57 protein-coding genes (1 of these 57 running past the window's edge) are annotated in these 55,256 nt (G+C 67.0%); 38 read left to right on the top strand and 19 right to left on the bottom strand.

The window, feature by feature from the left end; genetic code table 11:
• Positions 1 to 211 carry the final stretch of an NAD(P)-dependent oxidoreductase gene (locus G3N62_RS01600; RefSeq protein WP_124670119.1) on the top strand. 626 nt of this gene lie to the left of the window's left edge, so 211 of the gene's 837 nt are visible here — the last part of the coding sequence; its start codon lies off the left edge, out of view; the stop codon is at positions 209 to 211.
• 28 nt (positions 212 to 239) lie between these two features.
• Here the strand turns inward: G3N62_RS01600 and G3N62_RS01595 are convergent, their stop codons facing one another.
• The 3 genes from G3N62_RS01595 to G3N62_RS01585 all read right to left on the bottom strand — a co-directional run bounded on the left by G3N62_RS01595 (position 240) and on the right by G3N62_RS01585 (position 1,941).
• A complete protein-coding gene (locus G3N62_RS01595; RefSeq protein ID WP_034188449.1) occupies positions 240 to 560 on the bottom strand; it encodes a DUF1330 domain-containing protein in 321 nt (106 codons plus the stop codon).
• Between the two features lie 129 nt (positions 561 to 689).
• Positions 690 to 1,385 carry a hypothetical protein gene (locus tag G3N62_RS01590; RefSeq protein WP_034188448.1) on the bottom strand — a complete coding sequence of 232 codons (696 nt, stop codon included), beginning with the start codon at positions 1,383 to 1,385 and terminating at the stop codon, positions 690 to 692.
• Between the two features lie 97 nt (positions 1,386 to 1,482).
• Positions 1,483 to 1,941 carry a MerR family transcriptional regulator gene (locus G3N62_RS01585; RefSeq protein WP_124608124.1) on the bottom strand — a complete coding sequence of 153 codons (459 nt, stop codon included), beginning with the start codon at positions 1,939 to 1,941 and terminating at the stop codon, positions 1,483 to 1,485.
• A 77-nt stretch (positions 1,942 to 2,018) separates the two neighbouring features.
• Here G3N62_RS01585 and G3N62_RS01580 point away from each other — a divergent pair, with 77 nt between their 5' ends.
• Positions 2,019 to 3,263, top strand: coding sequence for an NADH:flavin oxidoreductase/NADH oxidase family protein (locus G3N62_RS01580; protein WP_124670118.1), 1,245 nt, complete (start codon positions 2,019 to 2,021; stop codon positions 3,261 to 3,263).
• Between the two features lie 66 nt (positions 3,264 to 3,329).
• Here the strand turns inward: G3N62_RS01580 and G3N62_RS01575 are convergent, their stop codons facing one another.
• The 5 genes from G3N62_RS01575 to G3N62_RS01555 form a co-directional block, all read right to left on the bottom strand.
• Positions 3,330 to 5,447 carry a TonB-dependent receptor gene (locus tag G3N62_RS01575; RefSeq protein ID WP_124670117.1) on the bottom strand — a complete coding sequence of 706 codons (2,118 nt, stop codon included), beginning with the start codon at positions 5,445 to 5,447 and terminating at the stop codon, positions 3,330 to 3,332.
• Between the two features lie 41 nt (positions 5,448 to 5,488).
• Positions 5,489 to 6,958 (bottom strand): PepSY domain-containing protein, encoded by a 1,470-nt coding sequence (locus G3N62_RS01570; protein WP_124670116.1) that lies wholly within the window; start codon positions 6,956 to 6,958, stop codon positions 5,489 to 5,491.
• A 242-nt stretch (positions 6,959 to 7,200) separates the two neighbouring features.
• Complete coding sequence (locus G3N62_RS01565) at positions 7,201 to 7,686, bottom strand: hypothetical protein (protein WP_124670115.1); 486 nt, start codon at positions 7,684 to 7,686, stop codon at positions 7,201 to 7,203.
• A gap of 95 nt (positions 7,687 to 7,781) precedes the next feature.
• Entirely contained in the window at positions 7,782 to 8,336 is a 555-nt protein-coding gene (locus G3N62_RS01560; RefSeq protein ID WP_124608120.1) for a hypothetical protein, read from the bottom strand.
• Between the two features lie 71 nt (positions 8,337 to 8,407).
• Positions 8,408 to 8,731 carry a hypothetical protein gene (locus G3N62_RS01555; RefSeq protein WP_034188441.1) on the bottom strand — a complete coding sequence of 108 codons (324 nt, stop codon included), beginning with the start codon at positions 8,729 to 8,731 and terminating at the stop codon, positions 8,408 to 8,410.
• A 603-nt stretch (positions 8,732 to 9,334) separates the two neighbouring features.
• Here G3N62_RS01555 and G3N62_RS01550 point away from each other — a divergent pair.
• Entirely contained in the window at positions 9,335 to 9,967 is a 633-nt protein-coding gene (locus G3N62_RS01550; protein WP_049036148.1) for a LysE family translocator, read from the top strand.
• 72 nt (positions 9,968 to 10,039) lie between these two features.
• On the opposite strand, the gene G3N62_RS01545 is transcribed toward G3N62_RS01550, so the two are convergent.
• Both G3N62_RS01545 and G3N62_RS01540 read right to left on the bottom strand, forming a co-directional pair.
• Entirely contained in the window at positions 10,040 to 11,668 is a 1,629-nt protein-coding gene (locus tag G3N62_RS01545) for an NADP-dependent glyceraldehyde-3-phosphate dehydrogenase (protein WP_034188439.1), read from the bottom strand.
• 731 nt (positions 11,669 to 12,399) lie between these two features.
• Positions 12,400 to 12,612 (bottom strand): hypothetical protein, encoded by a 213-nt coding sequence (locus G3N62_RS01540; RefSeq protein ID WP_124670114.1) that lies wholly within the window; start codon positions 12,610 to 12,612, stop codon positions 12,400 to 12,402.
• Here G3N62_RS01540 and G3N62_RS01535 point away from each other — a divergent pair.
• Positions 12,602 to 14,731, top strand: a complete 2,130-nt coding sequence (locus G3N62_RS01535; protein ID WP_124608117.1) for a TonB-dependent siderophore receptor — start codon at positions 12,602 to 12,604, stop codon at positions 14,729 to 14,731. The two genes, G3N62_RS01540 and G3N62_RS01535, sit on opposite strands and share 11 nt — an antisense overlap.
• A gap of 95 nt (positions 14,732 to 14,826) precedes the next feature.
• Here G3N62_RS01535 and G3N62_RS01530 read toward each other — a convergent pair whose 3' ends face one another.
• Complete coding sequence (locus G3N62_RS01530; RefSeq protein ID WP_124670113.1) at positions 14,827 to 15,774, bottom strand: LysR family transcriptional regulator; 948 nt, start codon at positions 15,772 to 15,774, stop codon at positions 14,827 to 14,829.
• 225 nt (positions 15,775 to 15,999) lie between these two features.
• Between G3N62_RS01530 and G3N62_RS01525 the strand changes: the two genes are divergently transcribed.
• Entirely contained in the window at positions 16,000 to 17,028 is a 1,029-nt protein-coding gene (locus tag G3N62_RS01525) for a DUF1338 domain-containing protein (RefSeq protein WP_034188436.1), read from the top strand.
• 343 nt (positions 17,029 to 17,371) lie between these two features.
• On the opposite strand, the gene G3N62_RS01520 is transcribed toward G3N62_RS01525, so the two are convergent.
• The 3 genes from G3N62_RS01520 to G3N62_RS01510 all read right to left on the bottom strand — a co-directional run bounded on the left by G3N62_RS01520 (position 17,372) and on the right by G3N62_RS01510 (position 18,212).
• Positions 17,372 to 17,569, bottom strand: a complete 198-nt coding sequence (locus G3N62_RS01520) for a CsbD family protein (protein ID WP_034188435.1) — start codon at positions 17,567 to 17,569, stop codon at positions 17,372 to 17,374.
• Between the two features lie 64 nt (positions 17,570 to 17,633).
• A complete protein-coding gene (locus tag G3N62_RS01515; RefSeq protein WP_034188434.1) occupies positions 17,634 to 17,984 on the bottom strand; it encodes a BON domain-containing protein in 351 nt (116 codons plus the stop codon).
• 63 nt (positions 17,985 to 18,047) lie between these two features.
• Entirely contained in the window at positions 18,048 to 18,212 is a 165-nt protein-coding gene (locus G3N62_RS01510; RefSeq protein WP_167361896.1) for a hypothetical protein, read from the bottom strand.
• 384 nt (positions 18,213 to 18,596) lie between these two features.
• On the opposite strand from G3N62_RS01510, the gene G3N62_RS01505 reads away from it, so the two are divergent.
• The 4 genes from G3N62_RS01505 (at position 18,597) to G3N62_RS01490 (ending at position 23,372) form a co-directional block, all read left to right on the top strand.
• Positions 18,597 to 20,129 carry a helix-turn-helix transcriptional regulator gene (locus G3N62_RS01505; protein WP_034188433.1) on the top strand — a complete coding sequence of 511 codons (1,533 nt, stop codon included), beginning with the start codon at positions 18,597 to 18,599 and terminating at the stop codon, positions 20,127 to 20,129.
• Positions 20,130 to 20,269: 140 nt separating this feature from the next.
• A complete protein-coding gene (locus tag G3N62_RS01500) occupies positions 20,270 to 20,461 on the top strand; it encodes a CsbD family protein (RefSeq protein WP_124670112.1) in 192 nt (63 codons plus the stop codon).
• Between the two features lie 423 nt (positions 20,462 to 20,884).
• Complete coding sequence (locus G3N62_RS01495; protein WP_034188431.1) at positions 20,885 to 22,036, top strand: branched-chain amino acid ABC transporter substrate-binding protein; 1,152 nt, start codon at positions 20,885 to 20,887, stop codon at positions 22,034 to 22,036.
• Positions 22,037 to 22,199: 163 nt separating this feature from the next.
• Positions 22,200 to 23,372, top strand: coding sequence for an FAD-binding oxidoreductase (locus tag G3N62_RS01490; protein WP_034188430.1), 1,173 nt, complete (start codon positions 22,200 to 22,202; stop codon positions 23,370 to 23,372).
• A gap of 94 nt (positions 23,373 to 23,466) precedes the next feature.
• Here G3N62_RS01490 and G3N62_RS01485 read toward each other — a convergent pair whose 3' ends face one another.
• Positions 23,467 to 24,648 (bottom strand): serine hydrolase domain-containing protein, encoded by a 1,182-nt coding sequence (locus tag G3N62_RS01485; RefSeq protein ID WP_124670111.1) that lies wholly within the window; start codon positions 24,646 to 24,648, stop codon positions 23,467 to 23,469.
• Positions 24,649 to 24,900: 252 nt separating this feature from the next.
• Here G3N62_RS01485 and G3N62_RS01480 point away from each other — a divergent pair, with 252 nt between their 5' ends.
• The 4 genes from G3N62_RS01480 (at position 24,901) to G3N62_RS01465 (ending at position 28,744) form a co-directional block, all read left to right on the top strand.
• Positions 24,901 to 26,028 carry an aminotransferase class V-fold PLP-dependent enzyme gene (locus G3N62_RS01480; protein WP_124608114.1) on the top strand — a complete coding sequence of 376 codons (1,128 nt, stop codon included), beginning with the start codon at positions 24,901 to 24,903 and terminating at the stop codon, positions 26,026 to 26,028.
• A gap of 265 nt (positions 26,029 to 26,293) precedes the next feature.
• Positions 26,294 to 26,758, top strand: coding sequence for a GNAT family N-acetyltransferase (locus G3N62_RS01475; protein ID WP_049028879.1), 465 nt, complete (start codon positions 26,294 to 26,296; stop codon positions 26,756 to 26,758).
• Positions 26,759 to 26,869: 111 nt separating this feature from the next.
• Positions 26,870 to 27,739 (top strand): helix-turn-helix transcriptional regulator, encoded by an 870-nt coding sequence (locus G3N62_RS36360; protein ID WP_083286465.1) that lies wholly within the window; start codon positions 26,870 to 26,872, stop codon positions 27,737 to 27,739.
• Between the two features lie 87 nt (positions 27,740 to 27,826).
• Positions 27,827 to 28,744: an alpha/beta hydrolase gene (locus tag G3N62_RS01465; protein ID WP_124670110.1), complete on the top strand. Its 918-nt coding sequence runs from the start codon at positions 27,827 to 27,829 to the stop codon at positions 28,742 to 28,744.
• A gap of 34 nt (positions 28,745 to 28,778) precedes the next feature.
• Here the strand turns inward: G3N62_RS01465 and G3N62_RS01460 are convergent, their stop codons facing one another.
• Positions 28,779 to 29,207 carry a VOC family protein gene (locus G3N62_RS01460; protein WP_034188425.1) on the bottom strand — a complete coding sequence of 143 codons (429 nt, stop codon included), beginning with the start codon at positions 29,205 to 29,207 and terminating at the stop codon, positions 28,779 to 28,781.
• A gap of 622 nt (positions 29,208 to 29,829) precedes the next feature.
• Between G3N62_RS01460 and G3N62_RS01455 the strand changes: the two genes are divergently transcribed.
• From G3N62_RS01455 to G3N62_RS01430, 6 genes are all read left to right on the top strand, one after another.
• Positions 29,830 to 30,201, top strand: a complete 372-nt coding sequence (locus tag G3N62_RS01455) for a VOC family protein (protein WP_034188424.1) — start codon at positions 29,830 to 29,832, stop codon at positions 30,199 to 30,201.
• Positions 30,202 to 30,275: 74 nt separating this feature from the next.
• Positions 30,276 to 30,503: a hypothetical protein gene (locus G3N62_RS01450; RefSeq protein ID WP_049028877.1), complete on the top strand. Its 228-nt coding sequence runs from the start codon at positions 30,276 to 30,278 to the stop codon at positions 30,501 to 30,503.
• Positions 30,504 to 30,516: 13 nt separating this feature from the next.
• On the top strand, positions 30,517 to 30,804 hold the full coding sequence (locus G3N62_RS01445) for a hypothetical protein (RefSeq protein WP_080287844.1): 288 nt from the start codon (positions 30,517 to 30,519) through the stop codon (positions 30,802 to 30,804).
• Between the two features lie 110 nt (positions 30,805 to 30,914).
• Positions 30,915 to 31,358: a hypothetical protein gene (locus tag G3N62_RS01440; RefSeq protein ID WP_034188422.1), complete on the top strand. Its 444-nt coding sequence runs from the start codon at positions 30,915 to 30,917 to the stop codon at positions 31,356 to 31,358.
• A gap of 85 nt (positions 31,359 to 31,443) precedes the next feature.
• Positions 31,444 to 31,956 carry a GNAT family N-acetyltransferase gene (locus tag G3N62_RS01435; RefSeq protein WP_124670109.1) on the top strand — a complete coding sequence of 171 codons (513 nt, stop codon included), beginning with the start codon at positions 31,444 to 31,446 and terminating at the stop codon, positions 31,954 to 31,956.
• A 117-nt stretch (positions 31,957 to 32,073) separates the two neighbouring features.
• Positions 32,074 to 32,754 (top strand): hypothetical protein, encoded by a 681-nt coding sequence (locus G3N62_RS01430; RefSeq protein ID WP_034188420.1) that lies wholly within the window; start codon positions 32,074 to 32,076, stop codon positions 32,752 to 32,754.
• A 4-nt stretch (positions 32,755 to 32,758) separates the two neighbouring features.
• On the opposite strand, the gene G3N62_RS01425 is transcribed toward G3N62_RS01430, so the two are convergent.
• Positions 32,759 to 33,730: a LysR substrate-binding domain-containing protein gene (locus G3N62_RS01425; RefSeq protein ID WP_049028874.1), complete on the bottom strand. Its 972-nt coding sequence runs from the start codon at positions 33,728 to 33,730 to the stop codon at positions 32,759 to 32,761.
• Between the two features lie 135 nt (positions 33,731 to 33,865).
• On the opposite strand from G3N62_RS01425, the gene G3N62_RS01420 reads away from it, so the two are divergent.
• The 5 genes from G3N62_RS01420 (at position 33,866) to G3N62_RS01400 (ending at position 39,081) form a co-directional block, all read left to right on the top strand.
• Positions 33,866 to 36,166 carry an NADP-dependent malic enzyme gene (locus tag G3N62_RS01420; protein ID WP_069704467.1) on the top strand — a complete coding sequence of 767 codons (2,301 nt, stop codon included), beginning with the start codon at positions 33,866 to 33,868 and terminating at the stop codon, positions 36,164 to 36,166.
• Positions 36,167 to 36,296: 130 nt separating this feature from the next.
• Positions 36,297 to 36,680, top strand: a complete 384-nt coding sequence (locus tag G3N62_RS01415; RefSeq protein ID WP_034188417.1) for a hypothetical protein — start codon at positions 36,297 to 36,299, stop codon at positions 36,678 to 36,680.
• A gap of 310 nt (positions 36,681 to 36,990) precedes the next feature.
• On the top strand, positions 36,991 to 38,190 hold the full coding sequence (locus G3N62_RS01410; protein WP_124670108.1) for a PLP-dependent aminotransferase family protein: 1,200 nt from the start codon (positions 36,991 to 36,993) through the stop codon (positions 38,188 to 38,190).
• A gap of 12 nt (positions 38,191 to 38,202) precedes the next feature.
• A complete protein-coding gene (locus tag G3N62_RS01405) occupies positions 38,203 to 38,394 on the top strand; it encodes a hypothetical protein (protein ID WP_034188415.1) in 192 nt (63 codons plus the stop codon).
• A 96-nt stretch (positions 38,395 to 38,490) separates the two neighbouring features.
• Complete coding sequence (locus G3N62_RS01400) at positions 38,491 to 39,081, top strand: pyridoxamine 5'-phosphate oxidase family protein (protein ID WP_124608109.1); 591 nt, start codon at positions 38,491 to 38,493, stop codon at positions 39,079 to 39,081.
• Between the two features lie 43 nt (positions 39,082 to 39,124).
• Here G3N62_RS01400 and gcvA read toward each other — a convergent pair whose 3' ends face one another.
• Positions 39,125 to 40,018 (bottom strand): transcriptional regulator GcvA, encoded by an 894-nt coding sequence (gcvA, locus tag G3N62_RS01395; RefSeq protein WP_069704470.1) that lies wholly within the window; start codon positions 40,016 to 40,018, stop codon positions 39,125 to 39,127.
• 134 nt (positions 40,019 to 40,152) lie between these two features.
• Between gcvA and G3N62_RS01390 the strand changes: the two genes are divergently transcribed.
• Both G3N62_RS01390 and G3N62_RS01385 read left to right on the top strand, forming a co-directional pair.
• A complete protein-coding gene (locus tag G3N62_RS01390; RefSeq protein WP_034188601.1) occupies positions 40,153 to 40,857 on the top strand; it encodes an SDR family oxidoreductase in 705 nt (234 codons plus the stop codon).
• 201 nt (positions 40,858 to 41,058) lie between these two features.
• Positions 41,059 to 42,336 carry an epoxide hydrolase gene (locus G3N62_RS01385; protein ID WP_124670107.1) on the top strand — a complete coding sequence of 426 codons (1,278 nt, stop codon included), beginning with the start codon at positions 41,059 to 41,061 and terminating at the stop codon, positions 42,334 to 42,336.
• Between the two features lie 53 nt (positions 42,337 to 42,389).
• Here G3N62_RS01385 and G3N62_RS01380 read toward each other — a convergent pair whose 3' ends face one another.
• Entirely contained in the window at positions 42,390 to 43,775 is a 1,386-nt protein-coding gene (locus G3N62_RS01380) for a PLP-dependent aminotransferase family protein (RefSeq protein WP_124670106.1), read from the bottom strand.
• Positions 43,776 to 43,938: 163 nt separating this feature from the next.
• Here G3N62_RS01380 and G3N62_RS01375 point away from each other — a divergent pair, with 163 nt between their 5' ends.
• From G3N62_RS01375 to G3N62_RS01320, 12 genes are all read left to right on the top strand, one after another.
• On the top strand, positions 43,939 to 45,225 hold the full coding sequence (locus G3N62_RS01375; RefSeq protein ID WP_034188411.1) for a hydroxymethylglutaryl-CoA reductase, degradative: 1,287 nt from the start codon (positions 43,939 to 43,941) through the stop codon (positions 45,223 to 45,225).
• Positions 45,226 to 45,312: 87 nt separating this feature from the next.
• Positions 45,313 to 45,810: a hypothetical protein gene (locus G3N62_RS01370; protein WP_059559773.1), complete on the top strand. Its 498-nt coding sequence runs from the start codon at positions 45,313 to 45,315 to the stop codon at positions 45,808 to 45,810.
• Complete coding sequence (locus G3N62_RS01365) at positions 45,810 to 47,189, top strand: tripartite tricarboxylate transporter permease (protein WP_069704472.1); 1,380 nt, start codon at positions 45,810 to 45,812, stop codon at positions 47,187 to 47,189. Before G3N62_RS01370 ends, G3N62_RS01365 begins: the two co-directional genes overlap by 1 nt.
• Positions 47,190 to 47,447: 258 nt before the next feature.
• A complete protein-coding gene (locus tag G3N62_RS01360; RefSeq protein WP_124670105.1) occupies positions 47,448 to 48,491 on the top strand; it encodes an alpha/beta hydrolase in 1,044 nt (347 codons plus the stop codon).
• Entirely contained in the window at positions 48,491 to 49,030 is a 540-nt protein-coding gene (locus G3N62_RS01355) for a cytochrome P460 family protein (RefSeq protein ID WP_124670104.1), read from the top strand. Before G3N62_RS01360 ends, G3N62_RS01355 begins: the two co-directional genes overlap by 1 nt.
• A 286-nt stretch (positions 49,031 to 49,316) precedes the next feature.
• Positions 49,317 to 49,643: a DUF4148 domain-containing protein gene (locus tag G3N62_RS01350; protein ID WP_049030956.1), complete on the top strand. Its 327-nt coding sequence runs from the start codon at positions 49,317 to 49,319 to the stop codon at positions 49,641 to 49,643.
• An 84-nt stretch (positions 49,644 to 49,727) separates the two neighbouring features.
• On the top strand, positions 49,728 to 50,519 hold the full coding sequence (locus tag G3N62_RS01345; protein WP_034188599.1) for an alpha/beta hydrolase: 792 nt from the start codon (positions 49,728 to 49,730) through the stop codon (positions 50,517 to 50,519).
• 76 nt (positions 50,520 to 50,595) lie between these two features.
• Positions 50,596 to 51,996, top strand: coding sequence for an amidase family protein (locus tag G3N62_RS01340; RefSeq protein WP_124670103.1), 1,401 nt, complete (start codon positions 50,596 to 50,598; stop codon positions 51,994 to 51,996).
• 378 nt (positions 51,997 to 52,374) lie between these two features.
• Entirely contained in the window at positions 52,375 to 52,845 is a 471-nt protein-coding gene (locus G3N62_RS01335) for a rhodanese-like domain-containing protein (RefSeq protein ID WP_034188404.1), read from the top strand.
• A gap of 28 nt (positions 52,846 to 52,873) precedes the next feature.
• Positions 52,874 to 53,815 (top strand): serine O-acetyltransferase EpsC, encoded by a 942-nt coding sequence (gene epsC, locus G3N62_RS01330; protein ID WP_034188403.1) that lies wholly within the window; start codon positions 52,874 to 52,876, stop codon positions 53,813 to 53,815.
• A gap of 8 nt (positions 53,816 to 53,823) precedes the next feature.
• Positions 53,824 to 54,045, top strand: coding sequence for a helix-turn-helix transcriptional regulator (locus G3N62_RS01325; protein WP_034188402.1), 222 nt, complete (start codon positions 53,824 to 53,826; stop codon positions 54,043 to 54,045).
• A 138-nt stretch (positions 54,046 to 54,183) separates the two neighbouring features.
• Complete coding sequence (locus tag G3N62_RS01320; RefSeq protein ID WP_034188401.1) at positions 54,184 to 55,116, top strand: family 2A encapsulin nanocompartment shell protein; 933 nt, start codon at positions 54,184 to 54,186, stop codon at positions 55,114 to 55,116.
• Positions 55,117 to 55,256 lie beyond the last annotated feature (140 nt).

The following is a 55,256-nucleotide window of genomic DNA, read 5'->3' as shown; positions in this document are numbered from 1 at the left end:
CGCGATCGTCTACGGCGCGTCGGACAACCCGGTGAAGTGGTGGGACAACACGAAGGCCAGCTTCCTCGGCTTCCGCCCGCGCGACAGCTCCGAGCAGTTCGCGGGCCTGTTCCCGGTGACGGCGCCGAGCGCCGAGTACGACGATCCCGCGCAGCGGTTCCAGGGCGGCGGCTTCGTCGTCGGCGAGCCGATGGAGCGAAAGGCGTCGTAAGCGTTGCCGGCATCGCCGGCGTCCTGATTCAGCGCAGGATGTCGGTCGCCTTGTGCCGCTCGTCGACCCCGTCGATCAGGATCAGCGGGCCGCTCGCGTGTCGTGCGCGCAGCGGCTGGATCCGCCGGTACGCATCCGATTCGTACCAGGCGCGCGCCGTGTCGAGATCGGGAAACGCGATCGCGATCAGGTCGCCGCGCCACACGCCTTCGCGCACCTCCGGCCGCGCGCCGTGAATCACGAAATGGCCGTCGTACGGCGCGAGCGTGCCGTCGATGCGTTCGAGGTAGCCGACGATGTCGTCGCACATCTCGACGTCGTGCAGGTGGGCGATGGCGTAGGCGGTCATGGCGGGCTCCCGGTCGTTGCGGTTCGTGAGTCGATGGCGCCATGATCGCGGCGCGGGCGACGCGCGTCGATTACCTGCGACGTAAGCCAATCCTCACGGCGGCGCCCGTGTCGCCGCCAGCCGACGCCGTCAAGGCTGGCGGCAAGCCGGATCGGTGTCGCGCCGCTCGGCGGAAGCGCACCAGTCGTTCGGCCGCCAGGCTTCGAAGGCGACGGCCTTCGCCGCATTGGCGCGCGTGACACGCACCGGGTCGGCCTTCAGCGCATCGCCGTCGGCGTCCGCGTCGAATCGCCAGTTCCGGAACACTTCGCGATGGAACACCCACGTGCGGTGCGCCGCGTCGTAGCGGAACGTCACGCGGTCGCGCCAGTGGCTATGGCCCGCGAATACGCCTTGTTCGACGGTGAACGTGCGCGGCTCGACCGTGAGCGCATGCTCGGCGACGCCGTCGAGATACGGGTCGCCCATGCCGCCTTCTTCGGCTTTCATGATCACGGTGTCGTTGCGCGCCGCGAGCCGGTATCGTCCGTCGTTGCCCTGCACGAAGATCAGCAGCGGGCGCGGCGACGGCGTATGCGTCGAATCGCCGGGCCGATGCGCGACGACGACGTAACCGCTGCGCGTGCCGTCGGTCAGGGGCCCCGAAGCGGCATCCAGCGCTTCGTAGCCGGCCGGCAGCTGCGCGACGATGTCGGCCGGCAGTGCCGACGTGTCCGGGCAACGGATCGACGCATGCGTGTCGTCGCACGTCGACGCGCAGGCACTGCCGATGCCGAAACTCAGCAGCGCGGCGACGAGCCATCCTCTGATACGGGGGAGCGTCATGCGGATAGGGTCATGAGGTTGCGCGGCGCACGGCGACGCGCTTGCGTCGACGCGTCTCGCCACGGTGCGGGTTGATCGAACGGGGAGGTGGAGTCGGTCATGCCCGCTTGCGCGCCGGCCGTACCACGGGTGCGGGCTCCAGCGGCTGGCTGGCCTGCTCGCAAAGCCGGTCGAGCATTCGTTGCGCGGCGCCCGCGCAATCCTCGCCTGCCGGCTTGTTCTCGATTTCGTCGATCAGCGCTTCCAGCTGCTGCCGGTTCTGCGCGAGCCGCTGTTCGAGCAGCGCGATGTCGTCGACCTTGTGCCGCAGCGCGACAAGGAGCTCGTCGCGCGGCCATGCGCCGAGATCGGGCGGCAGCACCGCGCGGATTTCGTCGAGCGCGAAGCCCGCGCGCTGCGCGCGGTCGATGATCGCGAGCCGCGTCAGCGCTTCCGCCCCGTATTCCCGATAGCCGTTCGCCTGGCGGCGGGCCGGTTCGAGCAGCCCGCTCGCCTCGTAGAAGCGGATGCGCGACGCCGCGAGGCCGCTCGCCTTCGCCAGTTCGCCGATTTTCATGGTGTGCTCCAAAAGGGCTTGACCTTAAAGTTGACTTTAAAGTTATCGTTGGGCATCGTCAATCGAGGATGTCCACCATGAATCTGTTTGCGCCGCTGACACTGCCCAACGGGGCGGTGATTCCGAACCGTCTGGCCAAGGCCGCGATGGAAGAGAACATGGCCGATGCGGACCACGCCCCGTCCGACGCGTTGCTGCGCCTGTACCAGGCGTGGGCCGACGGTCAGGCCGGCCTGATCCTGACCGGCAACGTGATGGTGGACGGCCGCGCGATGACGGGACCGAACGGCGTCGTGCTCGAAAGCGACGCGCATCTCGACCGCTTCCGCCGCTGGGCGCGGATCGCGCGTTCGGGCGGCGCGCACGTGTGGATGCAGATCAATCACCCGGGGCGCCAGATGCAGGCGGCGCTCGGCCAGACGACGCTCGCGCCGTCGGCCGTGCCGCTCGCGCTCGGCGCGCTGTCGAAGCAGTTCCCGGTGCCGAAGGCAATGACGGAAGCCGATATCCGCGACGTGCAGCAGCGCTTCGTGCGCGCCGCGCAGCTCGCGGAGCAAAGCGGCTTCACCGGCGTGCAGGTTCACGCGGCGCACGGTTATCTGCTCAGCCAGTTCCTGTCGCCGCTGACGAACCGCCGGCAGGACCAGTGGGGCGGCAGCATCGAGAATCGCGCGCGCCTGCTGCTCGATATCGTGAAGGCCGTGCGTGCGGCGGTGTCGCCGGCATTCGTCGTCGCGGTGAAGCTGAACTCGGCCGATTTCCAGCGTGGCGGTTTCAGTGCGGACGACGCGAAGCGCGTGGTCGAGCTGCTGAACCCGCTCGACGTCGATCTCGTCGAGTTGTCGGGCGGCAGCTATGAAGTGCCGGCGATGCAGGGCGAGGCACGCGACGGGCGCACGCTGGCGCGCGAAGTGTATTTCCTCGAATTCGCGCGCGACATCGCGGCCGTCGCGCGGATGCCGCTGATGGTCACGGGCGGCATCCGGCGTCGTGCGGTGGCCGAGCAGGTGGTGAACAGCGGCGTCGCGATGGTCGGCATCGCGACCGCGCTGTCGATCGACCCGAACCTGCCGCGCGACTGGCGCGCGGGCAAGGACAGCGCGCCGGCGCTGCAGCCGATCCGCTGGAAGAACAAGGCGCTGGGCGCGCTGGCCAACATGGCCGTCGTCAAGTTCCAGCTCACGCGGCTCAGCGAAGGCCGCCGCACGCACCCGCAGGTGTCGCCGCTGCGCGCGCTGGTGCGGCAGCAACTGGCCGCGCAGTGCCAGACGCGACGGTACCGGAAGTGGATGGCCGGGCGTGCGGCGGGCACGCGGGCGTGAACGGCGCGCGGGTGCCCGCCGCGGCGCTGCCGGAGACCGACCGGCAGCGCCGTTGCGCATGCCCCGTCAGAACCGGTAGTTCGCCAGCACTTCGAACCGCCGGTCGTTGCCGAGCAGGACCTGCGTCTCGTTGTAGTACGCGGACTGCACGTAGCGCCGGTTGAACACGTTGTACGCGCGCGCGGTGATCGTCGTGTCCTTGCGCGGCTTCCACGCGAGGCCCAGGTCGACGGTCGTGTACGACGGCATCACGAGCTGGTTCGCGGTATCGGCGAAGCGCTTGCCGACGTACTTGACGCCCGCGATACCCGTCCAGTCCGGCGCGAAGCGCCAGCTGACCCACAGGTTCGCGAGCCGCTGCGGCACCGACACCGGCACGTTGCCCGCGCGCGACACCGTCGTGCCGCCGGACGACTGCTGGAAATCGTCGTACTTCGCGCGCAGGATCGACACGTTCGCGTCGACACGCCAGTCCTTCGCGATCTCCGCGCCGACCGTCGCCTCGAGCCCGCGCGACGACTGCTGGCCGACCTGGATCGACTGGTTCGGGTTCACCGGGTCGGCCGTCAGCAGGTTGCGCTTGACGATCCGGTAGGCGGCGAGCGTCCATTCCGCCTTGCCGTCGAGGAACGACTGCTTCACACCGATCTCGATCTGCCTGCCGGTCGCGAGCGTGAAGCCCGCCTTCGACGCATTCAGCGACAGCAGCGAGCTGACCGGATCGGCCGCGACCGCGTACTGGCCGTACACGGCGAGACCGGGCCGCACGTCGTACACGGTGCCGATGCGCCAGCCGGTGTTCGCGAACACCTTCGTGAAGGCGCCACCGTTCACGAGATCGTCGCGGTTCACGCTCGCGTGATCGTAGCGCAGCCCGCCGATCACCGCCCAGCGCGGCGTGATCGCGAGCCGGTTCTCCGCGAACAGCGCGTACTGGTTCGACTGGCTGCGGTACTTCGGATAGGTGCCGGCCGTGTTGATGAAGCTGCCCGGGTCGAAGCCGAACGGATCGACCGTCGAGGTACCCGAATACGGCGAGTTGTTGTCGTGCTGGAACGTCGTGTGGTTGAACTCGACGCCCGCCGAAAACGTGTTGCGCATGCCGAGCAGCGCGCTGCTCACGGTGGCCGTCGTCACGTTGCCGTACTGCTCCTGGTCGTGGAAGATTTCCGTGTAGCTGCTGCGCCGCACCTGCGCGCTCGACGGCAGGTACGTGTAGTACTCGGCGTCCTTCCAGTGACGGTTGCTCTTCATCCGGTACAGCGTGGTCGTCACGTTCAGGCTGTCGCTTGGCTGCCAGTTCGCCGAGACGGTGGCCCAGCTGTCGCGGAATGCGATGTCGCTGTCGCCGACGTTGTAGTTCTTCCTGTCGAGTGCGCGATCGCGCGCGCCGTTCACGAGCGGCGCGCCGAAGTACTGCATCGGATGCAGGAAGCCCTGCGCATACGACGCCGTCACGTACAGGTCGGGCGTCACGTCGTAGCGCAGCGCGCCGGAGACCGACAGGTTGCGCGAATCGCCGCGGTCGACCCAGTTCGACGAGCGGTTGCCGCTGACGTCGAAGCGGTACGACAGCTTGTCGTTGATCGCGCCGCCGCTGCCGAACGCGGCCCGCGCGGTGCCCTCGGTGCCGCCGCCGACCTGCAGTTCGTTGCGGATCGGCGTGCGCGTCGGCTTCTTCGGCACGATGTTGACCACGCCGCCGATCGCGCCTTCGCCGTAGATCACCGAAGCGGGGCCGCGCAGCACGTCGATGTGGTCGACCGACCATGTGTCGAACGGGAACGTGACGCCGATCGCGCCGTACGGGCGCACGCCGTCGTAGAGTTGCGTCACCGACGACGCGCCGACGAAGCCGCGCGCGGCGAGCTCCGAGTTGCCGTTGCCGGGGTGCGGCGACGCGCTGATGCCGGCGGCGCGGCTCACCGCATCGATGATCGAACGGTCGCCGCGCGTGTCGAGCGCCGCGCGGTTGATCTGCTCGACGCTTGCGGGTGTTTCGAGCGACGACAGCCCGAGATGGCTGCCGGTGTCGAGCGGCTGCGTGAGCGCGGGGGCTTTCCGCGCATCGACGCGGATCGGGGCGAGCGTGGCGCCGGTGCGGTCGACGCCGCTTTCCTGTGCCTGCCCGGCGGGAGAGAAGGCCGCGAGAACGGCGGCGGGCAGCATCAATCTGAACTTCATTGTTTCGGTTTCCTTCGAATGGGTGGCCGCGCTTGCGTCGATCACGCCGCGGCGCGCGTCGCGCGGCCGAACAGCAGCCGGTCGACCAGCCAGACGGCGACGATCGTGATGCCCATCAGCGGGAAGACGATGCCGAGCAGCACGAGCCCGGCGATCCAGCCGCGCATCGGCGGCGTGCCGCGTTCGCGCGACGGTGCGCCCAGCTTGCCGGCCGGGCGGCGCTTCCACCACATCACCGTGCCCGTGACGGCCATCGCGGCCAGCCCGAGCGACAACACCGCGCAAACGATCTGATTCGCGAGCCCGAAGTAGCGGCCCATGTGCAGCGACGTGCCGTACGACACGGCCTGCGAGACCGCGCCGTAGTCGTCGTAGCGGATGTCCTTCAGCACCGCGCCGCTGTACTGGTCGAGATGGATCGTGCGTTCGGCCTTCGGGTCGGCCGGGAAGTACGACGCGGTGAACACGCCGTCCGTGCCGGACGGCAGCGCGAGCGTGTAGCCGCTCGTCACGCCGAGGCCGGCGACGATCGCGATCGCGCGCGTCAGCGGCAGCGGCGCGGGTGTCGGCGCCGACGGCGAATGCGGAACGGGCACGTTGCCGACCGCCCACGGCGTTTGCGGCAACGGCAGGTCGTCCATCACCATTCCCGGCATCGCGTCGCCGGCATCGTGGTGATGCGTCGATGGTGCGGCAGCGTGCGCGTGCGCAGGCTCGGGCGTCGTGGCAGTGCCCGGTCGCGTCGAGCGTACCGATGCGCCGCCCCATGCGCCTTCCGGCGCGCCGAGGTTCACGCTCGTCGCGAGTGCCTTGAAGTTCTTGCCCCATGAGCCGGACCACGGCAGCCCGGTCAGGATGAACGCGACCGTGCCGGCGGCGAGCCAGATGCCGGCCGTCGCGTGGAGGCTTTTCCACAGCGGCCGGCCGCGCAGCGACAGGTCGGGCCGCAGCGCACGCCCGACGCGCGCGGCGCCACGCGGCCACCACAGCGCGATGCCGGTGCCGATCATCACGAAGGTCCAGCACGCGGCGAGCTCCATCAGCAGCTCGCCCGTCTTGCCGAGCAGCAGCTTGCGATGCAGCATCCGGTCGACCTGCATGAAGCGGTTCTCGACGCTCAGCGTGCCGAGCACGCTGCCGTCGTACGGGTTCACGTACACGCTCTCGCGGCTGCCGTCGTGCAGCCGGAACACGTATTCGGCGCTGCGGTCGCGCGCGGTGGAGACCTGCACGGAGACCGGCGTTGCGCCGGCCGGCATCGCGGTGCGGGCGCGTGCGAGCAGCGTATCGGCGTCGAGCCGCGGCGTGGCGCGCGGTTCGACGACCAGCCGGTGCGGATACAGCAGCGGCTCGATTTGCGGCTGGAAACAGTAGAGCGTGCCGGTGATCGCGAGGATCACGAGGAACGGCATCACGAACAGGCCGGCATAGAAGTGCCAGCGCCAGAGCGTCCGGTAACCGGCGCCGGTGGAACGGGTGGGCGAGATGGCCCGATCGACGGTGGTCGACATGGTGTCAGCTCCTCGTGTTCGTCGAGCGGCAAGGCCGGCAACGGCCGGCCGCCGTCAACGCGCGTCGCGTCCGCGTGCGCGCATCGACGCGGCGGGCGGCGCCGCGTGATGCGCAAACGATGCGCAACGCGGCATCGCCCGCGCGACGCGGGCATGCGGATGAACGCTTGAATCAGGTCGGGTGAAACGAACGGCATGAACGCGCATGCACGTCGACGTGCATGCGCCACAGGGCGGAACGTTCAGCAGAACAGAGGCGGGGCGCGAGAGGGCGGGCGATCGTCGAGGATCGATCGCACGAAGGGAAGACTGTCGACATGGACGCGGAACCGTCGTGGCGCCGCGGCCGGAAACAGCAGCACCAGCAGCACGAACGACGCGAGCGCGGTGAACAGTGCCGCGCCGAATGTGCACAGGCCGTCGCCGTTGCCAGCGGACGCCGTCTTGTCGGCATGCGCGTCGTGTTTGAGCGCATCGGCGAGTGCCCGCGCATCGTTGGCCGGCGTGATCGGCGCACTCGCATCGAAGCGGGCGGCCAGCGCGGCGCCGGTGACGATCAGCGGGCCGCGGCCCGAGCACAGCACCACCGAGCCCGCATCCGGACCGTCCGGATCGAGCATCACGGCGCCCGACATCAGCGCGCGGGACAGCAGCGTCACGAGGAGGAATCCCCACAGCAGCTGTCGCGCGACGCCGGGCCGAAGCAGGAAGCGGCGAAGTGCGTTCATGGCGCGCGATTGTACATCCGTTTGCGCGGCCGGGCCGGCGCGCGGCTTGCATCAGCGGGATCGGCCGGTGTGTGTCCGGAAGCGGAACGCGGGGGCTATTCCGGAGCGGCTGATCGTGGGTCCGGCGCGACGTTCGCGGGGCCGTACGACCAGGTGCCGTCGGCCAGCGCGGTCAGCACGTTGCCCGTGCGCGCGTCGTACAGATGCCACTGCTCGTCGATCGGATCGTCGCCGTACGGCCAGGTCGTCAGCTTGCCGCCGAGGTCGAAGTCGAATACCCACGCTCCCGGTTCGGCGCGCGGCGCGATCGATCTCAGGAACTGTCCGTCGAGCTGCCGCGCGGCGGCCGCGATGTCGCCGGCGCGGGATTCGCTATGCGCGAGTTCACGGCCGTCGAGCGCGATCGACCAGTGGCAGTAGCAGATCCACAGCTGTCCGTCGCCCGCGACGGTCACGCGCCGCGACGCCAGCCTGTCGCGTGCCGGGGCGGCCTGGCCGGAGGCGCCGCCGCGCGGCTCCCGCACATGCAGCGCGGGCTGGCCGAACTCGAACGTGAGGAAGCTGCCCTGGCCTTTCGTCACGGACCAGGCCGGCGTGTCGCAGATGGCCGGCCAGATCCGGTCGAAGTCGGCCGTGTTCACGAGGAGCATGTCGGTGATCGGAGCCCGGCGGCCGTGCCCGTCGCGATGGCCGTCCGCGGCAGCCGGTGCGGTGGGCCGGTTCAAGCCGGATAGGAGTCGTCCACCTTCAGGTTCGCGAGCCGGAACAGCGTGCGCAGCGTCTGCGGATGAATGTCGCGGTGCGACGCAAGCGACGTCAGCATGAAGTCGAGCACTTTCGCGTAGCGCAGCAGCACGAGGCAGCGTGCGAGATCGGGCGTACGACCGCGCATGTCTTCGGCAAGGGTGACCATTTGCGTCGACAGCGTGCGCGCCATCTCGAGTTCCATCTGCTGTTTTTCGGTCCAGTCGGGCAGGGGCTGTTCGAGCACTTTCGCGAGAAAGAGCTGGAACGACGTATCGGACGAGTTGGGCAGCGCATCCATGAAGAGCCTCGTGCGTATGTGGATCGTTCGGGCGCATCCGTGGACGCGCCCGTGGGTGGAGGTGTGTCCGCGTCTTGATCGGCGCGGTGTTCACCCGAACGGAACGCAGGTTCCGTACCAGCGTCGCGAGACGAATGTTGAGTATTGTTGAGGCGTGTCAACGCGACGTCGGCGAGTCCCGTCGGTACTGGGTCGCGGCGGCGGTCGAGGAAGGCATCCATACGCGCGGCGCGATGGATGCCGCGCACGCAAAACGGCTCGACACGTCGAAATGCTTCAGGGATGTAACGTAACGCCCGCATAAAACCCGTCGCGCGATTCCGTCGACGAACGGCTGGAACGAGGCGTTTCGCGCGTCCCGGCCACGTCCGACGTGCGTTCGCCAGTGCGGCATGCCGGAGCGGGACACCGGACGCCGGGCGGCGCAAGCGGGCCGCGCATGCGCCGAGTGTTTCAAAACCGAGACGTTTGCGCGAGCGGCGATCGCTTGCCCGGCCGCCGAACTGGCCCAGCGAACTGGCCCAGCGAAAGGGCGACCAACTGTCCATGGGCAGACGGCGCGCGTTTGCCAACAATCTCCAGATCATCCCTGCGAGGTTCGACATGAGCGTCCACGCCTTCTTCTCGGCCAACCTGCTGCTCGCCTATACGGCTTACTTCATCGGCACGGCCAGCCCGGGGCCGAGCAACCTGGCGATCATGTCGGTGGCCGCGAACCAGGGCCGCAAGGCGGCGCTGGTGTTCGCGCTCGGCGTCATTTCAGGGTCGATGTGCTGGGCAACGGTGGCGGCGCTCGGCGTGTCGGCCGCGCTGCTCGCGTGGTCGAAGCTGCTGGTCGCGATCAAGATTTTCGGCGGGCTGTACCTGCTGTGGCTCGCGTTCAAGTCGGGGCGCACGGCGCTGTCGGGGCCGGCGGCCGCAGCGGTGAACGCGGCGCGCGAGCAGCGGCTGTCGCGCTTCTACGTGCGGGGCGCGATGCTGCACCTGACCAATCCGAAGGCGATTCTCGTGTGGGTATCGATCGTCGCGCTGTCGTCGAACGGCGCGGGGGCGTCGCACGGCGCCGTCGTGCCGGGCTGCCTCGTGATCGGCTGCCTGGTGTTCGGCGGTTATGCGCTCGTGTTCTCGATGGACGGCGCGCGCCGGTTGTACGTGCGCGGCCGGCGCGCGATGGACGCGTGTCTGGCCGTCGTGTTCGGCGTGGCGGGGGTTCGGCTGCTGGCGTCGAACGTCTAGCCGCGCGGCAGGTACCGCCATCCTCCGCCGCGCGGGCGCGCGACGGAGGCTCCGACGTCGATCAACCCGGCTTCAGAAAATGAAGCCCGTGTTGATGAACTTCGAGTGGTGATCCGACACGATCGAATCGAGCAGCTGCTTGCTGCTGTCGGTCTGCTTCGCGGCGACCATCGAGCGGATCGAGAACGCGCGCAGCGCGTCGCTCACCGACAGCGTGCCTTCGGCCGAATCCTTGCGGCCGGCGAACGGGAACACGTCGGGCCCGCGCTGGCACTGGCAGTTGATGTTCACGCGGCATACCTGGTTCACGAGCGGATCGACGAGCGCGCCGATCTGCGCCGGATCGGAGCCGAAGATGCTGACCTGCTGGCCGTGATCCGACGTCGTCACGTAGTCGAGCGCGGTGTCGACGTCGTCGAACGGCGCGACCGGAATGATCGGCCCGAACTGCTCCTCGCGGTACAGCTTCATCCCTTCCGACACCGGATACACGACGGCCGGATAGAACAGCGTCTTGCTGAACTCGCCGCCCGAATGGTTGACGACCTGCGCGCCCTTCGCCTTCGCATCGTCGATCGCGTCCGTCATGTAGGCCGTGCGATGCATGCCCGGCAGCGGCGTGATGCTGACGCCTTTCTCCCACGGCATGCCGATCTTCAGTTGTTCGAGCGCCGCGGTGAAGCGCTTCAGGAATTCGTCGACGATCGAGCGATGCACGAGCAGCATCTTCAGCGCGGTGCAGCGCTGGCCGTTGAACGACAGCGCGCCGAGCAGGCACTCCTTCACGGTCAGGTCGAGATCGGCGTCGGGCAGCACGATCGCGGCGTTCTTCGCGTCGAGGCCGAGGATCGCGCGCAGCCGGTGCGACTTCGGGTGCTGCTTTTTCAGGTGATCGGCGACCTTGCTCGACCCGATCAGCGCGAGCACGTTGATCTTGCCCGAAGCGAGCATGTGCGGCACGACCACCGCGCCCGGCGCGTAGATCGTGTTGATCACGCCCTTCGGGAACGCATCGCGGAACGCCTCGAGCAGCGGTTCGAACAGCAGCGTGCCGTACTGCGGCGGCTTGAACACCACGGTGTTGCCCATCAGCAGCGCGGGGATCAGCGTCGCGAACGTTTCGTTCAGCGGATAGTTGTACGGGCCCATGCACAGCACGACGCCGAGCGGCGTGCGGCGGATCTGGCCGATCGTGCCTTCCGCGATCACGAAGCGCGAGTTCGCGTTGTCGAGTTCCTTCAGCGCATCGATCGTCTGCGTCATGTACGTGACGGTACGGTCGAACTCCTTCTGCGAATCGGCGAGGCTCTTGCCGATCTCCCACATGATCAGGTTCACGACCAGTTCACGCTGCGCGACCATCCGCTTGATGAAGTCCTGCATGCACGCGATGCGCTGCTCGACCTTCATCGTCGGCCACTCGCCGCGGCCGGCATCGTACGCGCGCACCGCGGCGTCGAGCGCCGCGTCGCTTTCCGTTTCGCCCATCACCGGGTAGCTGCCGATTTCGACCTGCTCGACGCTGCCGTCCGCCTGCCGCACGCATACGGGCGACAGCACGGTCTTGGTCGCACCGTCCCACGGTCGCAGTGCGCCGTCGACGAGCGACACGCGCTGGTGGATCGGGGCGGAGAGCCGGAACTCGGCGGGGATGTCCTGATAGGCGGGAAACAGCTGCTGCAGGGAGGCGGAATCGGGCATGACGGTCTCGTTTGACGGGGTGTCCGGGAAGGACGGGTGATGCGAATCCTGAGCTGAATGATCCTCGATCCTGAATCGGCATGATGACGCGCACGCGACGGCGCGTCACGCGGAAACCTGGCCGAATCAATGAATGGAACCAGTTCCATTAAAAAGGAACGCCGTCGCGAATGCAAGAATCGCCGAACGGCATGACGGAGGCTGTAAGTATTTGGAAAGATTGTTGCCGAATGGCCGGTATAACGTGCAGGGTGCATTCGCAAACGTTTCACTTCGACCGAATTGAGCGGATAATGGCGCGGCGCGGCGAAGAAAATAATGAAGTGAGCCTGAGAGCAGACGGAGTGAAGAACGGAAGTAGGTCCGCCGCGTTGCCGATGCGAGGTCGGCTGCCCGGAGCGCCGGGTCGGGGTTGCCCGGTCCGGCGCGCACCGGACTTTTGCATGCGTGCTGCCTGCGTGGCTAGATCCTTCGGAATCCTCCCCGGTCTCTCCGCCGTCGCTTCCCGAATCCCGCCTTCCCCCTGATCGTTTCCGCCTGGCGCGGCCAATCCTGGTCTTTCGTTTTTATTACGAAAAGGCCGGTCAAATCTACAAAAATGAAAGGCATTTGTCGGGAATGCAGAGCGTTAAGCAGGCGCACGTTGTGGGCAGGCGACACGTCGAAAATTAATTAAAAACACGAATCATTCTCGTTTAATATTTCGCTCCGTTACGAGCCATGACATCGCGTCACGGCTCTTTCGCGCCGGTCGTGCCGGCCGGCATCCACCCGCGCCGGCCATTCGCGGCCGGCATGCGCGACGGGGCGATCCTCCACGCGCCACAGCCTTCTTCACGGAAAAGGGTGTCGTCGGCCGATTCGCCGCGTGACGCGCGCGTTGACCGGACACGTTTCCGTTCGCCGTTTTTCTTCACCACCCCTACGTTCACGATGAAACTCAACAAGAGCGCCTGCCATGCGCTTCTGATCGCCGCGTCGCTGGCCGGCGCCCGCACCGCGTTCGCCCAGGCGAGCGATGCCGCGGCCACCTTGCCTGCGATTTCCGTCAACGCGGCCGCCGAGCATGCGTCGTACGACGGCGGCCACTCGCGCGCGGCGACCAAGACCGACATGTCGCTGATGGACGTGCCGCAGACGGTGAACGTCGTCCCGCACGCGGTGATCGAGGACCAGAACGCGACGTCGCTGCAGGACGCGCTGCGCAACGTGCCGGGCGTCGGCTTCTCGGTCGGCGACGGCCAGCGCGACCAGATCACGATCCGCGGCTTCAACAGCATCACGGACCAGTACGTCGACGGCATTCGCGACGACGCGCTGTACTACCGCGACCTGTCGAACGTCGATCGCGTCGAGGTGCTGAAGGGGCCGGCGGCCGTGCTGTACGGGCGCGGCTCGGCGGGCGGCATCGTGAACCGCGTGCTGAAGCGGCCGCTGGCGAACCCGGTGAACGACGTGGGCGTGACGCTCGGCACGCGCGGCGAGCGGCGCGGCGAATTCGACCTCGGCTGGAACGCGAACGACGCGGCGCGCTTTCGCATCACCGGCGCGGCCGAGAACTCGAACAGCTTTCGCGACCAGTTTCAACTGAACCGGCAGGCGATCGCGCCGTCCGCGCAGTTCAAGCTCGACAGCGACACCGTGCTGAACGTCGAATTCGACTATCTGCACGACCGCCGCACGTCCGACCAGGGCCTGCCCGCGTATCGCGGCCGGCCGGTGGACGTGCCGATCAACACGTACTACGGTTCGGCCGACGCGGCGAACAGCTCGTACAACGACGTCTCCGCGAAGAGCGCGACGGTGTCGCTCGATCACCGTTTCAACGATTCGCTGTCGTTCCACGGCGCGATCCGCGCGTACGACTTCTCGCTCGAACGCAAGAACTACGTGACGTACGAGCCGATCAAGACGGCCGCGCACCCGGTCGTCACGCTCGACCAGTCGACGCGCCAGCGTACCGATCACGGCATCGACGGCCTGTTCGAACTCACGCAGAAGACGTCGCTGTTCGGCATGCGCCACGAACTGCTGTACGGGCTCGAACTGTCGCAGCAGCAGAAGTTCGACACGATCTACGGCGTGACGAAAGTCGCGACCTACGATCTCTTCGATCCGCAACAGGTGGTCCTGCCCGGCGTGCCGACCGGCGCGCGGGCGAAGACGAACGCGTCGACCGTCGTCGGGCTCGCGGGCGTCTACGCGCAGGACCTGATCTCGCTGACCGAGCACTGGAAGGTGCTCGCCGGGTTGCGCTTCGACTACCTGAACCAGATCCGCCACGACTATACGTCGTCGAACGTCAATCTCGACCGCACCGATCACGCGTGGAGCCCGCGTGTCGGGCTGATCTACGAGCCGCTCGACTGGCTGACGCTGTACGGATCGTTCAGCCAGTCGTTCTCGCCGCTCGCCGATACGCTGATCAGCTCCGGCGCGTTCGCGAACGGCGCCGCGCTCGCGCCGCAGAAGACCACCGCGTATGAAGTCGGCTCGCGCGTCGATCTCGGCGGCAAGGCGACGGCCAGCGTCGCGCTGTTCGACATGCGCCAGACCAACCAGCAGATCGGCGATCCGGCGAACCCCGGCTATGCGCTGCCGATCGGCACGCAGCACGTGCGCGGGATGGAGCTTGGCCTGACCGGCGAGATCGCGCCGAAGTGGTCGGTGTATGCGGGTTACGCGTACCTGAACGGCACGGTCGACGGTTCCCCGCAATCGACGGCGGCCGGCCTCGCGTTGTCGAGCAACACGCCGGGGCTGATGCCGCGCCACAGCGCGAGCCTGTGGCTGAAGCGCGAGCTGCCGTACGGCTTCTACGCGGCGGCCGGCATGCAGTTCCAGTCGGCACGTTATGCGTCGGCGAGCGATCTCGTCACGCTGCCGTCGTTCACGGTGTTCAATCTGGGCGCCGGGTACCGCAGCAAGAAGGTCGACGTGACGCTCACGCTCGACAACCTGTTCAATCGCCGTTACTTCATCGCCGCGCACGGCAATGCGGACCTGTACAACATGCCCGGCGATCCGCGCACGCTGACCGCCACGGTGAAATGGCACATGTAACGCGCTTGCGGTGAGCGATGCAGGCCTTCGTCAGGACGGCCTGCATCTCGTTGCCGACGCTCGCGGCGCCGGTTGGCAGGTTGCCGGCGGCGCCGTCATTCGACGTCCTCGTCGTCCTCCGTATCGTCCATCTCCTCCGCGCGCGCCGGCGCCGCATACGCGCTCGCCTGTTCGAGCAGCCAGCCGCGGAACAGCTCCAGCGGCTTGCTGTGGCTGAATTCCGTCGGATACACGAGGTAGTACGCCGAATCGCCGACCGTCGCGGCGTCGCACGGCACGACCAGGCCGAGCTGCTGCAGCTGTTCCTCGACGAAGAACTTCGGCACGAGCGCGATGCCGAGCCCGGCCGCGGCCGCGCTGATCAGCATCGTATGCAGTTCGTAACGCACGCCCTGCATCGTGCGGATGTCCTCGACGCCATGGGTCTCGAACCACTGCGCCCACGCGCCGGGGCGCGTGGTCGAGTGCAGCAGCGGATACGCGAGCAGATCCTCGACACGCTCGACCGGCCCGTCGAGCAGCGCGGGCGAACAGATCGGCACGACCTCCTCGCCGAACAGGTAGTCGGACGAGGTGCCGGGCCAGGTCGGCTTGCCGTAGTGGATCGCGGCCTCGAAGTGCGTGTCCTCGAACGAGAACAGGTCGGTGCGGCTGCCCATGTTCACGCGCACGTCGGGCGTGCGGTCGTAGAAGCTCTTGATGCGCGGGATCAGCCAGTGCGATGCGAAGGTCGGCAGCACCGCGAGCTCCAGGTAGCCGCCGCCGCTGCCGTGCGCGATGATCGACAGCGTGTCGCGGTCGAGCGTTTCCAGCGCGCGCCGCACCTGCGTGCCGTAGAGCTTGCCGGCGCGCGTCAGCACGACGCGCTGCTTCACCCGGGCGAACAGCCGCACGCCGAGGCTGGCCTCGAGCGTCGCGATCTGGCGCGACACCGCGCTTTCGGTCAGGAACAGCTCCCTGGCCGCGTGCGTGAAGCTCTCGTGGCGCGCGGCGGCTTCGAAAGCCACGAGCGCGCCCATGTTGGGAATCTTGAATTTACGCATGATGCTCGTTTCGTCTGACGAACGGGGCCGCGCCGCGCGAGGGCGGAAGGCGGGCGGGGGACAGGTAATAATTCCAAAAACTCATCACGTGTCAATTTAATCTCGCTTTACGCCCGGCTGCAACCCTTTGAATAATGCTCCCCACGCAAGGTCAGGCGCCCGCCGGGCGGCCGGCCGACGAGTTGCCGGCACGTTTGCCGGCGGTCCCCCGAAACGAGAATCCTGATGCGCAATCCGAATATCGAGAGCTTGCTGACGAAGCTGCTGGGACAGGCGAAGACCGACGCCCTGTTCTCGACCCTGAACATGCCGGCCATCCTCGAAGAATGGGAGGACGGCGTCGTGACGCGCGCGGAAATCGCGCAGGCGATGAACATGGCGCTGTTCGAAGGGCTGCTCGAACGTTCGGCGAACGGCCGCGCCTACACGGCCGAAGCGATCGAAAGCGGCGGCTCGGTCTATTTCGACCACGGCGCGCTGCGCACGGTGCGCTGGCCGCACACGGGCGCGCTGCCGCCGGGCGAAGCCGCGTTCACGCGCATCCTGCGTCCGCTCGGGTTCCGCCTGAACGGCCGCTACCCGCTCGACAAGCTCGGCATGACGGGCCGCGCGTACGCGCACGAAGACGCGCCGGACGAAATCGCGCAGTTCTTCGTCAGCGAACTGCATCCGGAACGTTTCTCGAAGGAGTTCCAGCAGGCCGTGACGAACGTCGTCAGCTCGTCGCGCGATCCGCTGTCGCCGGCGGCCGTCGCGCTGCTGTGGGAGGTCGAGCGCGAAGGCTGGCTGCCGCTGGACGCCGCGCAGGCGCTGCTGCCGGAAATCGTCGGCGCGTTCGCGCGCCAGCACGACGTGCCGAACGAACTCGATTATGAAACGCTGCTGATGGAATCGGCGGAAATGGCGTGGATCGCGACCGAAGGCAACGCGTTCAACCACGCGACCGACCGTGTCGCCGACGTGTTCAAGCTGTCCGACGACGAGAAGGCGAAGGGCCGCCCGATGAAGCCGGAAGTCGAGCGTTCGCGCTCGGGCCGCGTGTTCCAGACCGCCTATCGCGCCGACACCGTCGAGCGCGAGTTCCGCACCCGCGACGGCGGCACGGTGAAGCGCAACGTGCCGGGCTCGTTCTACGAGTTCATCACGCGCAAGCGCACGTTCGACCAGGGCGCGCGCCGCTGGGTGACCGACCTGCGTTTCGATGCGGGCAACGCGCAAGGCATCTTCAAGATGACGGCGAACGCGGCGAAGTAACGCGGCACCGCGGCGGAAGCGACGAACCGGTCGGGCAGGACGTGCATGCGTCCTGCCCGATCTGCGTTGGGGGGCTCGCGATGCCGCGTCGGCGCGCGTCGACGGTCGTGCGGCGAAGCCGTCCGTGGCCGTCGGTCGTGTCGTCGAAGGGGAGGGGTGTGCCGCGAAGGCGGCGGGCGCGTGCCGGGCGCCGCGCCGTCAGAAGACGTGCGTGATCAGATAGAACAGCACCAGCAGCCCGAACGGTACGCCGAGCAGCCAGGCGATCAGGTATTTACCCATATCGTTGTCCTGAATGGCCGCGACGCCATCGGCGCCGCGGCGGGTGAAATTGCCGGATGCGTTACAGCTCGCGATCGAAATCCTTCAACTGCTTTTCGGCTTCATCGCGGGCGATCCCGTAACGTTCCTGGATCTTGCCGGCCAGGTAGTCGCGATTGCCTTCGGCGACCGCGAGATCGTCGTCGGTCAGCTTGCCCCACTTGGCCTTCAGCTTGCCGGTCAACTGCTTCCACTGGCCCTTGATCTTGTCCTCGTTCATCGTGTGCTCCTTGGTCGTGATGGGAAAAACTGCGGGGGAAGCGCGGCAGCCGCCGCGCGGGAGGTCAGGCCTTCGCCTTCAGGCCGGATGCGTCGACGTGCTTCACGCCCTTGATCGCGCGCGTCACGGCGACGGCCTTCTTCACGGCCGTCTTGGTCGGCAGCACGCCCGTGAGCGTGACGACGCCGTCGACCGTCTTCACGCTGATGTCGGTGCTCTTCACGCCGTCGGTGGTCGCGAGTTCACCCTTCACCTTGGTCGTGATCCACGTGTCGGTGACGGGCTGGTTCGATTCGGTCGCCATGCCGCTGTCGGCCGACGAGGCCTGGGCGTGCGCGTTCGTGAGCGGCGCGGCGGACAGCAGGAAGGCCGCGCTGACGGCGAGCAGCGTCGAAAGGTGCGAGGTCTTGTTCATGGATGTTCTCCTTCGATGGGCGTGTTGAATGAATGGATCGACGAGCACGGAGCGTGCCGCGGGTTACCGGGCGATCGGCGTGTCGTAGCCGGGCTCGCGCGGCGGCATGTCCGGGCGCGGCAGGTCCGGCGGCAGCGGCACCGGCGGATCGGTGCCGGGCGGCGGTTCGGGCGGAGCGTCCGGGGCCGGCTCGGGCCGCGTCGGATCGGGTGTCTGATGCAGCTTCATCCGGTTGTCCTCCTCTGCGGTGTGAAAGGGCAGCGCATGAGCGCCGATGCAGTACCAGCGTACCGACGCGAACGCGAGCGGACATCGCGCAAATTCACCGGATCGGCTAGTGCGTTTGCACCGGGAATGGCACGGGCGGGCAGGAACGGGGAACGCATCACGACCCGGGCAACGCGCGGGCACCGGCGCGAGGGCCTTGCCGTGCCGTTGGGCGGGACACCGCACGGTGCCGATGCGGCATGCGAATGTACTATTGGAGGTAGTGCATTCGCGCCTGTCGCGTCCTCGCGCGGTACGCGATCATCACCGCACGCGCCGGCCGGGGCGTGCGGCGTAACGGGGCAATCGGCGGGCGGTCATGTTGACGACAGGGACAACGACTCGATGAACGAACAAGTAGACGAACAGGCGCTCAAGTCGCACACCGACCGGCGCCAGCTGCACCAGATCATCGCGGGGCTCACCGAAGGCGTGATCCTGATCGAGCCGGACCAGCGGATCGTCTGGGCGAACGAGGCCGCGCTCGCGATGCATGGCGTGACCGAACTGGCCGCGCTCGGCGCGGACGTCACCGAATACCGCGAGCGCTTCCGGCTGCGCTACCGGAACAACCATCCGGTGCGCGACGGCCACTATCCGATGGATCGCGTGATCGCCGGCGAGGAGTTCAGCGACGTGACGGTCGAAGTCGAATCGGCCGCCGACGAAACCGTGAGCTGGGTGCACCGCATTCGCAGCCTCGTGCTGACGAACGCGGCCGGCGAACCCGACTGCCTCGCGCTCGTGCTGCACGATGCGACCGAATGGGCGAGCGCCGAGGAGCGCTTCGAGCGCACCTTCAACGCCAACCCGGCGCCGGCCGTGATCTGCCGGCTCGACGACTTGCGCTACGTGAAGGTCAACCAGGGCTTCCTCGACATGACGGGCCACGCGCGCGACGACGTGCTCGGCCGCTCGGTGTACGAGGTCGACGTGCTCGAACAGGCCGAGCGGCGCGAGCTGGCGATCGAACGGCTCGGCGAAGGCGCGACGATCCCGCAGATGGAAGCCGTGCTGAAACTCGCGGACGGCAGCACGAAGGCGGTGGTCGTCGCCGGGCAGCCGATCGACATGAACGGCGAGGCGTGCATGCTGTTCACGTTCATGGATCTCGAGCCGCGCAAGCAGGCCGAGCGCGCGCTGAAGCAGAGCGAGGAGCGTTTCGCGACGGCATTCCGGATGGCGCCGGTCGCGACCGCGATCGTCACGGCCGACCGCTTCGAACTGCTCGACGTGAACGATGCGTTCGCCGCGATGACGGGCCATGCGCAGGACGCGCTGCTCGGCAAATCCGCGGACGAGATCGGGCTGTGGGCCGAGCGCGGCGCATGGCAGCGCATCGAAGGCCGGCTCGCGCGCGACGGCAACGTCCGCAACGCCGACGTGCAGATCCGCACGCGCGACGGCGATGTGCGCGATTGCGTCGTGTCGGCCGATCCGGTCGCGATCCACGGCCGCGATTGCCTGCTCGTCGCGCTGCTCGACATCAGCGATCGCAAGCGTACCGAGATGGAGCTCGTCTATGCGATCGAGACCGCGATGCAGGATGCGTCGTGGTTCAGCCGCACGCTGATCGAGAAGCTCGCGAACGTGCGGCGCGCGAATGCGCCGGACGCGGGCGCGCAGTTGTCGGACCTGACCGCGCGCGAGCGCGACGTATTCGACCTGCTGTGCCACGGCCTTGCCGACAAGGAGATCGCGGGCCGCCTCGGGCTCGCGCCGAACACCGTGCGCAATCACGTCGCGACGATCTACGCGAAGCTCGACGTGCACAGCCGCGGCGAGGCGATCGTGTGGGCGCGCGAGCGCGGGATCGTCGGCGCGGCCGAGGCGAACGGTGCACGCGGCGAGAAGGGCGGCACGAAGGGCAAGGACTGACGCCGACGGTACGAATGCACCACGCACACTGGTGCATCCGCATCTGCCGCCCGCCGCGTTCGCTTGCGATCCTGTCCACTCGGCGGGGCGGCGCGGGCCGCCGCATCGCCGGTTCTCCCTCACCATCGCAGGAGACGACCATGGACAGGAATCGCATCGAAGGCAAGCTCAAACAGGTCAAGGGTTCGGTCAAGGAAGCGCTCGGCAAGGTAACGGGCGACCGCAAGGCGGAAGCCGAAGGGGTTGCCGAACAGCAGGCCGGCAAGATCCAGGAGAAGGCCGGCGAGGCGGCCGACGCGGTGCGCAAGCCGGTGCGTACCGATCGGTGCTGACCGATGACGCGACGCCCGCCGCGGGCGTCGCAAAGGCCGGCCGGGCCGTCGTCGCGACGATGATGCGCGATCGGCATGACCACGGCCGGCCTTTGCCCGAGGGCGCCGCCGCCGCGCCCTCTTGCAGCCTTCCACGCTCGACCCCTCGCCGTACTGGCCGCGGGTCGCCCGCGAACGCGGAACTTGATGAAAAATCCTCACAACATAGTTCCGATATTTCGTTTGCTGCGCGGGTATTGGCTACCCACAATCCCTTCACCTCTTTCGCGATGAAAGGTTCTTCGGAGACGGAATCGCGGTGATCGGCCGGCCGGTTGGCGCATCGAATGACGCCCCGGCAGCGCATGCCATCACCGACGCGCGAGAGGTCGCCGACGCGCGGCCGCCGCGCGTTGCATCCCGACCCACAGAAGAAGGATTGCCATGACGTTCCGCATTCGTTCGCTTTCCGGCGTTGCATTGACCGCTGCGCTCCTCGCGTTCCAGACAGGCGCGGCCCATGCGCAGGAAACCGTCGTGAAGGTCGGCGTGGCCGGCCCGCTGACGGGCGGCGGCGCCGCATACGGCAAGGACATCGAGAACGGCGTGCGCATGGCGGTCGACGAAGCGAATGCCGCGCACACGACGGTTGGCGGCAAGCCGGTGAAGTTCGTGATCGCATCGCAGGACGACCAGAGCGATCCGCGTACCGGCGTGCAGGCGGCGCAGCAGCTCGCCGACGCGCAGGTGGCCGTCGTGATCGGCCACTTCAATTCGGGCACGACGCTGCCCGCGTCGAAGATCTACGCGAAAGCCGGCATTCCGATGATCACGCCGTCGGCGACCAATCCCGACATCACGCGCGCCGGGCTCGGCACCGTGTACCGCGTGATCGCGACCGACACGCAGAACGCGGGCAACGCCGGCGCGTACGCCGCGAGCGTGACGAAGGCGAAGCGCATCGCGATCATCGACGACCGCACCGCGTTCGGCCAGGGCGAGGCCGACGAGTTCGAGCGGGCCGTGAAGGCGAACGGCGGCACGATCGTCGCGCGCGAGTTCACGAACGACAAGGCCGTCGACTTCAGCGCGCAGCTCACGAAGATCAAGAGCACCAATGCCGACCTCGTGTTCTTCGGCGGCCTCGATGCGCAGGCCGCGATGCTCGTGAAGCGCATGCGCCAGCTCGGCATCCGCGCGCAATTCCTCGCGGGCGGCGGCGTGATGAACGCGAACTTCATCAAGCTCGCCGGCAATGCGGCCGAGGGCGCGTCGGTGTGGGAATACGGGCAGCCGCTGTCGCGTCTCGCGAAGGGCAAGCAGTTCGAAACGAAATTCAGGCAGAAGTACGGCGTCGACATGCTCGCGTACGCGCCGTTCGCGTACGACGCGACGTGGATCGCGATCAACGCGATGCAGAAGGCGAACTCGACGAAGCCGGCCGATTTCAACGGCGCGCTGAAGGGCACGCGCTATGACGGCATCACGGGCACGATCGCGTTCACGAACACGGGCGACCTGAAGAACCCGAGCTCGACGCTGTATGAGGTGAAGAACGCCGCGTGGCAGCCCGTCACGACTCAATCGTCGGACTGACCGCGATACGCGCGAGCGGGCTTTCGCGGCGATGCCGGACGTGCTGAAATAGCCGAAGCGATCGCCGGGGAGTCCGCCCACGCGAGGCCGCGCGCGACGCGGCACGAACAACCTACGGGCGCGGCCGGCGGGCTGCGCCTTTCACGTGCAACCGGAGTCAGTCGTGAGTTCTCAAGTCGTCATCGTCGGCGGTGGTGTGATCGGCAGCTCGATCGCTTATTTCCTGCGCGCCACCGATCCCACGGTCGCCGTGACCGTCATCGAACGTGACCCCACCTATGCGCGGTCGTCGTCGGCGCTATCGGCCGCATCGATTCGCCAGCAGTTCTCGACGCCGCTGTCGATCGAGATGTCGCTGTTCGGCATCGACTTCCTGCGCACGATCGGCGAGCGTCTCGAAGTGGACGGCAACCGGCCGTCGATCGACCTGCACGAAGGCGGCTACCTGTTCCTCGCGACGCCGGCCGGCGACGCGACGCTGCGCGAGAATCATGCGCTGCAGACGCGCCTCGGCGCCGATATCCGCCTGATGGACCGCGACGCGCTGCGCGCGAAGTTTCCGTGGCTGAACGTCGACGATCTCGTGTCGGGCGCGTACGGCGCGAGCGGCGAAGGCTGGTTCGACGGCTACGGGCTCGTGCAGGCGCTGCGCAAGAAGGCGCAGGCGCTCGGTGCGCGCTACGTGCCGGCCGACGTGAAGGACGTGGTACGCGACGGGCGCAAGATCACGCATGTCGTGACGGGCGACGGCGAGCGCTACGCATGCGACACGCTCGTCAATGCAGCCGGCGCATGGGCGCGCACGCTGTCGTCGATGATGGGCATCGACATTCCCGTGTATGCGCGGCGCCGCAGCATCTTCAACGTATCGTCGCCGGCGAAGCTCGCCGATTGCCCGCTGCTGATCGACCCGACCGGCGTGTATTTCCGGCCGGAAGGGCGCACGTATATCTGCGGCACGTCGCCGAGCCCGGATCGCGACCCGGACGACCTGCCGCTCGACGAAGTCGATCATGACCTGTTCGACGAGGTGATCTGGCCGACGCTCGCGAATCGCGTGCCGGAATTCGAGGCGCTGCGCGTGGAGAACTGCTGGTCCGGGTACTACGAGTACAACGTGTTCGACCACAACGCGATCATCGGCTATCACCCGGCGCTCGACAACGTCGTGTTCGCGAACGGTTACAGCGGCCACGGATTGCAGCAGGGGCCGGCGACGGGGCGCGGCGTCTGTGAACTCATTCTGGGCGGGCGTTACGACACGCTCGACCTGTCGTCGCTCGGCTGGGCGCGTGTGCTGGAAAACCGGCCGATCGTCGAAAAGAACGTCGTGTAGCGCGGCGTGACCGCCCGGTCGTGTTGTGGGCGGGATTCTCCTTGTGTCTCAAACCCGTTGGCCCGACGCGTGTCGGGCCTTTTTTTCGTGCGGGTCAGCCGGCGCCATAGACGGCGTCGCGCAGATCCAGCGTGTACTGGCCGTTCATTCCTTCGTAGAGCGTGTTCGACAGCGACACGACGGTCAGCCCGCGTGCGCGATCGACGAACCAGGAATGACCGTAGACGCCACCCCAGCGCCAGGTGCCGACCGATTCGGGCGATGCGGCCGCCTGCGGGTCGCGCAACACCGAAAACCCGATCCCGAAGCCCGCGCCCGGCAGGTCCGCCAGCTCGAGGTCGCCGGTCTGCACGCGGCCCATTTCGTCGACGAGGTCCGCGGGCAGGATGGCGCCGCCGCCCGCGCGCAGCGTGTCCAGCACCGTCAGCACATCGCCGGCGGTGCCGACCATGCCGGCGCCGCCCGATGCGAAAGCCTGCGCGTCGAGCGCGCGCGACGGCGAGTACGTGACGCCGACGAACTCTGCGTCGATGGGCACCGTCTCGTTCTCGGCGAGCCGGTGCGGCTGCGGCGTGTCGTTGACGTACGGCGTGGCAAGCCGCGCCGGATCGCGCGCGACGAAGGCCGTGTCGCGCGCGCCGAGCGGGCGGAGCACGAGCGCATCGATCGCGTCGGCGAGCGGCACGCCGCAGACGACCTCGATCAGCGCGCCGACGACGTCGATCGACAGCGAGTAGTTCCAGTCGGTGCCGGGCGCGAACTGCAGCGGCACGCTCGCGATCCGGCGCAGGTTTTCGGCGAGCGTGATCGTCGCGCCGTCCAGCCCGTCGGAGACGCCGGCACGCGCATAGGGGCCGTTCGCGTCGGTCTCGCTGAAGCGATAGCCGAGGCCGGCGGTATGCGCGAGCAACTGTCGCAGCGTGATCGTCGGCACGCGGCCGTCGGGCAGTGCGGGGCGGAACTCGGGCAGCCAGCGCGTCACGTCGTCCTCGAGCGACAGCTTGCGTTGCGCGACGAGCGCCATCGCGGCCGCCGAGACGATCGGCTTCGTCACCGATGCGAGCCGGAACAGCGTGTCCTCGCGCATCGGCGTGCGCGATTCGCGGTCCGCGAACCCGGCCGCGCGGCGGTAGACGAGTTCGCCGTCGCGCGCGACCAGGACCACCGCGCCGACGAGGCGCTGCGCGTCGAGCTGGCGGGACAGGACCGCATCGATGCGCTCGGCGAGCGCCGGATCGATGGACGACTGCCGTGACGAAGCTGAAGAGGAGGTCATCGAGGATTCCTTCGTGAAGGGTCTGGTCGACATGTTATGGGCGGATGGCCGCACGCGTCGTTAACCCTTACACGGAACAGGGCTACGCGCGCGGCACGGGCCGGCGGACAAAATATGCCCCAATCGGCCGGCGCCGTTCGTTAGAATCTGCTTTCGTCGAGGAAATGACGCATCCGCATGGGTGCGGAGCAGTATCGAATCGCAGGCGCCGCGCGCCGCGGTTCCATCGTTCATCTTTCACCGGAGGCGAGCATGCCAGGTTTACTTCCCGATGTTGACCGCGAGGGGCTCCTCGAATATTCGGTGGTGTACACCGATCGCTCGGTCAACCACATGTCGCAGCGCTTTCAGGGCGTCATGCGCGACATTTCCGCCACGCTGAAGAAGGTCTACCACGCGAAGGCGGTCGCGATCGTCCCGGGCAGCGGCACGTTCGGCATGGAAGCCGTGGCGCGGCAGTTCGCGACCAACAGGAAGTGCCTCGTGATCCGCAACGGCTGGTTCAGTTACCGCTGGTCGCAGATCTTCGACATGGGCAGCATTCCGTCCGAAACGACGGTGCTGAAAGCGCGTCCGGTCGAAACGGGCCGGCAGGCCGCCTATGCGCCGGCGCCGATCGACGAAGTGGTCGCCGCGATCAACGAGCACAGGCCGGATCTGGTGTTTGCGCCGCATGTCGAAACGGCTTCCGGGATGATGCTGCCCGACGGGTATCTGCGCGCGGTGGCCGATGCCGTGCATGCGGTCGGCGGGATGTTCGTGCTCGATTGCATTGCGTCGGGCACCGTCTGGGTCGACATGCAGGCGAGCGGCGTCGATATCCTGATCAGCGCGCCGCAGAAAGGCTGGAGCGCGTCGCCGTGTTGCGCGATGGTCATGTTCAGCCCGCTTGCGCGCGAACGCATCGATTCGACGACCAGCACCAGCTTCGCGTGCGATCTGCGCAAGTGGCTGCAGATCATGGAGGCATACGAGGGCGGCGGGTTTGCGTATCACGCGACGATGCCGACCGACAGCCTCACGACGCTGCGCGACGTGATGAAGGAAACCGACGCGTACGGTTTCGACAAGGTGAAGGCCGAGCAGCTCGAACTGGGCGAGCGCATTCGTGCGCTGCTGGCGGAGAAGGGGTTCAGGAGCGTGGCGGCGGCAGGGTTCGAGGCGCCGGGTGTCGTGGTCAGCTATACGGACGACGACGGGATTCGAACCGGGAAGAAGTTCGCGGATGTCGGGTTGCAGATCGCGGCCGGCGTGCCGCTGCAGTGCGACGAGCCGGAGGACTTCAAGACGTTCCGGCTGGGGTTGTTCGGTCTCGACAAGCTGCACGATGTCGATGGCGCGGTCGAGCGGTTCTCGGATGCGTTGAACCGGATTCTTTGACGCGGTTGTTCGGCGCGGGCGCGCACCGGATCGTTGCCGGGACGGTGCGCGGTGGCGTGCGCTGTCCTGGTCTAGCGGTCCCGAATGGGCACGGTGAGTTTCGATGCCGACCCACTCGACCACGTGATCGTTCGAGCGGTTTCCGCCTCCACCGGTGACTACGCCGAGTTCCGCCTGCTTCAACGCGTCGTCCAGCGCCTGATGCCTCCGACAGAGGCATGCCGCGCATGGTCGTCGGTCTTTACCGACCGGGAAAGGAGACCGGATGCACCGCCGATTTGTCATTCGTGCCGGCCGGCCCGCCGATGCAGACGCACTCACGAAACTGGCATTTCTTTCGAAAGCGCACTGGGGCTACCCCGAGGCGTGGCTGGATCTTTGGCGAGCCGATCTCACGGTGACGCCCGAGATGATCGAAAGCTCGATGGCGTACGTGGCCGAAACGGAAGAACGGATCATCGGGTTCTGGGTGAGGGCTGCGACCGATTCCGATGCGCTTACGCGCGGATGGTTGTTCGTCCATCCGGATCATATGGGGCAGGGCGTCGCACGTGCGCTATGGTCCGCGCTCAGGAAGGAAGCCGCCGCGAAGGGAATCGGAAGCTTCGTGATCGAGGCAGATCCCAACGCCGTGCCGTTCTATATGGCGCTCGGCGCGGAGAAGATTGCCGAGAAAGAGTCGACGCTCATTCCGGGCAGATGGGTTCCGATCCTGCGGGTACCCGTGTGATTTGGCGACGTGGTGCAATCATCGGGGCGACCGAACGGAATTCCACGCTGCAGGCGGACCCGTGTCGTTTGTCCGACTCGCGCGACCGCATCACCCGGCCATCCCGCGCAAATGAAAGGACGCGCGATGCAGGGCGAAGGTAAAGCGATCATGCTCGACGCGACGGCCCACCCGAGGCGGACTGGCCGCGCATACGCGCCGAAGAGCACCGATCCGCGCGATTACCAGCACGCACCGGGTATCGCGGCAGTCATGCCGAAAGCATTTCCGGACGGTTTCGTCGTCGCGGAACACCAGCATCCGCGCGCGCAACTCGTCTACACGACGACGGGCATAGCCGAAGTCCGTGCGAGCCAGTCGCTGTGGATGATCCCGCCGCATCGCGCACTCTGGATTCCACCGGACCTTCCGCATGCGATGCGCGCACACGGCCTCCTCGAAATGCGAACGGCGTACGTCGACCCGCGCGCGTACCCGTCGGCTTATCCGAATCAACCGAGACTGGTCGAGGTGTCGCCGCTGCTGCGTGAACTGATCGTGCGCGCGTCGTCCCTGCCGATCGACACGCATCCCGCCGGACGCGACGATCTCGTCATCCAGCTCATGCTCGCTGAAATCGAATGGTCGCCCGAGCAGCCGTTAAGGCTTCCGTCTGGCCGGGACCGGCGGCTTGCACGCGTCTGCGATGCCATCCTGTCGGATCCGGCCGATCAACGAACGCTGACGGAATGGGCCGGTGAAGTCGGTGCGTCGAGCCGAACCTTGGCGCGGTTGTTCCAGGCCGAAACGGGCTTGTCGTTCAGCCAGTGGCGACAACAAGCGCGTATTTCAGCCGCGCGCCCGCTGCTGGCGTCGGGTTGCTCGGTGATCGCCGTCGCGGCCGAACTGGGCTACGAAACGACGAGCGCATTCTCGACCGTGTTTCGCCGCTTCACGGGCATGACGCCGAGCGCTTACGCGAAATTGTCCGATTCGGCGTAGCACACGTCTTACCGGAACACGCGGGACATGGCGTGCGGGCATATCGTGTCGGTCAACGAATCCACCGACCGAATGAGGCCAGCCGACATGACGCGCCACGACATCGAATTCCCGTCCGAATCCGCGACGCTGCGGGGCTGGTTCTACGTGCCGACGCGGCGCGTCGCCGACAGCGAAACGTATCCTGCCATCGTGATGGCGCACGGCTTTTCGGCCGTGAAGGAGCAGTATCTGGACCGCTACGCGGAGGTGTTCGCCGCGAGTGGTTTTGCCGTGCTGCTCTACGATCACAAGAACTTCGGCGCGAGCGACGGGCTGCCCCGTCAGGAAATCGACCCCGTACAACAGAAGCGCGGCTATCGTGATGCGATCAGCTACCTGCTGACGCGTGCCGATGTCGATGACGAACGCATCGGTATCTGGGGCACCAGCTACAGCGGCGGCCACGTGCTCGAAGTCGCCGCGATCGACCGGCGCGTGAAATGCGTGGTGTCGCAGGTGCCGACGATCAGCGGATACCAGTCGAGCTTGCGCCGCACGCGTTCCGATCTCGTACCGGCAATGCTGGCGCGTTTTGACGAAGACCGCAGGCAGCGCTTCGCGGGCAGCGCGCCGGCCATGTTGCCGGCCGTCAGTGCCGACCCGTCGGCTGCGTGCGCGATGGCCGGCGCGGATGCGTACCGGTTCTTCACCGAATCGGCCGCGCAGTTTGCGCCGAGCTGGCGAAACGAAGTGACGTTACGCAGTGCGGAGATGTCCCGCGAGAACGAACCGGGCCAGTACGTCGACCGCATCTCGCCGACGCCACTGCTGATGATCGTCGCCGATCAGGACGTGTTGACGCCGACCGACCTGTGCCTCAAGGCATGGGCAAACGCACTCGAACCGAAGCGCCTGCTCCAGATCAAGGGCGGGCATTTCACGCCGTATATCGAGCACTTCGACGCAACCAGTCGGGCGGCGGCGGAATGGTTCACGCAGCATCTGGGCGGCGTGCCGACCTGAGCCCGCGCGCGTCCGACCGGCGCCGCCGTTGGCGCTATGCGTGCCGCTTCGGGTTCCACGCCTTGTGGACGAACTCGAGCCGATTGCCGTCGAAGTCGGCGACGTTCGCCGCGTAGTAGCCGCGGGCGAAGTAGGTGCGATCCGCCGGTTTTCCCTCGTCGATGCCGCCGGCCTGGAGCGCGGCTGCGTAGGCGGCGTCGACCCGTTCGTTGGAGTCGCAGACGATCCCGAGATACAGCCCCGTCTCGCCGGGTTTGCGCTGGCGCAGCCAGATACTCGATCCGACCGCGGTGCCCTTGCCGTACACGTCGTCGCCGATGCCGTAGAGATCGGGGACGCCCTCGGGGCCCGACGCGGAGTCGTAGTTGCCGAAGATGCGCCAGCCGAGCGGTTTCAACGCTGCGGCGTAGAAGGCCAGCGACTTGTCGATGTCGGTGACGGAGAGGTAGACGTGGTCGATCATTGGGCCGCCTTTTTCGGTGTGGGTGTGCGGGGTTGGGACATCACGCTATCGGACCATAGCAAACCGGCGATGCGCTGCACAGCGCCGACGATGGTCAAGCGCGGTCGCGCGGCAATGGGGGCTCACAAATGACGTGCCGCAAACCGGCGCCGACGCCGGCCGTTGCTTCGTCATATGAAGTAATAGCTGTAATCCCGCATGAAATCTTCTTTCCGGTGACTCGGGCTAGACTGGTCGCGCCTTGTCCCCCCCAAGGCGTTTGGTGACTTCCGCTCGGCCCGCGCTTTCCGGCGCGGGCCTATTTTTTCGAGCGGGTGCTGTCGGCGCTCGAGTGAGCGCCAACGGGATGCGCATGGGTTTTTCGAATCCTTTCAGGTGAGCAAGGTATCGACATGCGATCGTCAGGTATCCACAGGATCTCGCCAATGTCACGTCGCGTCGCGTGACGGCCCGGTATGGGGTGAGCGGGTGTTCCTTGTATCCCGCTCATTGGCCCGACGTTGTCGGGCCTTTTTTGTTGGTGAGCGAAGAGGTGTACTGCTGCAGGCAGTGTGTGGCACCATCGCGGTGGTCTCGACATCACACCCGGGTGCAGGCCCGCCCATCTATCCGAGGGGATCTCATGTTTGACCACGTCAAATTCGGCGTCAGCGACTTTGCCGCCAGCAAGGCGTTTTTCCTCAAGGCGCTTGCACCGATCGGGGCAGTGACCGTGGGCGAGGGCGAGCCTTCTTACGGTATCGAGATCAGTACGCCCGCCAAGGCCTCGTTGTGTCTGTTCCAGTCGGACGAGAAACCGGCGCATCTCCACATCGCGTTCGTGGCCGACAATCGGCAGCAAGTCGATGCGTTCTATCGCGCGGCGCTGGAGGCGGGCGGGAAGGACAACGGCGCGCCCGGGCTGCGGCCGCATTATCACGCGAACTACTACGCGGCATTCGTCATCGGGCCGGATGGGCACAATATCGAGGTGGTGTGTCATCAGGCGGAGTAATCGTCGGCGGCTGGCCGATGTCGTCGAAACCATGAACTGACGTATGCATCCGGCATGCACGGGAGTCTCGCGGGATGAGTGACATCGCCATCGATATACCTTTTCCGGTCATCGCGATTATCGTCGGCGCCATCTACTGGCCGGCGACGCTTGCTATCGGGGCGGTCGGCCTGTATTTCGGCGTGACGCGTCTGAGTGGAATCGGGCGCGTGGTCTGTGTCGTCGTTGCGCTGGTGTTTATCGTCGATGCCGGCGCGGGGATCTATGAATCGCTCAGGCAGAGTTTGAGTGCTTCAGCCTGATTGGAGCAGTACGATGGCGTATCGATTTCAGGTGGCGTCGAATGTCCTTCGCGACGGGTTGGGTGTTGAGCTAACCGACACGGAGGGAAATGTGCTCGCCGAAGTGTTCAGATGCGACGCCGACCATACCCTGACGGTTTCATTGTTTTGCGACGCGCTGCCGTTTGCGCAAGTGGAGAAATTGGTTCTATTGGCACGGGACGAACTGGTTGCATTTGAAGATGGAACGCCGCTGCCGATTCGTATGGACCGCCACGATTCGTCACCCGGCTGTCACAACCTGAGAGATGGAAACGGATAACGATCGATAGCGATGTATGCGGCATTGCGAGTGAGCTACACTCGGCCGGCAATCTGCACCGACGATTCAAATAATACCGGGGCGGGGGCCATCGGCCTCCCGAAAAGACGATGCCAATCAGCAAGCTGAAGGCCATGCCGGCGTTTCACACGGACGCGCCGCCGCAGATCCGTCATGCCGTCGCGCTCTTCGCGATTGTCTGGCTCATCGAGGTCGGATGTGCTGTCTGGCTTCAGAGGCTGGGTTTCGATCAACTTGGTGAAGTGCCCGCGGAAAAGGCAACGCTGATGCGTAAGGGCATTGCCCTGATCGCCGTGGTCCAGGCATTCTGGCTGCTCTTGAACGCGAGCCTGATCATCGGCCTTTGCCAGCGACAAAAGCTGGCGCGAACGCTGGAACTGATACTCACGATTGTCACGACGCTAGCCTTCATCGTGATGGCGCCCCCGTTCAGGATGACTCTGTTCGAAGTGTCCTTTTTCGCCAATGCGATTGCGACCGTGCTCATTTATTCGGGCCCATGTTCACGCTGGTTCCAGGGTACGACTTCGTAAGGTCGTTACGTTTGTTATTGCGAATGCGGGTCGACGAGATGAAGGCCGTCGTGCGACGCCGCGAAGATTCAACGGAAAGACGAGCGTGAATTCGAATGACATCCGCCGAGCCACGGCAGACGACGTACCGGCACTTACGCAGATCCGGAACGATGCGCATGCAAAGAAAGTCGCGCATGGCGACTATGTGTGGGGCAAGGAGGGTGACGGCTTCTCCGAGCGGTGGGTACGAAACCATGTCGCCGAGAAATCGGTGTATGTCGTCGAACAGAACGGCACGTTGGTCGGAACGTTCTCGCTGAGTTTCGACGATGATCCGCACTGGGGGCCGCAAGAACCGGTCGCCGGGTACGTGCACGGGCTATGTGTGCGGCAAGGTTTCAACGGGCTCGGGATCGGCGGCGTCATGCTCGATTGGTGCGCCCGCGAGGTGAGCCGCATCGACCGGCGTTTCGTTCGACTCGACTGCGCTGCCGAAAACACCAAGCTCTGCGCTTATTACGAATCGCTCGGCTTCGTCCGCGTGGGGATCAAGTCGGATGGCCGCGACTGGTCGTTGTACGAGAAACCGGTTGCCCCGCACCGACCGGAACGTTGAAGGGTTTCTCTCACGCACTTCGTCGAAGCGAATGAAACCGGCGATGCACCTTTTTGCCAGAACCGACCAGATCATCGACAATCTGCAGCCGTCAAAAAAATCAGAGAGAGAGGGTGTATGCGCAGGACCGGCAAGATGTTCGCGGCAATCTTGAGTCTGGCAGTCGTCGGCATTGCCGGCGTTCGGGCGGCCTCCGCCGGCGAATCCGCATTTCCGCGCTACACGCAGACGGAAGGCCAGCTCGATAGCGACGGGCTCCCGCTTTCCGGCGTGAAGCTCTGCGTGCTTCCCGACCATGCGCCGTGCTTCGAGATGCCGCCGGCGCCGCTTCCCGGTTCGTCCCGGGAGGTGTACCAGTTCGGCCTGAATCCTCGCTCCGAACGGCTGCCGATCGCATCGGGCGGCTCGTGGGTGTTCTTCTCGGGGATGTTCTCGGGCGGCGGCAGCGGGATGCTGGAGCGTGTGGCCGTCCTGCGTGTCGGCCCGAATGGCAAGATCGAGAACCTGATGCCCAAAGTGACCGAAACGGAGATGGCCGACCGCGCGATGTGGAAGCTGCCGGACGTTTCGCCCTACCCGGTGTTTGTCCGCGCGGACTATATCTGGGAGAAGGACGAGGATCATTTCGGCAAGCACTTCTTCGAAGTCGACGCGTGGGTGTTCGATCCCGCCGCCAATCAATATGCGAAGCGTTTTTCCTACCGCACAACCAGGCGCTACGACCGCGGCGAGGGCTCGGACCACGTGTTGAGTGCCGAGCGCGCGGAAATCCTGCGCCGCCTCGCCGCGAGCAAATAGCCGCTTATCGCTGCATGTCCCCGTACGTCTCCTTGCACACCGCGCGCAGCGCGTCGACGAGCAGATCGCGCGCGGGCGAGCGCGAATCGGCGGAGCGGGTAAACAGCGCGATCGGCGGCAGCGTCCACACGAGCGAGTAAGGCACGATCGCCACGCCGGCAATCCGCACCAGTTCTTCCGCGATATCGGCCGGCACGATCGACACGGCCTCGTCGCTCGACGCGATCATTTCGCCGATCAGCTTCGACGAGTAGCTTTCGACGATCGGCACGGGCGGCGCGATGCCGGCCGACAGGAACAGGTCGGTCACCTGTTCGCGCATCGGCGTATGCGGCGCGCCGAGAATCCAGTCGAGCGCGTGCAGCTTGTGCCAGTCCAGCGGCATGCGCGCGAGCTTGGCCGCCAGCCGCCGGCTCGCGATCACGCGCGGCTGCTGCTGGTACAGCACTTCGAACGAAACCTGCCCCAGATCGATCGCCGACGACGCGCGGCCGATCACGATGTCGACGCCGTGATCCCTGAGTTGCAACAGCAGCTGATCGCTGGTGCCTTCGTGAATCGTCACGGTCAGCCGCCGTTCCATCCGTGCCTGCAACCGCTTCAGCGCCGCCGACAGCAGCTGGCCGGAGATGAACGGAATCACGCCGATGTGCAGATGGGCCGCGTGCCCGGCGGCGACGGCCTCCATTTCGCGGGCGAGGTGGTCGAGATCCTTGATCATCGCCTTCGCGCGCTCCAGCACGACCGTGCCGAGCGCGGTGGGCCGCATGCCGCGCGACGAGCGCTCGAACAGCGGCGTGCCGAACATGCTCTCCAGTTCGGACAGCGCGTTCGTCACGGCCGGCTGGCTGCTGGCCATGTGCTCGGCGACACGCGTCAGCGACCCGTGCTGCTGGATCTGCAGCAACAGCACCAGATGCCGAATCTTCAGACGCGCGCCCAGCCGCCTGACCACGTCGTTTGCGTCAAAATTCATTGACTGGTCATGTATTCATCAGGAAAAAGTGATGGGCCGATATTAAAACAGAATCATCACGTTATGGCAGATCCCTAGAATCACCTCCATGGATCGCGCCGGGACTGGCCTGGCGCCCACGCCGGGACCCAAAACATGAAACAGACAGAGACACAGCAACAGGCCGCGTTCGACTATCACGAGTTTCCGACCCCCGGGAAAATCTCGGTCGTGGCGAGCAAGCCGCTGGTGACCCAGCGCGATCTGGCGCTGGCCTATACGCCCGGCGTGGCGAGCGTGTGCGAGTCGATCGCCGCCGATCCGCTGCAGGCGCACCGCTTCACAAGCCGCGGCAACCTGGTCGGCGTGATCACGAACGGCACCGCGGTGCTCGGCCTCGGCAACATCGGCCCGCTCGCATCGAAGCCGGTGATGGAAGGCAAGGCCGTGCTGTTCAAGAAGTTCGCCGGGATCGACGTGTTCGACATCGAGATCAACGAGACCGATCCGGACAAGCTGGTCGACATCATTGCCGGCCTCGAACCCACGTTCGGCGGCATCAACCTCGAGGACATCAAGGCGCCGGAATGTTTCACGGTCGAGCAGAAGCTGCGCGAACGCATGAAGATTCCCGTCTTCCACGACGATCAGCACGGCACCGCGATTACCGTTTCCGCCGCGTTCATCAACGGGCTGAAGGTCGTCGGCAAGTCGATCAAGGACGTGAAGGTCGTGACGTCGGGCGCCGGAGCAGCCGCGCTGGCGTGCCTGGACCTGCTGGTCGACCTCGGGCTGCCGGTGGAAAACGTCTGGGTGACCGACATCGAGGGCGTCGTCTATCGCGGCCGCACCGTGCTGATGGACCCGGCCAAGTCGCGCTTCGCGCAGGAAACGGATGCGCGCAAGCTGGCCGAAGTGATCGGCGGCGCGGATGTGTTCCTGGGGCTGTCGGTCGGCGGCATCCTCACGGCCGAGATGCTGAAGGCGATGGCGGCGCGTCCGCTGATTCTCGCGCTGGCCAACCCGACGCCGGAAATCTTCCCGGAACTGGCGCACGAGACGCGCGACGACGTCGTCATCGCGACGGGCCGCTCGGACTATCCGAACCAGGTCAACAACGTGCTGTGCTTCCCGTACATTTTCCGCGGCGCGCTGGATGTGGGCGCGACGACGATCACGCGCGAAATGGAAATCGCCGCGGTGCACGCGATCGCGGGGTTGGCGGAGGAAGAGCAGAACGAAGTGGTCGCGGCGGCCTACGGCGCGTACGACGTGTCGTTCGGCGCGCAATACCTGATTCCGAAGCCGTTTGACCCGCGCCTGATCGTGCGAATCGCGCCGGCCGTGGCCAAGGCGGCGATGGAAGGCGGCGTGGCGACGCGCCCGCTCGAGAATCTCGACGCGTATGTCGAGCAGCTGCAGCAGTTCGTCTATCACTCGGGCGCGTTCATGAAGCCGCTGTTCGCGACCGCGCGTCGGCTCGTGCGTGACGGCGGCAAGGCGCGGATCGTGTTCACCGAGGGCGAAGACGAGCGCGTGCTGCGTGCGGTACAGGTGATCGTCGACGAGAAGCTTGCGCGTCCGATCCTGGTCGGGCGTCCTGAGGTGCTGCTGGCGCGCATCGAGCGGTTCGGCCTGCGCCTGCGACTCGGTCAGGATGTCGAAGTGACCAATCCGGAGTATGACGAACGCTTCCCGCAGTACTGGACGAAGTATTGGGAACTGCGTTGCCGCGACGGCATTTCGAAGGAAATGGCGCGCGTGGAAATGCGCCGCCGCCTCACGCTGATCGGCGCGATGATGGTGCAGCTCGGCGATGCGGACGGGATGATTTGCGGGACGGTGGGCGAGTATCACAATCACCTGCGGTTCGTGGACGAAGTGATCGGCAAGAAGCCCGGTGCGTCGACCTACGCGGCGATGAACATCCTGCTGCTCGATCAGCGGACGGTCGCGCTGGTGGATACGCACGTCAACGACAACCCCGATGCGGAGCAGATCGCGGAATTCACGATCGCGGCGGCCCGGCAGATGGAATGGCTGAACCTGACGCCGAAGGTCGCGCTGCTGTCGCGGTCGAACTTCGGGTCGGGAAGCGCGGCCTCGGGCGTGAAGATGCGCCGGGCGCTGGAGATCATGCGGGAACAGGCGCCGGATATCGAGGCGGATGGCGAGATGCATGGCGACTGTGCGCTGGATGAAGGGCTGCGTGCGAAGCTGCTGCCGATGTCGCCGCTGAAGGGCGCGGCGAACTTGCTGGTTTGTCCGAATGTCGACGCCGGTAACATCGCGTACAACCTGCTCAAGACCGAGGCGGGGAGCAATGTGGCGGTGGGGCCGTTCCTGCTCGGCGTCAATGCGCCGGTGAACATCCTGACTTCGAGCGCCACCGTGCGGCGGATCGTGAATATGGCCGCGTTGACGGTGATCGAGGCGAATCGGGGTGTGGGTGGTTGATTGAATGGCGGGGGCGGTTACGGCCGCCCCTTGTTCGTGCGCATCTGGCCGTTACGAGCCAGCCGGATTCGCTGCGTCTGCCCGGGTGCGGCCCGTGCGATGATGCGCCATGACCAGCATGAGAGATGGAATGACGACTACATTCGACGAGGCGACCACGGCGGCGATCGCCGCGTTTGCCCAACTGGATCTCCACACGGCCGTGCAAGCGATGCGCGCCGAGGCCGATTACGACTACGAACGCGACCAGTGGATCTCGCGCTATATCGACGAGCACGGCGGCGGCGAGGACGATGCAGCCTACGATGCCTTGCACGCGCAGGCCCAGGCCACCCCGGAATACGCGCAGTTCGTCGATACGGTTCGCCGGGAAATCCTGGCGTACTTCGGCGTGACCGACGATCAACTGGACTGGATGATCCTGCTGCGCGATGACGACAGCGATGCGCTTTGGGCGGAAGTCAACCGGCAGCGGAGCGCGTTGGGAACGGGTGAGGTGCGCGGGGATCTCTGATCTTCGTGTTCCATCTGTGCCGGCTTGTCAGAAATTTCAACCATGTCGGCCGAGCGAAGCGCATAGGCCGGGCGAGCGTCACGCTCGTTTTTTTTGATGTTCGTCTACCTGTCAACAGCCCGGCCTCGCTCCGTCTAAACCCGCGATTTAATGACCAAACCGCAAGACCTAGTGCATAGATATCGTTTGCCGAGCCCTTAATGACTATCGACAATCGTGGCTCGAATTCACCGCCGCGGCGCCAGAAGCGCCACGTCGGCCGGCGCTCGACGGCTATCCCGGCCGCCCGTGCCCTCCAGCTCACGACGACATGTACGCGTTCACTCCCTCATTCCAGAATCCCGCCGGCTCGCCGATCCGCGAACTGTTCAAGTACCTGTCCGAACCGGGCATGATTTCCTTCGCGGGCGGCTATCCGGCCAGCGACCTGTTCGACGTCGACGGCCTGAACGCGGCCGCCGAGCGCGCATACGCACAGCCCGTCCGCTGCCTGCAATACGGCCCGACCGACGGCCTCGCCGAACTGAAGCAGCAACTGATCGCGCTGATGGCGCGTCGCGGCGTCGCGTGCACGCCGGCCGAACTGCTCGTCACGACGGGCTCGCAGCAGGGCCTCGACCTGCTGCTGCGCGTGATGGTGTCGCCCGGCGACGTCGTGCTGACCGAACAGCCGGCTTACCCGGCCACGCTGCAGGCGATGCGTCTGCAGCAGGCGCGCATCGTGACGATCCCCGTCGACGGTGAAGGGCTCGACGTCGACCGTCTTGCCGAGCAACTCGCCTCCGGCGCGATCGCGCAACCGAAGCTGCTTTACACCGTTCCGACCTTCGCGAACCCCACCGGCGCGACGCTCACGCGCGAACGCCGGCTGAAGCTGCTGCGTCTCGCGGTGCAATACCGTTTCCTGGTCATCGAGGACGATCCGTACGGCGACCTGCGTTTCGCGGGCGAAGCCGTGCCGTCGATGCTCGCGCTGGCCGGTGAAGTGGACGGCGCGCGCGACTGGATCGTGCATTTCGCGAGCCTGTCGAAGATCGTCGCGCCGGGGCTGCGCGTGGGCTGGACGATCGCGCCGGCCGAGATCGCGCGGCGCTGCGTGATCGCGAAGCAGACGGTCGACCTGTGCAGCGCGCCGTGGACGCAGGCGACCGCCGCCGAATACCTGGCCGACGGCGCGCTCGAACGCCACTTGCCGCGCATCACGGCCGCGTACCAGCGCAAATGCGACGCGATGTGCGACGCGCTGCGCGACGGGTTCGGCGATGCGATCGAATTCCACCGTCCCGAAGGCGGGATGTTCGTGTGGGCGCGGATCGGCGCGGTGCCGTCGGACGTGCTGCTGCAACAGGCGATCGCCAACAAGATCGTGTTCGTTCCCGGCAAGGCGTTTTTCGCGGACAACGTCGACGCAGCGTCGCTGCGCCTGTCGTTCGCCGCGCCGGATGTCGACGCGATCCGGGAAGGCGTCGCGCGCCTCGTGCGCGCTTACGGCGCGGCGCTGGCCGCGTGAGGAGACATCCACATGAATATCACCGTCAACGAAACGGCATCGACGGGCGCGGCGTCAGTCACGGGCGACAAGCGGCCGCCCAGGCATCGCTCGTCGCAGATCAGCGCGGGGCCGCAATACGTGGCCGACGTGCTCGGCCGCTTCGGCGCGGAGCCGGCGTCCGATGCGGGCGATGTCGCCCCGGCCGTGCTCGGCTATAACTGACCGGCACAAGCACGGCGGCCCGCGTCGCACGCGAGCCGCCGCTGAAACAACCGGTTAAGCTGGCGCGATCGAAACACCGACGATCGCCATCGCCTCATGTCCGACCCGACTTCCGAATCGCTCGCGCAAACCTACGACCGCCTCTGGTCATGTCTCGAAACCGGCGTCGGCGCGCGGCGCTCGCCGTTCACGATGCTGCAGGCCGCCACGCTCGGCCTCGACGGCACGCCGAAGGTCCGGACGATCGTATTGCGTCAGGTGAGCCGGGCCGATCGCGTGCTGTCGTTTCATACCGATGCGCGCTCGGAGAAAGTCGCGGAGTTGCGCCGCGATCCACGCTTCTCGATCGTTGCGAACGATCTCGACGCGCTCGTGCAGATTCGCGCGCAAGGCATTGCATCGATCTGCGAAGACGAAGCGCAACGGCGTGCGATCTGGGCGTCGAGCCGTCCGCATACGCTGCTGCTGTATCGCGCGCCGTTGCCGCCCGGCACGCCGATCGCGTCACCGGAACAAGCGCATATCGACGGCACCGCATCGTCAGGCGACGGCTACGAAAACTTCTGCCTGATCCACATGACGGTCACGCGCATCGACTGGCTCGAACTCGCGCGAACGGGGCATCGCCGGGCGGTGTTCGATCTGAACGGTGAAAGCGGCTACGAGGCGCGCTGGATCGCTCCCTGACGCTGATGCAGGACGATCAAGGCGCTCCAGGCATTTCAAGCACTCAAGGCCGCCCGTCCGACGCCGCCTGCCCGGTCATCCACTCGCGCATCACCGCGATCGCATCGTCGTCGCGCCGCTCGGCCGGATACACGAGATAGAACCCCATCGACAGCGGAAACGCGAAATCGAACGGCTTGCACAGCCTGCCGGCCGCGATGTCGCGCTCGACGAGCGGCTCGGTCGCGAGCGCGACGCCCTGGCCGGCGACGGCCGCATCGATCGCGAGCGACGTCTGGTTGAAGCGCAGCCCCTTGTGCGGATCGACGTCGACCGGTTCGGGCAGCGCCGCAAGAAACTCGGGCCACAGGTCGTGCGCGTCATGCAGCAGCACCTGGCCGAGGAGCGCACGCGGCGAAGCCGGCGCAGCGAGCAGCGCCGGGCTGCACACGGCGCACACGTCGAGCGGAAACAGCGCATGCGCGACGAGATGCTTGCCGAACGGCGGCTTGCCGTAGCGGATCGCGAGATCGACGCCGTCGTGGCGGAACGTCGCGATCTGCGGGTCGGCGATCACGCGCACGTCGTAGTCGGGATGGGCCTCGGTGAACCGCGCGAGCCGCGGGATCAGCCACTTCGACGCGAACGACGGCGTCGTGCTGATCGTCAGCGCGGCACGCCGCTTCACGAGCTTGTCGGTCGCGTCGGCGATCGCGTGCAGCGCGCGCTGCACGTCGGAGAAATACGCGGCGCCGTCGTGCGTGAGCGCGAGGCCACGCGGCAGGCGCTCGAACAGCTTCAGGCCGAGCACGTCCTCGAGGTGGCGCACCTGCTGCGCGACGGCGCCCTGCGTGACGCCGATCTCGTCGGCCGCGGCGCGGAAATTGAGGTGCCGCGCGGATACCTCGAACGCGCGAAGCGCATTCAGCGGCGGCAGTCGGGAAGGGCGTGGCGGCATCGTCAGGCTGTAGAAAAACTATCGGCTGGCGGCAGAAATACTGGTTCGACAGTCGGATTCGATGCGCCTACATTACCACCATGGCGGGCCGAACGGCGGCTGCGCGGCAACGGAATCGGAACGAGGAGCAAATCGTGACTGTAGAAAAAGTGGCGTTGATCACGGCGGCAGGCAAGGGCATGGGCGCGGCGATCGCGCGCGAACTGGCGGCGACGGGCTATCGCGTCGCGCTGATGTCGCCGTCGGGCAGCGCGGTGGCGCTCGGCGAGGAACTCGGCGGCTTCGGCATCCAGGGCTCGGTGACGGAAGAAGCCGATATCGACAGGCTCGTGCAGGAAACGGTCGCCCGCTACGGCCGGATCGACGCGGTCGTGAACAACACCGGCCATCCGCCGAAAGGCGACCTGCTGGCGATCACCGACGACAACTGGCATGCGGGGCTCGACCTGATCCTGCTGAACGTGGTGCGCGTGATGCGCCGCGTGACGCCGATCTTCCAGAAGCAGGGCGGTGGCGCGGTGGTCAACATCTCGAGCTTCGCGGCGGATGCGCCCGAGCAGCCGATGCCGGTGTCGTCGGCGCTGCGCGCGGCGCTGAGCGCGTGGACGCGGCTGTACGCGGAACGCTATGCGGCCGAGAACATCCGGATGAACGCGGTGCTGCCGGGCTTCATCGACAGCTGGCCGGAAACGCCGGAGATCGTCGCGCGCATTCCGGCCGGCCGCTTCGGCAAGACCGGCGAGATCGCGAAGACGGTCGCGTTCCTGCTGTCGGACGGCGCGGGCTACATCACCGGGCAGAACATTCGCGTCGACGGCGCGATCGTCAAGGCGCTCTAAGCGTTGCACGAAGAGCGGGCGGCGGCGCGGGCCGCTCGCCATGCAGCGACTACAAACGCGTACAAATCAGACAAATCCGGGATACATCAGACCTTTCAAATGGGCGACGCCGTGTGACGAGGGCGCGCCGGATCGAAAGCCTGGGCGCGATCCCGCGCGCGGCATGTTCACTTTCCACTTCACGAAAGGAGATGCCGAACGATGTCTTCCACACCGTTTTCCCCGCTGCGTCGCCACCTGCTGGCCACTTCCGTGGCCGCCGGCGTCTCGGCGATGCTGCCCACCGCGCTGCATGCCGCAACCGGCGCGAGCGGCGTACGCCCGTTCACCGCGCACATTCCCGACGAAACCGTGGCCGACCTGCGCCGCCGCATTGCCGCGACACGCTGGCCGGGCCGCGAGACCGTCGCCGACGAATCGCAGGGCGTGCGGCTCGCGCGCATGCAGGCGCTGTTGCGCTACTGGGGCACCGATTACGACTGGCGCAAGGGCGAGGCGCGCCTGAACGGTTTCCCGATGTTCATCACGGAAATCGACGGGCTCGACATTCATTTCATCCACGTGCGCTCGCGGCACGAGAACGCGATGCCGATGATCATGACGCACGGCTGGCCGGGTTCGATCTTCGAGCTGCTGAAGGCGATCGGCCCGCTGACCGACCCGACCGCGCACGGCGCGAGCGCCGACGATGCGTTCCACGTCGTCGTGCCGTCATTGCCGGGCTTCGGCTTCTCGGGCCGGCCGACGAAAACCGGCTGGGGCTCCGACCACATCGCGCGGGCATGGGGCGAACTGATGGCGCGGCTCGGTTATACGCGCTTCGTGTCGCAGGGCGGCGACTGCGGCTCGGTGATCTCGCACCGGATGGCGATGCAGCGCGTGCAGGGGCTGGCCGGGATTCACGTGAACATGCCGGCGACGGTGCCGCCGGATATCGCGACGCTGCTCGCGACCGATGCGCCCGCGCCGGCTTCGCTGTCGCCGAAGGAGCGGGCCGCGTACGAGCAGCTCGCGACGTTCTATCGCGACAACTGCGGCTACTCGGCGATGATGGTCACGCGTCCGCAGACGGTTGGTTATGCCCTTGCGGATTCGCCGTCCGGGCAGGCTGCGTGGATGTACGACAAAATTTCGCAATGGACGTACAGCGGCGGCGTGCCCGAACGCTCGATCCCGCGCGACGAGATTCTCGACGACATTTCGTTGTACTGGCTGACGAACACCGCGACGTCGGCCGCGCAGATCTACTGGGAGGATCACTCGAACAACTTCAACGCGGTGGATATCTCGTTGCCGGCGGCAATCACGGTGTTTCCGGGCGAGATCTACCAGGCGCCGCGCAGCTGGGCCGAGCGCAGTTATCACAACCTGATCTACTTCAACGAAGTCGACAAGGGCGGGCACTTCGCGGCATGGGAGGAGCCGGAGTTGTTTGCGCGTGAAGTGCGGGCCGGGTTCCGGCCGTTGCGGCGCGGGTAAGCGGGGTTGCACGACGAATGCGGGCCGGGCGGTGGTGCGGCTCGCATTCGTTTTCAGGCAACCGCCTGCAAGGCCTGCGCAAACCGCTTGTCCGCCAGATACGCAACGTTAAAGCGGCAATACTTCGACGGGCGATCGGCCTGCGGCGAAAACACCGCACCGGGCGCGAGGATCACGCCGCGCGCCAGCATCGCCTGCGCGAGCTGCATCGAATCAGGCCAGCCGGGCAGCGCGGCCCACAGATACAGGCTCTGGTCGCAGGACCGATAGACCTCCGCGCCAAGACGCCCGAGCACATCGAGCGCGTTGCCGGTCGCGCGTCGCAGCTTCTCCTGAAGGTGATTCGTATGCCTGAGAAAGTGCCCGTCGCTGACGATCGCGTCGAGCGTGCGTTCGCAGTACTCGGAGCTGCTGACATGCGTCAGCATCTTCACGTCGGCCAGGTCGCTCGCAAGCGCCGCATTGCACGCAAGGAACCCGACACGCAGCGCAGCCGACACCGATTTCGAGAAACTGCCGATATAGATGGTCCGGCGCAGCTGGTCAAGCGTCGCGATGCGCGTGAGCGAGCGCGGCCGCAGGTCGGCGAGCGCGTCGTCCTCGACGAGGATCAGGTCGTGCGCATCGGCGAGCTGCAGAATGCGGTGCGCCTTGGCCGCGCTCGTATCGGTCGCGGTCGGGTTGTGGCCGACCGATTGCGTGAAGAACAGCTTCGGCCGGTGCGTCGCGACAAGTTCGGCCAGCTTCGCGACATCGGGGCCGTCGATCTCGCGCGGCACGCCGACGATGTTCGCGCCGCTCAGCTTCAGCTTGCCGAACAGCGGGTAGTAGCCGGGGTCGTCGACGAGCACGGTGTCGCCCGGGCGCACGAAGTAGCGCAGCACGAGATCCATCGCCTGGTTCGCGCCGTGCGTCAGCACGATCTGCGCGGGCGGTGCCTCGATTTCGTAGCCGGCGAGCTTCTGCTGCAGCGACTGGCGCAGCGGCAGGTAGCCGAAGCGGCTGCCGTAGCGGAACAGCGACGCCGCGCTCGTGCGCATGATGCGCTGCTGGTACTGGTTCAGCCGTGTTTCCTCGAGCCATTCGATCGGCGGGAAGCCTTCGCCGAGGTTGAGCACATCGGGCTTCACGTGCAACTGCTCGCGCATCAGCCACACGATGTCCATCGCGCGGTCGAGCGAGCTCGGTTCGTCGATGTCGGGCGCGGCTGCCGCGCGACGCGTCACGAAGAAGCCCGAGCCGCGGCGCGGCTCGATCAGGCCGTCGGCCGCGAGCATCTCGAATGCACTGATCACCGTGTTCTTCGAGCAGCCGGACGCCTCGGCGTATTCCCTGATGGAGGGCAGTTTCGCACCGGCCGGCAACACGCCTTCCTCGATCTGTCTGGCGAGATTGTCCGCCATCGCGCCAGACAGGCTGGCTCTTGCACGCTGTTTCATCGGCATGTTCCGTCGGGCCGGCCCACTGTCATGGGTACGGTTGGGTGACTGTCTGCGTCGTCTGTACCTTTTCAAAGGGTACAGCGTGACTATTATTCGGCTATCCGATGCCCGCCGCAAGCACCGACGGGCAATACCGCCACCCCGAGACAACCGACCCGTCATGCCCATCGATTCCGCCTTGCCGAACTTCCGCGCGCTCACGCCCGAGCAACGCCTGTCCCACCTGTCCCGCGCCGTCGGGCTCGACGATGCCGAGCATGCGCTGCTCGCGAAGCCGGGCGCGCTGCCGCTCGAGGTCGCCAACGGGATGATCGAGAACGTGATCGGCACGTTCGAGCTGCCGATGGCCGTGGCCGGCTACTTCCGGATCAACGACCGCGACGTGATCGTGCCGATGGCCGTCGAGGAGCCGTCGATCGTGGCGGCCGCATCGTATATGGCGAAGCTCGCGCGCGCGGCCGGCGGCTTCCGCACGTCGAGCAGCGGCCCGCTGATGCGCGCGCAGGTCCAGGTGATCGGCGTCGACGATCCGTACGGCGCGCGGCTCGCGATCCTGCGGCATGCGGCCGAACTGGTCGCACTCGCGAACAGCCGCGACAAGGTGCTCGTCGGCCTCGGCGGCGGCTGCCGCGACATCGAGGTTCACGTGTTTCCCGACACGCCGCGCGGCGCGATGATCGTCGCGCACCTGATCGTCGACGTGCGCGACGCGATGGGGGCGAACACGGTCAATACGATGGCCGAAACGGTCGCGACGCGCATCGAGGCGATTACCGGGGGCCAGGTACGGTTGCGGATACTGTCCAACCTCGCGGATCTCCGGCTGGCCCGTGCGGAGGTACGGTACGCGGCCGCCACGCTCGCGACCGACGCTTATTCCGGTGAAGACGTCATCGATCGCGTGATCGACGCCTACGTGTTCGCGGCGACCGACCCGTACCGCGCGGCGACACACAACAAGGGCATCATGAACGGCATCGACCCGGTCGTGGTCGCGACCGGCAACGACTGGCGCGCGGTCGAAGCCGGCGCGCATGCGTATGCGAGCCGCAGTGGCCGCTATACGTCGCTGACGACGTGGGAGAAGGCCGCGAACGGCGACCTCGTCGGCACGATCGAGATGCCGATGCCGGTCGGGCTGGTCGGCGGCGCGACGAAGACGCATCCGCTCGCGCGTCTCGCGCTGAAGATCATGAACGTGACTTCCGCGCAGGAACTCGGTGAAATTGCGGTGGCGGTCGGGCTTGCGCAGAATCTCGGCGCGCTGCGCGCGCTCGCGACCGAAGGCATCCAGCGCGGCCACATGGCGCTGCATGCCCGCAACATCGCGGTCGCGGCCGGCGCGACCGGCGCCGACATCGACCGGATCGCGCAGCAGATGGTCGCGGCGAAAGACGTGCGCACCGACTTCGCGGTCGAATTGCTCGCGGGCCGCCGCGGCGGCTGACGCGCGGACTGCACGCCGCGTCACGCACGCGGCGTGCGGCGCGCCACGCCGGCCAGGCCGGCGACATATCAATCCAGGAGGAGACACATGGAACAGACCGGTTCAAGCGCGCTCGCACGCGCGCCGCATCGTGCCGGGCCGTTGGCCGGTGCCGATGCGTCGGCCGCGACGCTCGTCGAGGTATGGGGCGACACGGTGGCGACGAAACATCTCGCGTGGTCGGTGCTGCTCGGCATCGCGATCAGCCTCGGAGCGTTCGAGATCGGCCGCGTCGTGCTCGCGTCGTTCGTCCACGACGCGGCGATCGCACGCGCTTACGCGATGCTGATCGGCCTCGGCGGCTGCCTGCTGGCCGGCACGATCTGCGCGGTGCTGTTCAAGCCGAAGCGCACGGTGATCGAACATGCGGCCGGCGGCGCCGAGCGTGACGCGGCATTGCGGCAGCTCGCCGAAGCGTCGGGCGGCCTGGGTTCGGCGAGCGACCTGTCGGCCAGCGCGCGTGCCGAGATGGAGGAACTCGGGCTGCTCGACCTGTTCGCCTCCTACGACGCGTCGTCCGGGCGCGCCCGCGCGGGAGGCCGCTGATGGACGCGCTGCTGCATGCATTGCCGGCCGCGTTCGCGATGGGGCTGCTCGGCGCGATCGTGTTCTCCGCCATCGGGCTGATCTCCGGCACCGACGAAACGACGACGATCGCGCCGCTCACGTTGCTCGTCGCACTGCTCGGCGTCCCGCCGGCCGGCGTGTTCACGTTCTTTCTCGCGGGCGCGGTGGCCAAGCACATCACGCATTCGATCCCGACCGCGCTGCTCGGCATTCCCGGCGACACGATGGCCGCGCCGCTGCTGCAGCAGGCGACGCTGTTGCGCGCGCTGGGCGTGCCGCATATCGCGCTGCGCAAGATGATTTCCGGCGCGATCGTCGCCGCGTTCGTCGCGCTGCCGCTCGCGGTGCTGTTCGCGTCGCTGCTCGCGCCGTTCGGCGCGGCGATCGCCAAGGCCGCGCCGTGGGTGTTCCTCGCGGCGGCCATCGGCATCGCGTACTTTTCCGCGGGGCGCTGGGCGTCGGTGCTGCTGCTCGTGCCGTTCGTGATGCTGGTGGTCGGGCTGCAGGCGCTGACCGGTCGCTACGGCGTGAAGCTGAGCGTCAGCTACTTTCTCGGGATCGCGATCGGGCCGCTCGTGGCCGACCTGTTCTCGATCCTGTCGCCGGCCGAGCGGCGGCGCATGCGCCGCGACGGGCCGTCGACGTTCGTGCTCGCGCCCGACGTGAAAAGCTGGCGCGGCTACTTCCCGAATCCGCTGAAGGTGCTCGACCGCGAGCAGGTCGCGTGGACGGTCGGCACGGCCGCGGTATCGAGCGCGACGTTCGTGTTCAGCCCGGTCGCGATGACGGTGCTGATGGGCGAGGTCGTCGGCGCGCGCGTGCGTCATGCGTACCAGCGGCTGACGACGGTGATCGCCGCGCGCAACGGCGTGACGGAGGCGACCTACATCGCCGAGGCGCTGATTCCGCTGATCGCGTTCGGGCTGCCGCTGAGCCCGGTGGCGGCCGGCCCGGCCGCGCCGCTGTTCAACGCGCCGCCGCGCTTCACGGTCGACGCGGCGAGCGGGCAGATCCACAACCTGCATACGTTGATGAGCTGGCCCGAGTTTCTCGGCTACGGGCTGCTGTCGATCCTGCTGGCCGCGCTGATCGCGTATCCGCTCGCGATGCACCACGCGCACCGTGCGGCATCGTTCGTCGCGCGCAAGCTGAGTCATGAAGCGATCATCGCGACCTTCGCGGGGCTGATCGTCGTGATCGGCGTGTGGGAAGGGCAGTTGCTGGGGCTGGCGGTGATCGTGACGATCGGCCTGTTCGGCGGGATGCTGTCGCGCCTGTTCGCGTTCAACACGGGCGTGCAGTTCATGGGCTACTACGTCGCGGTGCTCAGCGTGCCGGCGATCGCCAGGCTGTTCTGACGTACCGCCACACGGTGGCCGCGTGTGCCGCGCGGTCGCCCGAAAGCGTCGTTTCTCGCGCGATTTTTGAATCGCTGTGTGTCGGGTTCGCACGCGGATACGTTGGGATACAAAGCCTCCGGAGGGTTCGGATATAAAACCGGTGAAGCGATTCACACGGCGGCGCGGTGCCATGCGCCGCCGCTGCGAACGGCGACACCTGATTGCCCGCCTGTGCCGCGGGCCTCTTCCTTAGCGATCGACAATGGAGAACGAGTCATGCCCGATACCGTGAACACCCGCCGCCGCCTGATCCTGGGCTCGACGCTGGCGAGCCTGAGCCTGGCCGACCTCGGCTTCAGCGCGCTCGCGCATGCGCAGTCGGCGCCCGATGCACCGGCCGCGAAGCGCCCGGCCGGCGTCGCGTCGCTGGGCACGATCCACCAGATCGACGCGGGCGTGCTCAACGTCGGATATGCGGACCTCGGACCGAGGAACGGCCCCGTCGTGTTCCTGCTGCATGGCTGGCCGTACGACATCTACAGCTATGCGGACGTCGCGCCGCTGCTCGTCAAGGCCGGCTATCGCGTGATCGTGCCGTACCTGCGCGGCTACGGCTCGACGACGTTCCGCTCGGCCGACACGGTGCGCAACGGCCAGCAGGCCGTGACGGCCGTCGACATCGTCGCGCTGATGGATGCGTTGAAGATCGACAGCGCGGTATTCGGCGGCTACGACTGGGGCGCGCGCACGGCCGACATCATCGCGGCGCTGTGGCCGCAGCGCGTGAAGGCGCTCGTGTCGGTGAGCGGCTACCTGATCGGCAGCCAGGAGGCGAACCGCAAGCCGCTGCCGCCGCAGGCCGAATTCCAGTGGTGGTATCAGTTCTATTTCACGACCGAGCGCGGCGAGCTCGGTTATGCGGCGAATCGCGACGCGTTCAACAAGCTGATCTGGCAACTCGCGTCGCCGAAGTGGAAGTTTTCCGACGAGACGTATGCACGCACGGCCGCGTCGTTCCAGAACCCCGATCACGTGGCCGTCGTGATCCACAACTATCGCTGGCGCCTCGGGCTGGCGAAGGGCGAGGCGCAGTACGACGACATCGAGCGGCGCCTGGCGGCCGGGCCGGCGATCACGGTGCCGACGATCACGATGGAAGGCGACGCGAACGGCGCACCGCATCCGGAACCGGCCGCCTACGCGAAGAAGTTCACCGGCAAGTACCAGCACCGGACGATCTCCGGCGGCATCGGCCACAACCTGCCGCAGGAAGCGCCGCAGGCGTTCGCCGATGCGATCCTGCAAGTGGAGCATCTGTGATGCGGGCACGCGTGAGGGTGTGGCGGCGCGGCGCGCGCCGTGCGCTCGTCGCGGGCGTACTGCTGGGTGGGGCGCTGTCGGCCGGCGGGCCGGCCGCGTTCGCGGAGGAGCCGAAGCCGGCGGCGGCATCGCCGATCTACGGCGTGACGATCCCGCCCGGCTACCGGAAGTGGGAAATGGTCGCGCCGGCCGAAGAGGCCGCACCGCTCGACGAGTTGCGCGTGGTGCTCGGCAACCCGGTCGCGATCCGCGCGCTCGAACAGGCGACGCTGCCGTTTCCCGACGGCACGATCCTCGTGAAGCTCGCGTACAAGCGCAGGCAGTCCGACGAGTTCGCGCCGGCGACGGTACCCGGCCAGGCGACGACCGTGCAGGTGATGGTGAAGGACGCGCGTCGTTATGCGTCGACGGGCGGCTGGGGCTTCGGGCGCTTCGTCAACGGCGTGCCGGCGGATATCGGCCAGCATCAGACGTGCTTTGCGTGTCACCAGGCGCGGGTGAAGAACCACGATTATGTGTTCACGCGACTCGCGCCCTGACGCGACGCGGCGGTGTGCGTTCGATGGAAAGGCGTGCCTTGCGAGGCACGCCTTTTTTCATGATGCGTGGCGAGCGTGGCGTGGCGGCATGCATCGGCGAGCGGGTTTGTATCGCACTGTATCTGCGGCCATTCCGGAAAAACTGGCATGCAGAAAGCACCGGTTCCGGAAACATTCGGGATACGTGGGCGGGTTCTACTGTCGACATGCAGCAAACGTTCGGTGCCAGACGTTCGCACCGGGCGCCCAATGATCGACACCTCAACTTCCGTCAAGGAGAACCCTCATGAAAGCCGCTCGAATCCTCGCTGTCGCCGTCCTCGCCGTTGCTCCCGCGTTGTCGTTCGCCGATACCGGCCACGGCCTCACGCGTGCCGACGTGCGCGCCGACCTGGTCCGCCTCGAACAGGCCGGCTACAACCCGGCGCGTAGCGAACCGCACTACCCGGAAGACGTCATCGCCGCGCTGCAGGTCGCGCGTTCCGACCAGAACGGCCCGTCGAAGTCGCAAGGCGACAACGTGGCCGATGCGTCGACGTCTGCCGGCCATCGCGACGCGGCGCAATCGCGTGCCGCGCGAAACGCGGCCGACGACCTGTACGCGCATTCGTGACCCGCTGCCGCGCCTGTCGCAAGCAGGCGCGGCCTTCGTTGCAGCACTTCATTTGAACGACACGACAGAGAAAGGAGCATGACGATGGCCGGTTTGATGAAACGCGTTCTGGTGTCCGCCGCGGTGATCGGCGGACTGTCCGGTGCGGTCGCGGCGCAGGCCGCGCCGAAGGAAGACCTGAAGGGCACGAACGTCGTGCTCGTGCACGGCGCGTTCGCCGACGGGTCGAGCTGGAACCGCGTGATTCCGCTGCTCGAGGCGCGCGGTTTGCACGTGGTGTCGGTGCAGAATCCGCTGAGTTCGCTTGCCGACGATGCGGCCGCGACGAAGCGTACGATCGACGAGCAGAAGGGACCGGTCGTGCTGGTCGGCCATTCGTGGGCCGGCGTCGTGATCAGCGAGGCGGGCAACGACGACAAGGTGAAGTCGCTCGTGTACGTCGCGGCGTTCGCGCCCGACAACGGCCAGTCGATCGCCGACGTCACGCAGGGGCTGCCGGCCCCGTCGTGGGCCGGCGAACTGCGCCAGGACGCGGGCGGTTTCGCGCGGCTGTCGGACAAGGCGATCGCGCAGGATTTCGCGCCGGACCTGCCGCCCGCGCAGCAGCGCCTCGTCGCGGCGACGCAGGGGCCCTGGTACGGCGGGTGCATCTCGGAGAAGGTCGCGCAGGCCGCGTGGCATGCGAAGCCGTCGACGTTCGTCGTCGCGACGCAGGACAGGATGATCGATCCGGCACTGCAGGAAACGATGGCGAAGCGGATCGGCGCGACGCTCACGCGCGTGAACGGCAGCCACGTCGCGATGCTGAGCCAGCCGAAGGCCGTGGCCGACGCGATCATTGCGGCGGCCGAACGCGCGAAGCAGGCGGCGCAGTGAGTGAACACGGTGCCGCGCTTTCGCGAGGAAGCGCGGCGCCGCGCGCGTGTGTGATGTCTTTCCATCAGGAGAAGTCATGACCGAACTCTGGCAACTGCCGGCAACCGAACTCGCGAAGCGCGTGCGGCATCGCGACGTGTCCGCGCGTGAAGTGGCCGACGCCGTGCTCGATCGTCTCGATGCGGTGAATCCGGCGATCAACGCCGTGGTCGAACACCGCCCCGACGACGTGCGGCGGCAGGCGGATGACGTCGACCGCGCGATCGCGCGCGGCGACGATCCGGGCCCGCTCGCGGGCGTACCCGTCACCGTGAAGATCAACATCGACCAGGCCGATTTCGCGACGACCAACGGGACGCGCCTGCAGGAACACCTGATCGCGCACGCCGACAGCCCGGTGGTCGCCAACATCCGGAAGGCCGGCGGGGTTCTGCTGGGCCGCACCAATTCGCCGACGTTCGCGCTGCGCTGGTTCACGTCGAATCTCGTGCATGGCCGCACGCGCAATCCGCGCAATCCGTCGTTGACGCCGGGCGGATCGAGCGGCGGCGCGGCGGCTGCGGTGGCCGCCGGGATCGGCCCGCTTGCCCTCGGCACCGACATCGGCGGCTCGGTGCGTTACCCGGCCTATGCGTGCGGCGTCCATGGAATCCGGCCGTCGCTCGGCCGCGTGCCGGCGTTCAATGCGTCGTCGCCGGAGCGTGCGATCGGCGCGCAACTGATGTCGGCGGCGGGGCCGATCGCGCGCACGATCGACGACCTGTCGCTCGCGCTGCGCGCGTTCTCCGCACCCGATCCGCGCGATCCGTGGAGCGTGGCGGCGCCGTTCGACGGGCGCGAGGTGCCGAAGCGTGCGGCGCTGTGCGTGCGGCCGCGCGGCCTGGCGGTCGTGCCCGAAGTGGAGGCCGCGTTGCGCGATGCCGCGCGCCGGCTGGTCGACGCGGGCTGGAGCGTCGACGAGATCGACGAGACCCCGCCGCTGCGCGAGGCCGCGCTGCTGCAGGAACAGCTTTGGCTGGGCGACGGCTTCGATGCGCTGGCGAACGCGGTCGGGCAGGACGGCGATCCGGGCGCGGCCGCGGTGATCGAGGCCGTGCGCGGCAAGGTGCGCGATTTGCCCGCCGACGTGATCGGCCGCGCGCTGGTTCGCCGCACGACGCTGGCGCGGCAATGGCGGCTGTTTCTGGACGCGTACCCGGTGTTGCTGCTGCCGGTGTCGTCGGAACTGCCGTTCCCGGACGATCTCGACAGGCAGGGGCCGGACGGCTTCGACCGCGTGTGGGAGGCGCAGCTCACGTTGCGCGCGCTGCCCGCGATGGGGCTGCCGGGGCTGGCCGTCACGACGTCGGTCGTGAACGGCGTGCCGGTGGGCGTGCAGGTGGTCGCCACGCATCATCGCGAGGATCTGTGCCTGCTCGCGGGGCGCGATATCGAAGCGCGCGGTGCGCCGATCGCGCCGGTCGATCCGGTGGCCTGATTGACTTCACTGACGGGCGCATGCGTCGGCGAGGTGCGCTGGCCTCGTCGATGCATGGCGCCCCCCATGCCATTCTGGAATCCATGACAGCGCGCCGCATGCCGCGCTGATCGCCTCCCGCCTCCTTTCAATTTCCTTCGATGGCTGACATCGAACGGTCGTCGTCCTGCCTTTCCTGCCCGCCAGCGACCGCGCATGCATAGCGCGCGTCTGCTATTGCATTCCCCGCGGCGCTGATTAGGAAATGAATTTTTATTGGTTCTGCTTCCCCGGCGGCCCTCGCATAGTGGTGCTGACGGCTATAGACAGCACGCAAGCTGCGACGGCCGAATTCCCGGTGTTTTTGTTCATACGAATCTGCGAAAACAAGGAAGTGTCATGACGGTTGAACTGGAAGAACGAACCGCTGCGCAACAGGCGCTCGAAGATGCGCGCACGGCGGCCGCGGCGGCTGGCAAGCCCTATGCGGGCGGCGTGTCGCCGCAAACCGCGTGGGCGCTGTTCTCGGCAGGCGACGCATTGCTGGTGGACGTGCGCACGGCGGAAGAGCGGAAATTCGTCGGTCACGTGCCGGAATCGCTGCACGTGCCGTGGGCGACCGGCACGAGCCTGACGCGCAACCCGCGCTTCGTGCGCGAACTGGAAGCGAAGACCGGCAAGGACGCCGTCGTGCTGTTGTTGTGCCGCAGCGGCAACCGCTCGGCCCAGGCGGCCGAGGCCGCGGCGAAGGGCGGTTTCACACAGGTGTTCAATGTGCTCGAAGGGTTCGAGGGCGACCTCGACGAGCGGCAGCAGCGCGGTAGCCAGAACGGTTGGCGCTTCCGCGGCCTGCCGTGGGCGCAGGACTGATTCACGGCCGTTACGGGGAGAGGGCAGCATGGCCGCATTCGACATCGACGACATCGTTCAATCGCTGCAGACGGTGCGCCGCGCATGGCGCGAGAAGCAGCGGCGCTCGCTCGAACCCGGCGGGCGCGACCTGCCGGCGCGCGAGGCGCTTGCGCAGATCATCGGCGCGCTGAAGGGCGTGCTGTTCCCGATGCGGCTCGGGCCGCCCGACCTGCGGCAGGAGAGCGAGAACTTCCACGTGGCCCATGCGCTGGACGCGGCGCTCAATGCGCTACTCGCGCAAGTGACGCTCGAGTTGCGCTATGCGGCGCGTCACCGCCATACCGACGGGGCGCCGCCCGACAACATCGACGCGGTCGCGTCCCAAGCCGTGCAGGCCTTTGCCGCGCGATTGCCCGAGATCCGCCGGCTGCTCGACAGCGACGTGCTGGCGGCCTTTCACGGCGATCCCGCGGCCGGCAGCGTCGACGAGGTGCTGCTGTGCTATCCGGGCATCCTCGCGATGATCCACCACCGGCTCGCGCACGAGCTGTACGGGCTCGGCCTGCCGCTGCTCGCGCGGATCATCGCCGAGCAGGCGCATGCGGAAACGGGCATCGACATTCATCCGGGCGCGCGCATCGGCGCGGGCTTCTTCATCGACCACGGCACGGGCGTCGTGATCGGCGAGACGGCGATCATCGGCGAGCGCGTGCGCGTGTACCAGGCCGTCACGCTCGGCGCGAAGCGCTTCCCGCGCGATGCGGACGGCCATCTGGAGAAAGGGCTCGCGCGCCATCCGATCGTCGAGGATGACGTCGTGATCTATGCCGGTGCGACGATCCTCGGCCGCGTGACGATCGGACGCGGCGCGGTGATCGGCGGCAACGTGTGGCTCACGCAGGACGTGCCGCCCGGCGAAAACGTCACGCAGGCCGTGCTGCGCAGCGAAGCGAACGCCGCGCCGCGCGCGGCGGCGCGCGTCGCCTAGGAGGCGCGATGAGCGACCTCATCCATCACTTCGGCGCCAACGTGCGCAAGCTGCGCGAGGCGCGCACGTGGTCGCAGGAGCAACTGGCCGAGCATGCGGGGCTGAACCGCTCGTACGTCGGCGAGATCGAGCGCGGCGAGGCGATCGCGTCGATCGTCACCGCCGACAAGATCGCGCGCGCATTCGACGTGTCGATCTCCGCGCTGCTGCCGGGCGCGTACGTCACCTGAGGCTGCCTTATTTCGTTTCCCTTTCGGTTGTACGGGACCTGACGGCTATAGCATGTTGAGCCGGCAGGGGCGTGCTTCCGATAATCACCCAGCGTCATAAGCAATCCCGTTTTTCATCTTAAGAACCCGGAGCCACACATGTCGACCGTTGCAAGCGGCGCGGCTGCGCTGAGCGATCACGCCGCCCGCCAACTAGCGAACGCTACCAAGACCGTCCCCCAGCTTTCCACGATCACGCCGCGCTGGCTGACCCATCTGCTGCAATGGGTGCCGGTCGAGGCCGGCATCTACCGGCTGAACCAGGTGAAGAACCCGGAAGCCGTGCGCGCCGCGTGCACGCAGCTCGAGGACGAAAGCGTGCTGCCGCAGACCTTCGTGCCGTACGAGGAACAGCCGCGCGAATACTTCCTGAACGCGGTCAGCACGGTGCTCGACGTGCATACGCGGATCTCGGATCTCTACAGCAGTCCTCACGATCAGATCAAGGAACAGCTGCGCCTGACGATCGAGACGATCAAGGAACTGCAGGAAAGCCAGCTGATCAACAACCCGGACTACGGGCTGCTCGCGAACGTGACCGACGAACAGCGGATTTTCCCGCTGACGGGCGCGCCGACGCCGGACGATCTCGACGAGCTGCTGACGAAAGTGTGGAAGGAACCCGCTTTCTTCCTCACGCACCCGCTCGCGATCGCCGCGTTCGGCCGCGAATGCACGCGGCGCGGCGTGCCGCCGCCGACGGTCAGCCTGTTCGGCTCGCAGTTCCTCACGTGGCGCGGCATTCCGCTGATTCCGTCGGACAAGGTGCCGGTCGCGGACGGCAAGACCAAGATCCTGCTGCTGCGCGTCGGCGACAAGCGCCAGGGCGTCGTCGGCCTGTATCAGCCGGGTGTCGCGGGCGAGCAGGGGCCGGGCCTGTCGGTGCGCTTCATGGGGATCAACAACCAGGCGATCGCGTCGTACCTGATCTCGCTGTATTGCTCGCTCGCGGTCCATTCGCCGGATGCGCTGGCTGTCCTCGATGACGTCGAAATCGGCAAGTTCCATGACTATCCCGACACCTACCGTTAATCCCGGCCTGGCCGGCGGTGACGCGCAAGCGCTGCCGCACGCGCCGCTGCCGGCGGGGTTGCCCGACCCGGCGACGCTCGCGCGGCTCGCGTCCGAGTTCTTCGCGACGCCGCCCGGGCAGGCCACCGCGCCCGAGCTGT

This window comes from Burkholderia sp. Tr-20355, assembly GCF_017104685.1.
GTDB classification, from domain to species: Bacteria; Pseudomonadota; Gammaproteobacteria; order Burkholderiales; family Burkholderiaceae; genus Burkholderia; species Burkholderia seminalis.
The sequence above is the reverse complement of the archived record's forward strand: the minus strand, read 5'-3'. Positions and strand labels throughout refer to the sequence as shown.

Coding starts and splice junctions, on each gene's coding strand:
- G3N62_RS01425 (WP_049028874.1), bottom strand. CDS start 33,730: ATGAATTTTGACGCAAACGACGTGGTCAGGCGGCTGGGCGCGCGTCTG.
- G3N62_RS01375 (WP_034188411.1), top strand. CDS start 43,939: ATGCCCATCGATTCCGCCTTGCCGAACTTCCGCGCGCTCACGCCCGAG.
- G3N62_RS01345 (WP_034188599.1), top strand. CDS start 49,728: ATGGCCGGTTTGATGAAACGCGTTCTGGTGTCCGCCGCGGTGATCGGC.
- G3N62_RS01560 (WP_124608120.1), bottom strand. CDS start 8,336: ATGCTCCTCGTGAACACGGCCGACTTCGACCGGATCTGGCCGGCCATC.
- G3N62_RS01545 (WP_034188439.1), bottom strand. CDS start 11,668: ATGCCCGATTCCGCCTCCCTGCAGCAGCTGTTTCCCGCCTATCAGGAC.
- G3N62_RS01325 (WP_034188402.1), top strand. CDS start 53,824: ATGAGCGACCTCATCCATCACTTCGGCGCCAACGTGCGCAAGCTGCGC.
- G3N62_RS01510 (WP_167361896.1), bottom strand. CDS start 18,212: ATGAAGCTGCATCAGACACCCGATCCGACGCGGCCCGAGCCGGCCCCG.
- G3N62_RS01350 (WP_049030956.1), top strand. CDS start 49,317: ATGAAAGCCGCTCGAATCCTCGCTGTCGCCGTCCTCGCCGTTGCTCCC.
- G3N62_RS01420 (WP_069704467.1), top strand. CDS start 33,866: ATGAAACAGACAGAGACACAGCAACAGGCCGCGTTCGACTATCACGAG.
- G3N62_RS01575 (WP_124670117.1), bottom strand. CDS start 5,447: ATGAAGTTCAGATTGATGCTGCCCGCCGCCGTTCTCGCGGCCTTCTCT.
- G3N62_RS01335 (WP_034188404.1), top strand. CDS start 52,375: ATGACGGTTGAACTGGAAGAACGAACCGCTGCGCAACAGGCGCTCGAA.
- G3N62_RS01365 (WP_069704472.1), top strand. CDS start 45,810: ATGGACGCGCTGCTGCATGCATTGCCGGCCGCGTTCGCGATGGGGCTG.
- G3N62_RS01585 (WP_124608124.1), bottom strand. CDS start 1,941: ATGAAAATCGGCGAACTGGCGAAGGCGAGCGGCCTCGCGGCGTCGCGC.
- epsC (WP_034188403.1), top strand. CDS start 52,874: ATGGCCGCATTCGACATCGACGACATCGTTCAATCGCTGCAGACGGTG.
- G3N62_RS01550 (WP_049036148.1), top strand. CDS start 9,335: ATGAGCGTCCACGCCTTCTTCTCGGCCAACCTGCTGCTCGCCTATACG.
- gcvA (WP_069704470.1), bottom strand. CDS start 40,018: ATGCCGCCACGCCCTTCCCGACTGCCGCCGCTGAATGCGCTTCGCGCG.
- G3N62_RS01495 (WP_034188431.1), top strand. CDS start 20,885: ATGACGTTCCGCATTCGTTCGCTTTCCGGCGTTGCATTGACCGCTGCG.
- G3N62_RS01500 (WP_124670112.1), top strand. CDS start 20,270: ATGGACAGGAATCGCATCGAAGGCAAGCTCAAACAGGTCAAGGGTTCG.
- G3N62_RS01340 (WP_124670103.1), top strand. CDS start 50,596: ATGACCGAACTCTGGCAACTGCCGGCAACCGAACTCGCGAAGCGCGTG.
- G3N62_RS01385 (WP_124670107.1), top strand. CDS start 41,059: ATGTCTTCCACACCGTTTTCCCCGCTGCGTCGCCACCTGCTGGCCACT.
- G3N62_RS01505 (WP_034188433.1), top strand. CDS start 18,597: ATGAACGAACAAGTAGACGAACAGGCGCTCAAGTCGCACACCGACCGG.
- G3N62_RS01380 (WP_124670106.1), bottom strand. CDS start 43,775: ATGAAACAGCGTGCAAGAGCCAGCCTGTCTGGCGCGATGGCGGACAAT.
- G3N62_RS01355 (WP_124670104.1), top strand. CDS start 48,491: ATGCGGGCACGCGTGAGGGTGTGGCGGCGCGGCGCGCGCCGTGCGCTC.
- G3N62_RS01445 (WP_080287844.1), top strand. CDS start 30,517: ATGGCGTATCGATTTCAGGTGGCGTCGAATGTCCTTCGCGACGGGTTG.
- G3N62_RS01565 (WP_124670115.1), bottom strand. CDS start 7,686: ATGAACGCACTTCGCCGCTTCCTGCTTCGGCCCGGCGTCGCGCGACAG.
- G3N62_RS01520 (WP_034188435.1), bottom strand. CDS start 17,569: ATGAACGAGGACAAGATCAAGGGCCAGTGGAAGCAGTTGACCGGCAAG.
- G3N62_RS01525 (WP_034188436.1), top strand. CDS start 16,000: ATGCGCAATCCGAATATCGAGAGCTTGCTGACGAAGCTGCTGGGACAG.
- G3N62_RS01595 (WP_034188449.1), bottom strand. CDS start 560: ATGACCGCCTACGCCATCGCCCACCTGCACGACGTCGAGATGTGCGAC.
- G3N62_RS01415 (WP_034188417.1), top strand. CDS start 36,297: ATGACGACTACATTCGACGAGGCGACCACGGCGGCGATCGCCGCGTTT.
- G3N62_RS01555 (WP_034188441.1), bottom strand. CDS start 8,731: ATGGATGCGCTGCCCAACTCGTCCGATACGTCGTTCCAGCTCTTTCTC.
- G3N62_RS01590 (WP_034188448.1), bottom strand. CDS start 1,385: ATGACGCTCCCCCGTATCAGAGGATGGCTCGTCGCCGCGCTGCTGAGT.
- G3N62_RS01535 (WP_124608117.1), top strand. CDS start 12,602: ATGAAACTCAACAAGAGCGCCTGCCATGCGCTTCTGATCGCCGCGTCG.
- G3N62_RS01410 (WP_124670108.1), top strand. CDS start 36,991: ATGTACGCGTTCACTCCCTCATTCCAGAATCCCGCCGGCTCGCCGATC.
- G3N62_RS01370 (WP_059559773.1), top strand. CDS start 45,313: ATGGAACAGACCGGTTCAAGCGCGCTCGCACGCGCGCCGCATCGTGCC.
- G3N62_RS01515 (WP_034188434.1), bottom strand. CDS start 17,984: ATGAACAAGACCTCGCACCTTTCGACGCTGCTCGCCGTCAGCGCGGCC.
- G3N62_RS01480 (WP_124608114.1), top strand. CDS start 24,901: ATGCCAGGTTTACTTCCCGATGTTGACCGCGAGGGGCTCCTCGAATAT.
- G3N62_RS01465 (WP_124670110.1), top strand. CDS start 27,827: ATGACGCGCCACGACATCGAATTCCCGTCCGAATCCGCGACGCTGCGG.
- G3N62_RS01450 (WP_049028877.1), top strand. CDS start 30,276: ATGAGTGACATCGCCATCGATATACCTTTTCCGGTCATCGCGATTATC.
- G3N62_RS01400 (WP_124608109.1), top strand. CDS start 38,491: ATGTCCGACCCGACTTCCGAATCGCTCGCGCAAACCTACGACCGCCTC.
- G3N62_RS01460 (WP_034188425.1), bottom strand. CDS start 29,207: ATGATCGACCACGTCTACCTCTCCGTCACCGACATCGACAAGTCGCTG.
- G3N62_RS01440 (WP_034188422.1), top strand. CDS start 30,915: ATGCCAATCAGCAAGCTGAAGGCCATGCCGGCGTTTCACACGGACGCG.
- G3N62_RS36360 (WP_083286465.1), top strand. CDS start 26,870: ATGAAAGGACGCGCGATGCAGGGCGAAGGTAAAGCGATCATGCTCGAC.
- G3N62_RS01405 (WP_034188415.1), top strand. CDS start 38,203: ATGAATATCACCGTCAACGAAACGGCATCGACGGGCGCGGCGTCAGTC.
- G3N62_RS01320 (WP_034188401.1), top strand. CDS start 54,184: ATGTCGACCGTTGCAAGCGGCGCGGCTGCGCTGAGCGATCACGCCGCC.
- G3N62_RS01430 (WP_034188420.1), top strand. CDS start 32,074: ATGCGCAGGACCGGCAAGATGTTCGCGGCAATCTTGAGTCTGGCAGTC.
- G3N62_RS01475 (WP_049028879.1), top strand. CDS start 26,294: ATGCACCGCCGATTTGTCATTCGTGCCGGCCGGCCCGCCGATGCAGAC.
- G3N62_RS01485 (WP_124670111.1), bottom strand. CDS start 24,648: ATGACCTCCTCTTCAGCTTCGTCACGGCAGTCGTCCATCGATCCGGCG.
- G3N62_RS01570 (WP_124670116.1), bottom strand. CDS start 6,958: ATGTCGACCACCGTCGATCGGGCCATCTCGCCCACCCGTTCCACCGGC.
- G3N62_RS01530 (WP_124670113.1), bottom strand. CDS start 15,774: ATGCGTAAATTCAAGATTCCCAACATGGGCGCGCTCGTGGCTTTCGAA.
- G3N62_RS01360 (WP_124670105.1), top strand. CDS start 47,448: ATGCCCGATACCGTGAACACCCGCCGCCGCCTGATCCTGGGCTCGACG.
- G3N62_RS01580 (WP_124670118.1), top strand. CDS start 2,019: ATGAATCTGTTTGCGCCGCTGACACTGCCCAACGGGGCGGTGATTCCG.
- G3N62_RS01455 (WP_034188424.1), top strand. CDS start 29,830: ATGTTTGACCACGTCAAATTCGGCGTCAGCGACTTTGCCGCCAGCAAG.